Source organism: Synechococcus sp. WH 8016 (genome assembly GCF_000230675.1).
Taxonomy (GTDB): domain Bacteria; phylum Cyanobacteriota; class Cyanobacteriia; order PCC-6307; family Cyanobiaceae; genus Synechococcus_C.
In genome coordinates this window covers 499,772-553,542 of sequence record NZ_AGIK01000001.1, presented here as the reverse complement: position 1 = coordinate 553,542, position 53,771 = coordinate 499,772, and the positions used below count along the sequence as shown (strand labels likewise).

Sequence of the window (53,771 nt, the reverse complement as noted above, 5' to 3'; positions counted from 1 at the left end):
CGCATACGAGTAAAGTCAGCACGAAGTATTGAATTTAGTAATATTGCATTCTACCAACATTGTTTTTTATAAGGCTTATCCAGAACAATTTGGAAGCTCTGCAGCATTTAGCACTAGGAACCTCGCACCTTACCAGCACACAACGTGAACCCAAATGATTGATTGCGGGAGGGTCGTTTCTTGATCTTGCGGAAGTCGATGTGAGCGAGACCTGGGCAGTCACCCAGGAGTTAAAGCTCGACGAACTCATCAAGTCGAAAACAATCTCGAGAAATAGCCCAGAGATCAGCGCGGTTTGGAACCAACTGCAAACGTTGAATCGCCGAGAAACAAAGCGAGTTGGACGAGCACTGGGCTGCAGAGCAGACCGTCTTCCAGGCCCCATGGAAAGCATCGACGTACGCAGGATCTGGCCCTTGATAAGAAGAGTGGGTTTCAGAGAACGAAGGACAGGCCAAACTAGACACGACGGCAACATCTGGACGATTGAACCAATCGACCTCAGCTAGCGATCACCGTCATCGATCTGGCATGGAGTTCTATACCCCCGTCATGTCAGATCGTTGACCATCTGAATCTCTTGATCAATATTCAATCCCAGCTCTGATGAACGGGAGGGAGCGATCCTTTGGAGACCAGCACCGACCTCTGGGGGGAAGACAGGCCGCGGAAACTCACTGGTTTCCCTCTGCACTAACCCATGAATCCGTTAGGGACACTTTAGAAACAGGCAAGTTTAGACATGCTGAATCAAGTCACCACCGACAACTCACACAGGCCTGACCTGTTGCAGCCAAGAGTTGAGCTGCATCCCACTAGGTACCGCTTGAGGCCATTGCTGGAGAATCCGAGACACCAACAATCCCTGTAGTAACCAGAAGAAAATGAATACAACTGAGCCGCAACAAGACACAGGAGCGACCAGTAATTCAGGAACAACGTTGAAAAGCTAAGTCCACGGACTCAAGTTTCGGAACACTCGGGCAGTCAAATTCTGATCAATGCCCCAACTCAATTCAGGCTGGACACGCGAGGCTCAGCAGGTCAAACCGAATTTGGCAGGATTACCAGTCAGATCAGCCATTGATATCGCGATGCAAGACAATGCCCAAGAACTAAAAGAAGAACTTCGATCACAGCCCTTTTACATCGCTCCGACACGAACACAACCTGGACACAAAATCAAATCAATCTCTAAAACTGCAAGCATCAAAAAGGCATTCTGAGGTCATCAGTAATCTTGAACGGAAGATTGCCGCAATGGCTGTCGTAGCTCAGGCTAAGCACTCTCCTGGCTATAGCTTGAGCAAAGCGACAGAGCAGAGCTAAGACAATTTTATGAAGGAAGATCGCTCTAAACGATTTGCTTTCGACCCTGTCACTCCTGAGGAGGCAGGGACAGTGAAAGATGCCCAGGGTTGCGAACTGTTTCCTAGCGACCCTGGCTTTCTAGAAGCTCTCGCCAGGAAGAAGGGCTTCGAGTTGGTGATCGAAGGTGAGATGATCAGGCCTAAAGAGTGACCTCCCAGACTTCAAGATCTTGAGCATTGACCTTGATCAGCCTTTGCGGCTGACAACGAGAGCCCGAAGGCACGAACACCCCACCTCCTGAAGGCATTGCAGGCATGAATTCAGTCAGAGCATGGTTTTCGTTCATCGCGAATTTGGCCACGACGCCGAAGTCAGACAAAAAACCTCGAGAGTCAGATACTTACGTTTTGACAGAGTCGCCTTAGTGGCGGCCTCGGCCGCTAACGCAGTCAAAACACTGCGCCATCAGGCAACTGCTCAAGATCAAACTTGGCCTCTTTCTCCACCCTCACTTGTGTCGCCCCCGGAATCACAAGCTCATAGCCGAGTTTCTCAGCCACACGACTCATGGCGAAGACCATGTCACGAACCTGGTCGCCGCCGGCGCAATTTATCCCTTGGCAGTACATCTCATCCAGGGCCTCGCGAATCGGACCGCCATGTCCATAAAGATGAAAGAACTCATAACGAGGGTCACCATTGCCGTTGGATGACCCCATGACAACGACGCAAGAGCTTTCAACCTCAATCAGCATTGATCTGTAGCTCATACGGAGGCGTTGTCTACGGAACGGAACCCCATACGGCTTAGCCCATTCATCTTCTTGAGATAGACGAACCAACGCTGGAACCGAGCAAATGACTACAAAGGAGAGAGACGAGGATGCTGCTCAATTGCTCAACGTTGACCTCGATCACACAAAATTCCAGGGGCAACTCAGGGTTTTGCCCTTCAAATTAATTGCAAAAACTTGGGCGAAAGAGGCAGCAACGGCCACCAGGGCCAGCGTTGATCAGCAGGATTCACACCATCTCCAGCCACCACACTCCCCATCACTGCAGTGATTCTGCAGAGGAATGGATCAGGGAAGGGGGAAACCACCAACAGCACAAAGGCGACTAATGTCAGACTGAACTCAGAGCCGCCCCGGATTCCCGTTTGTGCCAGTCGGGTTGAAAAAAGACACCAAAGGATACCCACTACCAAACCATTGATGCCCAACTGAGCACGACTCATGTTGCATAGGAGTACATAAAAATAGCAACCGAATCCAACTTCTTTCGGACGGAATCATATCAACTGATAGCTTTTCACCATTTCGCAAACAACCAAGCGAGCAGCAGCATCAATAGTAGACCTGCTTAAGCATCTCATTAATTCAAGCTTTTTGCAAGCTTTCCTTAGTATTTAAGCCTGAAATTATACGACCAAACCCTAGCAAGTCATTCTTATTTCGACAGGACAAAACAGAATCACCCTTGGCTTCAGCACCAATAGGATGTTCCATAAAGACAATCCCAAGACTGCACGCGCAATTGAACCAAATCCAGCAATACCAGAAACGGGATGATTGATGATCGCAGTAGAAACAGAAAAATTATTGTTACCCATTGCATTCATGCCAATCCCATTCACATCTGCCGAGTCCAAAGGAACCCTCGAATTACCAGAATTAACAGTTGCGTTAGTATGGATAATATCTTCAATAAGCCCACTCGAAGGGTGGATCTCATGACGATTCAGGCCACTTAGCAGCGAGGAACCTATTGCGAAATAGATAGAACCAACACGAAGCCGATCACATGCCCTGGTGCGAAGGCTGCCCCACTGGGCTCGGTGATGCCACCGCTGCCATCTGGGTGCCGGCAAACCTGCTGGATTGATCGCTATGGCGCCAGTTGGGATGACGGTGGTGGCGGTGCATTGAGCAGAGCGAGCGTCAAACCCACCTAGAGTGAAGATCTCCACGCCACCAGGCGGCCACCTCCGTGCCGCCACCTCTGCGACCACCCGGCTTGCGCTTTTGAAGCGCGCAGCAGGCATGGCCTGGCTACTTTGATTCCACAACCCGTACAACACTCCAATCGGACCCTCGCCACCAACGAGGCCATTTCAGACAGCACAACACCAGCAGTTGTTTACTGCGAAGGTCACTTCTCCGGACTCGATGGCAAGACGGCCCACGGTTTAGTGCGGTCCTGCGACGTGTACAGCATCCGCGCTGTGATCGACAGCCAATGTGCAGGCCTCGACGCAGGATTCGTGCTCGATGGCATCGCCAACGGAATCCCCATCGTGGCCGACCTGGCAGCAGCCATGGCTTTGCTGGGAGGATCGAAGGCAACTCTGATCTACGGCATGGCTCCAGCCAGCGGGCTGTTCAGCGATGAGGACCGCCACATGCTGCTGACGGCGATGGCCGCCGGGCTCAATCTGGTGAGCGGGATGCGCGAATTCCTCGGTAAGGAGGCCGCCTTCCAGGCTGCTGCGAAACACCATGGCGTGACGATCCGCGACGTGCGTCGTCCCTCAGCCCTCAAGGATCTCAAGCTGTTCAGCGGCAGCATCAGCCGTGTTCGCTGCGCCCGCATCGCCGTGCTCGGCACGGACGGTGCCATCGGCAAGCGCACCACAGCCACACTGCTGGTTCAGGCCCTACGGGGCCATGGCATCAGGGCTGTGTTGGTGAGCACGGGCCAGACCGGCCTGATCCAGGGGGGCCGATTCGGGGTGCCTCTCGATGCAATCCCCTCCCAGTTCGGCTCCGGAGAGGTGGAGGCCGCAGTGGTCGCGGCCTACGAGGCCGAACATCCGCAGGTGATCGTGATTGAAGGCCAAGGAGCCCTCAGCCATCCGGCCTACCTCTCCTCGAGTTTCATTCTGCGAGGGAGCCAGCCCCAGGCCGTGATCCTGCAGCATGCGCCGGCACGGCGTTGTCTGAGTGATTTTCCCTTTGCGCCGATCCCCACCCCAGCCAGTGAGATTCGGCTGATCGAGTCCTTCGCCCCAACGCGGGTGATCGGTCTCACGATCAACCACGAAGGCATGAATGAAGCCCAGCTCACCGCGGCGATCGCCCTCTGTGAGGCTGAACTCTCCATCCCGGTGACCGATGCCATCAGCCGGCCCGCGGCGAATCTGGTGGCCATGGTGGTGCGCGCCTTCCCTGAACTCAGTGGCGTACGGCAGCCGGTGGGCCTTTGAGTGCCCCTCGCCTCGAGATCAACCTCCAAAAACTGCATCACAACGCCCGAACCCTGGTTAAGCGACTGGCCGGCCAGGGGATCGCGGTGACCGGCGTGAGCAAGGCCACGCTCGGAATGTTTGAAATCGTGCACACCTGGCTGGGCGCAGGCGTGGGCTCCATCGGCGAATCGCGCATTGAAACCATCGAAGCCCTGGTGCGCAGCGGCATCACCGTGCCGCTGCTGTTGGTGCGCTCGCCGATGCTTAGCCAGGTGGAACGGGTGGTGGCCAGTGCATCGATCAGTTGCAACACAGACCTCGGCGTGCTCAACGCCCTGGCCGCCGCAGCGAAGCAGCAGGGTCGACGCCACGGGGTGCTGCTGATGGTGGAACTCGGCGATCTGCGGGAGGGAATTCTGCCGGCAGACCTGGAATCGGTGGCTCAGCAGATCCTGGCCATGGCCAATCTGCAGCTGATGGGCATCGGCACCAACCTTGGCTGCCAGAACGGCATCGCACCCGATGCGCAGAATATGGGGGATCTCTCCAGGCTCACGACGGCCCTGGAGCAACGCTTCCATCTGACCTTGCCCTGGTGCTCCGGCGGCAATTCCGCCAATCTCCCCTGGCTGGCCGCTGGCGGTGATCCAGCGCGGATCAATCACCTTCGCTTGGGGGAGGCCCTGCTGCTGGGCCGCGAACCCCTCCATCGCACGGCGATCCCTGGCCTGCACACCGATGCCATCAGCCTGGTGGCCGAGGTAATTGAAGCCACACACAAGCCCAGCCAACCCTGGGGCGAGCGCGGCCGCACAAGCTTCGAGGGATCGCCGAGTGCTCCGCGTCGCGAGGGATCGTCCCAGCGTGTTCAGCGTGCCCTGCTGGCGTTGGGAGAACAGGATGTGGATCCGGCTGGCCTCATCCCCCCCCGGGGCACTGTGATCCGGGGCGCCTCCAGCGACCACTTGGTGGTGGAAAGCCCTGGGCAGCTTTTGGCTGTGGGTGATGAACAGCGCTACGAGCTCAGTTACAGCGCCCTGCTCCGAGCAATGACTTCTCCCTTCGTGGACCGTTGCTTGGTAGATGGTTCCATTATCGCTCCATCCGCCCGTTGCCGATGATGGGGATTGCTTGATGGAGGTGCCTGATGCCATCGCTTGATTTAGAAGGCGACGACAGAAACACCTCCAAAAATCCATTCCGGACCACGAGATCGCAATTTCAGCCAACCCGTGGCGACGATTTGTTAACCGGCTCCAGTGACAGGCAGTGCACTGCGGGAATGTTCGCCCTCAACTGCTGCAGAGCCTGCTTGAGGCTGGCATCGGCACCGGCGGGACTTGTCCAGTGGGATGTCGCGAGGATGAACCCACGATGTCAATGTTGATCATTCCGCCGTCTCAAGCGAGCCACATCCCACGACGCTTTCGAGAGGACTTCTCTCAGCTGATCAAGAAGGAATTGCTTTGCATCATTCCAGGCCTCCTGATTCGCGAGCCCTTTAGGGAAGAACAGATGACTCGCAAAAGCCGATCTAATGGCTCTGAGATGCCGAAGCAGTTGCTCATAATTCAGCCCAGTTGCACAAAATGCCAGGGACAACTCAGGGACAAGCTCCTTAGACCTATTGCTGCAACTAAGAGCAAATTGGCAGCAGCGACCACCAGGGCCAGCGCTGATCAGCGGGATCGCTATCTGCATCCACGCTTGATCCTCAGTTCCGCACATATCAATTTTGTACCCTTATCGAGGCGCTGTCGTTGATGTCATCGTCCTGAAGATTCAGGATCTTTAGGCTGGTTGAGTTTGCAGTTCAGACCAGAGCTTCAGTTGATTGTGCAAGACATCAAACACCGAATCGATACGATCGGATTCCGGTTTGGCAATCGAGAGAATCAGAGCCAGATGATCCAGATGCCGGCGTTCTTCTGGCTCGTAAGGACCGTCAGATCGCATCAACTCTGATGCCATGGCGTAAGCGGTGAGTGATTGGCTGCTGCTCAGCGCCTGAGCCGCTTCAAGCATGAGCGCGTTGTTACCGATTTCCCGGCGGCGTGTCAGGAGGCAATCGATCAGATCAATCATGGATTGCTCACGCATGTTGCAGTAGGGCTCGCGGTAATCGAGCGCATGGCGAAAGGCCCGTCCCCCCGCTGGAGTGAGCGAGCCATCCCAAGCAACAGCTGTCAATCCAATGGCAGCAAAGGCGGTCAGCGAGTCCATAACAGCAGCATTTCGGTGTCTGTTTTCAATGCTGGCGTCACCATGGTGATGATCACCATTTGATGCCCCAGTACTCTCAATGTGCTCTTTGCTGCTCCAGTCTGATCGTGCTGTTGATCACCATTTCAAGCACTTGAGTAGAACCACTCACTTGCCTTATTTGTGTTTCCTGAGCCTGCAGCCTGCGGTGGCTTGTGTGCACTGCTGCTAAACCAAAGGAATGAACCGAACTGACATGGGCCTTGTCTGGTTGAAAGCCCCTGCTGCAGTTTTGCTGTGTGGCGCGCTTCTCGGGGCTGGTTTTCCTCAGCCCGATGCCAAACGCATGCTGGGTACCTGGGTGCTGACCGATAATGACAATGTGCCATTCAATCTGATCCTGCGAGCCGATGGTTCTTCGCTCACAGTGATCGGCAAACGTCATCCCGATCTTGGAGTGCCGCAGCGCATGACGCGTAATCAGCTGTTGGAGACCGGCAGCTGGCAGCCCTGGGGGAACGGCATCCGCTCGACCTACCGTGACGGTTGGACCGACACGATTCAACTCGGCCCGGCTGGTCTGGTCCAGTGGTCATGGAAACCAGGAGCCTCACTGAATGGAGGCCCCAGCAATCACGGCAAGGCGGTGCAACTCACGCGTCCGGTCTCGGCTTGGGTGGGAGCGTACAAACTGCAGCCAACCCAGCCCGAGAAACCCCCCTATCTCGCGGTGCTCACCTCCTCGGGAATGGCTTTTAACAACATCGATCAAGTGGCCGATGGCTCCTGGTCGCTGCGGGACAATGGCAGCGTGATGATCAAGTGGACCAGCGGTTGGCGCAGTCTGATCAAGCCACCAGCAAGCGGCATCCCGGCCCCAAAGCAAACGATCTCTGTGCAGCACTGGAGGCCAGGAGTGCCGATCAGCGAACCCGCTAGTGCTATTCGCAGCGGTACGCGGCTCTGATCTCGAAGCCAGCAGCCTTGGCAACGGCCGCTTGCACCAGCTATGGGCGTCATCCACGCGTGAGGACTAGCCAATGTCCAACAAACGAAGCATCGGAGTTCTTCTCTTTGAAGGGTTTGAACTTCTTGATGTCTTTGGTCCACTGGAAATGTATGGAATGGCAGCAGACCATTTCGACATCCGCCTGATCTGTGAGCATGGCGGCGTGATCGCCAGCCACCAGGGGCCCGAGAGCATCGTGGATTGTTCTTTTTGCAATGCACAAGCGTTTGATCTGCTGTTGGTTCCGGGCGGGCCAGGTACACGGCATGAGGTTGGCAATCAGGTGCTGTTGGATTGGTTGAAGGATCAGTCGCAGCGAGCCACTCTCGTGACCTCCGTCTGTACTGGCAGTGCCCTACTGGCCAAATCCGGCGTGCTGGATGGGGTACGTGCCACCACCAACAAGATGGCCTTCGATTGGGTGACGTCCCAGAGCGAGAAGGTGCAGTGGCAGAAACAAGCGCGCTGGGTGGAAGATGGCAAGTTCTTCACCTCATCGGGCGTGTCCGCTGGAATTGATATGTCGCTCGCTGTCATTGCCAAGCTGGTCAGCCAGCAAGCGGCAGAGCAAGCCGCCAATTTTGCGGAGTACGTCTGGCATCGCGATCCGAGCTGGGATCCTTTCGCCAAATTGCATGGTCTGGTTGACGATTGATCCCTCTATGCCTCAGTGATCGTCTTTGCTGCTGTTATACAGATGTCTTGGGTAGCTTTGCCTCGGCAGCTTGGGCGCGAGACATATCGTTTGAGAGTCCAATTTCCCAGGCAGGATGTTCCGCCTTTTGTGGAGCAGCTATCGAAGCGAGAAATCAAAGTGGTGTCAGCCCTGGTTTTGGCTTGAGCAACTAAGCGGTTGCCAACCAATTGTTGATTTCACTGGAAACAGTGAAAATGCATCTTGCCAATGTCATTGGTGCCAAGGGCTGCACCCAACTTGTGTTGAAAGCGATTGCTTACGGGTTGGTCGGTCTCCACGGTTTACTCCTCTCGAACAGCGGATATGCTCTGCACGCCTCCGATTGTCAAAAGTTTCACCTTGGTTGAATTGTCCGAGAAGTTTTCAGGCAATAGAATGAATCGTAAGTTCTTGGATGTTGTCTTCTTAACTTACAGTGCTTGATAGAAGTTTAAAAGTTGTGATGCGTCTGTCGCAGAAAGTGACAACCTGGTTGATTAAGCGCTTGCTGGCGCTTCCATTCTCAACTTGATCCTCTTCTCGCGAGAGTGTTGCAGATTCGGCTCAAACAGAAAATGATGTCTATGGTGCATGCATTCACATATTCTGAGCGCTAAAAACAACGCGATGGTGTGTGCTCATCCCACAAACCATCGTTGAATTGCAATCCATGTCGACCTCACTCCGTCAGACGACCATCGAAATCTCTGCACCTGATGTCGAGGTGCTTCTGGCACTTGACGCTTACTGGCGAGCAGCGAATTACCTCGCCGTCGGCATGATTTATTTGCAGGACAATCCCCTGCTCAAGGAGCAGCTTCGCCCCGAGCACATCAAAAACCGTCTGCTCGGTCACTGGGGAAGTAGTCCAGGTCAGGCCTTTATCTGGACCCACGCCAACCGGCTGATTAATCAATACAACCTGGACATGATTTACATGTCTGGACCGGGGCATGGGGCCCCAGGAGTCCGTGGCCCGGTCTATCTCGATGGAAGCTATACCGAGCGCTACCCAGATAAATCAATCGATGCAGAAGGGCTCAGAAAGTTCTTCAAGATGTTTTCTTTTCCAGGACATGTCGGCAGTCACTGCACTGCCGAGATGCCTGGTTCGATCCACGAGGGCGGTGAGCTCGGCTATGTCCTCTCCCATGCCTGCGGTTCGGTTTTAGACAACCCAGGGTTGATCACCATCGCCTGTGTGGGCGATGGCGAAGCGGAAACCGGCCCCTTGGCGACAAGTTGGCATATCAATAAGTTCCTCAACCCCATTCGCGATGGTGCGGTCCTACCCGTCCTGCATCTGAACGGCTACAAGATTGCTAATCCGAGCATCCTCAGTCGGATCGATCATGAGGAGCTTGAATCCTTGTTCAAGGGCTATGGCTGGACACCGATCTTCGTTGAAGGCTCCGACCCGATGACGATGCATCGTTCCATGGCGATCGCCATGGAACAGGCCGTTCTTGAAATACAGCAGCATCAACAACAGGCTCGCAGTAGCGGCAAAGCTTTCCGGCCTCACTGGCCCATGATCGTTCTTCGCTCTCCGAAGGGCTGGACAGGCCCAAGCGAAGTTGATGGTAAAAAAGTCGAGAACTTCTGGAGATCGCATCAGGTTCCGGTTGCTGATGTGAAAACCAATGAGAGCCACCTACGGCTTCTTGAAGATTGGATGAAGAGCTACCGGCCGTGGGAATTGTTCGATGAGAACGGAGCTGTCATGGAGCATATTCGTCAGTTATCACCGAGCGGTGATCGTCGTATGGGCAGCAATCCCCATACCAACGGAGGTGTGCTTCGCAAGGAGCTGTTGTTCTCCGCAATTGAGCAGCATGCCGTGGAGGTTCAGAACCCGGGAACCACAGAAGCGGAGAACACTTATCCATTAGGCGAGCTCATTCGTGACTTGATCCGAGATAACCCAGGTGGTTATCGCTTGTTCGGCCCAGATGAAACCCACTCCAATCGGCTTCAAGCCGTTTATCAAGCCACAAAGAAAGTTTGGATGGCGAATGATCTGCCTGAGGATCTTGAAGGCGGCGAACTCTCCAAAGATGGCTCGGTCATTGAGATGCTGTCTGAGCACACGCTGGTGGGAATGATGGAGGGTTATCTCCTCACGGGTCGTAATGGCTTTTTCCATACCTATGAGGCATTCGCCCACGTGATCTCTTCGATGTATAACCAGCACTGCAAATGGCTGGAACACTGTGAGCAGATTCCCTGGAGGGCTCCGATCGGTCCTTGGAACTGCTTGATCTCTTCCACTGTTTGGCGCCAGGATCACAACGGTTTCACCCATCAGGATCCAGGTTTCATGGACCTTGCCGGCAACAAAAAAGGCTCGATTACCCGCGTTTACTTACCTGCCGATGCCAACAGCTTGCTCGCTGTTGCCGAACATGCCCTTACAGAAACCAACGTCTCCAACATCATTGTTTCGGATAAGCAAAAACATCTTCAGTACCTAACGCTGGAGCAGGCTCGGCGCCATGTGGCTAAAGGTTTGGGGATCTGGGATTGGGCTTGTAACGACGATTGCGGAACTGATCTCGATGAACCAGATGTTGTTCTTGCTTCTGCTGGTGACATCCCAACGAAAGAATGTTTGGCTGCTATTGAAATCCTGAGAGATCAAATCCCCCAGGTGAAGGTACGTTATATCAACGTAGTGAAACTGTTTGCGTTGGCTCCGGCTACTGAACACCCCCATGGTTTAAGTGAGCGCGACTTCAACAGCCTGTTCCCATCAAATAAGCCCGTCATTTTCAATTTCCATGGCTATCCGTGGTTAATTCATCGGTTGGTTTATCGCTGGGATCGGCAATCACGCTTCCATGTTCGCGGCTATAAAGAAAATGGAAATATCAACACACCTCTCGAACTGGCCATCATCAACCAGATCGACCGCTTCAACCTCGTGATCGATGTGATCGATCGCGTCGAATGTCTTGGCTCGCGAGCCGCTCATGTGAAGGAAAAAATGAAGGATGAGATCCAAAAGCATCGCGTCTATGCCCATACTCATGGCATAGATTCTCCGGAAATCAACAACTGGCGGTGGACAACCCTTCCTTGAGCGACAGCAACATGACAGGCCCAATGGGCTCCGATCTTCCTCGGGCAGGATGACAACATTTTGAACATCTTTCCTCTCTATATTGAGATCAACTGGATGGACCGCTGATGACAGGCCTCGTCCTTGTGATCAATCTCGGTAGTTCCAGTTTCAAGGTTTCCCTGGTGGATTCCACGGGAGCTAAAGTTTGGTGTTGCAATCGCAAGCGAAGTACAGGGGAGTCCGTCAGCACAGTCTTGAATCAGTGGCTGACTCCAGTTGTTGAGCGTCATCGCCATCAGATTCAGCTCATCGGTCACAGGGTGGTGCATGGCGGTGAGGACTTCACTTCTCCAACGCTGATCACACCGCAGTTAGAGCATGCACTCCAGATGCTCATCCCTCTGGCCCCCTTGCATCAGCCACCGGCTCTTGCTGGACTTGCCTGGACCCAGCGCTTGGTGCCTGATTGCCCGCAATGGGCATGCTTTGACACAGCTTTCCACCGCACATTACCTACGGCTGCAAGCACCTATGCGATCCCGCAGAAGCTTCGCGACAAGGGACTTCATCGCTACGGCTTCCATGGCATCAACCATCAGTACGTCTCCGAATATGTTGCCGATTACTGGCGTACTAAGGGATGTGACCCGTCTCAGCTTCGGTTGATCAGTGCTCATCTTGGTGCAGGAGCGTCGCTTGCAGCGGTAAAGGGTGGCATCTGCATCGACACCACTATGGGCTTCACTCCAATGGAGGGACTCGTTATGGAAACGCGTTCAGGGAGTGTTGATCCCGGACTGATCCTCGAATTGATCCGACAAGGATATGGCGCAACAGAACTCAGCCACTCACTGCAGAACGAGTCAGGGCTCAAGGGACTATCCGGTCTCAGCGGAGACATGCGCGAAATCCGTGAGTTGGCCCTGGAAGCCCATCCCGGTGCTCTACTGGCCCTTGCCGTGTTTCGACACCGGCTATTGCAACAGCTCGGAGCCATGGCTGCAAGCCTGCAAGGAGTGGATGTTCTCGCCCTCACCGGTGGCATCGGTGAACACGACGAAGCTCTTCGCATTGAGCTGCATGAATCACTTAATTGGTGGGGAGCGTTTGAAACTGTTGTGGTACCAGCAGACGAAGAAGGGATGATTGCTCGCCTCTGCTTGCGCCACCAGTTTTCGTTGACAGCGACTGATTGAGGAACTCAAGGCACCGTTCGCTGCAGATCTCTGGGTGTCGTATGGCTTCAGGTGATGATTGCGATCAAAATCAGCTATTAATCTGCAATCCCGGTTTGATGACTCCTTCCGTTGTGACTTATGCCCTGGATCGTCTTGCCGATCTCGGGATCGGCCATGTGTTTGGTGTGCCGGGTGACTACGCCTTTCCCATCAACGATGCAGTGGAAGTGCACCCGCGGCTGCAGTGGGTGCCCTCAGCGAATGAACTGAATGCGGCCTATGCAGCCGATGGCTACGCTCGCCGCGGTGGGGCTGGCATCGTTTGCACCACCTATGGCGTGGGTGAACTCAGTGCGCTCAATGGCCTGATGGGAGCGATGGCTGAGCGGCTGCCCGTGTTTCATCTGGTGGGTACGCCAAGTCTGCGGATCGTGCGCCAGGGACTGATCTGTCATCACACCCTTGGCGATCGCAACTACGACCGCTTTGAGGCCATCTCCGCCTCGGCAAGTTGTGTGAGCGCCAGGCTCACGCCCGAAAATGCCGTGATTGAACTGGAGCGCGTGATTGATAAGGCGCTGGAGGAATCCAGGCCTGCTTATCTCACCTTTCCGATGGATCTGGCTCTGATGCCGATCACCGGTACGCCGATCCAGGGATCACCGCTTGGTGTGATCGATCAACACGACAGTGTTGCTGGCGAACTGGAGGCTGTGCTTGATCTCCTAATGGCACGGATTGCCGCCGCATCCAGACCCGTGGTTCTTCCCACCGTCACCTTGAAGCGTTTCGGTCTGATCCATGCATTCGAGGCTTTCCTCAAGTCTTCCGGTCTGGCCTATGCCACCACGCCGATGGACAAGGCGCTTCTGAGTGAGGAGCACCCCGCTTTCCTTGGGATGTACAACGGCGCACGGTCAACGCCTGCGGCTTTGCGCAGCGTGGTGGAAGACGCCGATCTGCTGATCGATCTGGGGGGATTGGTGCTCGAAGATCTCAACACAGGACTTTGGAGTGGCTCCCTTGATCCCCGCCGGATCGTTGCGTTGCATGCCGACTGGGTGCAGGCCGGTGACCAGGTGTTCACGAGTGTGAGCATCAGCGATGTCTTGGCGGGGTTAACCAGGCGTTTTCAGGATGCCTCGAAGCGCTTGTCCTATGCGGGTGAGCATCGTCCAACCCAGCCCGCTTCGCTACTTCCCCTGAGCGGAACCGTTGATCAGCCCACAAGTTCAGCGAGCTTTTACCCCCGCTTGCAGCAATTCCTGCGCTCTAGCGACCTCTTGGTGTCGGATACCGGCACATGCCTGCTCAAGCTCAATGCCCTACGACTACCCGCTGGCGTGGCGATGGAAAGCCAAACCCTCTGGGGATCGATTGGATGGGGCACCCCGGCGGCCTTGGGGTGCGCCTTGGCGGACCCGGAGCGCCGCGTTGTTCTGGTGACAGGTGATGGCGCTCACCAGCTCACGATGCAGGAGATCGGGGTGATGGGATACACGGGGGTGAATCCGGTGGTGATCGTTTTGAACAATGGCCTGTTCGGGGTGGAGGCGTTGATCAGTGAAACGGGGCACGCCTACAACAATTTGCCCGCCTGGCGCTACGCAGATCTTCCGGCTGCTCTTGGATGCGATGGCTGGTGGTGCGGGCGGGTGAGCACCCTGGCGGAACTGGAACAGGCCTTTGCCGAGATCAATGCCCATCAGGGGGCTGCCTACCTCGAGGTGCTGATTCCTGCGGAGGAAAGTCAGCCCCTGGCGGAGGAGGTGATTGAAACCATCCACAAGACAGCAACACCCCATTCAACTTCCCCTTCCTAAGAGATTCTCTTCTGGGTCAGCCTGAGGAGGCAACGGGGAAAGAGCGGTGTGATTCCGTCCGTTCGCTGCAGCTGTGATGCAGCTGTAAAGCCCTTGTTTATTTCATCAAGGGTCAGTCAAAACACCAGCCAGATTTCAAACTGACGAGAATCGACATGATGCTTGTTGGTGTTCAAATGTTGATCTGCAGTTCAGTGATCTCTGAGCATTTCGTCTCAGACGCGCTCCTGAATGAGCTGCATGGACCCAAAGAGATCAATGATCTGACCAAAGGAGGTGTTGATGTGATGGTGCCGTTGGCTGAATCAGATCAGTAGGGATTGCAGCTTCTAATCAGAGTGATTGCGTTTCAGAGCCTTTGACCGCTGCGGTTGGCACTAGCTGGCGCGTCCAGTGACACCCCTGGGCGCCAGTGCTGCACTGCAAAGCGCTGTCCTGGTGATGGGATGCCGGTGGACGGACGTTGAAGCAGGCTTCGCCAACCACTGGTCCACTTAATCAGCACACTGCCATTGGTCCGCAACGACCAGGAGCCATCAGCGACTTGATCGATGTTGTTGAAGGCCAGTCCATTCGAGGTGAGCACAGCCAGATAAGCGGTTTTTTCCTTCTGCGTTGGTGCGAGCTTGTAGGCCCCAACCCAACCCATTTCCAGGCTGTTGAGTTGAACGGCCTTGCCGTGGTTGCTGGGTGCCCCATTGAGTGAGGAGCCAGGCTTCCACGACCATTGAACCGGTCCGGCCGGTCCGATCTGGATCGTGTCGGTCCAGCCATCCGGGTAGGTGGAGCGGATGCCATTTCCCCAGCGCTGCCAGCTTCCGGTCTCTAGCAGTTGGTTACGTGTCATCCTTTGTGGCTTGCCCAGATCGGGGTGGCGTTTGCCGATCACCGTGAGTGAGCTGCCGTCGGATCGAAGGATCAGGTTGAAGGGAACGTTGTCGTTATCCGTGAGCACCCAGGTGCCCACCATCCGTTTGGCATCTGGCTGCGGAAATCCCGCTCCCATCAACGCTGTGCTCAACAGCAGGGCAGCTGAAGGTTTCAACCAAGACAGGCCCATGGTCGTGTGATGCCTTTGATTTCCATTATGTCGGATCCCTTCGAGCGGCTCATCACTCCTCACCCCATGACGACCAAGCCTTCGTTTCAAGGGAGAGTGTCAGAACGGCAGGTATTCATGGCCAAAGCCACTTGGATCCCACCAGCTCAGATCAGCTGAGCGGTAAGCCACCACATTGAACATGCCGCGCACATGGTGATAAGCGATATGGCAGTGGAAGGCCCAAATGCCTGGGTTGTTGGCATCAAAGGCAATGCGGCAGGTGCTCCCTTTGGGGACGTAGACGGTGTCGCGCATGGGGCCGTCCAAGGGCTTGCCATCGATTTCGAGGATTTGGAATTCATGGCCATGCAGATGCATGGGATGCCCCATCGGGGTGGGATTGGAAAACACCATCTCCACCCGTTGGCCCTGCTCCACCCAGTAGGGATCGCAGTAAGGGTAAAAACGATCGTTCAGTCCCCAGGTGTATTTGGGAGCAGGGCCGGTGAGGGCCACGGGGATTGTGTTGTCAGCAGCACGAGCAGCGAGGGGATTTGTTGCCCGCAGTTGCTTGTCCTGGGTGAAATCGAGGCTTCCGGTCCACTGATCGGTTTGCGGCGCCAAATCGGGCACGCTGAGCTTCGGGTTGCTGCGCAGCACCACGCCACAGCGCTGGTTGCTGCGTTCCCCTAAGGCCAACAATGGAAACACCCCAGGTTCTTCTGGAACCTTGATGCGCAGCGTTAAACGTTGAGCCAGAGCGAGTTGAAACAGGGAGCCGCGGATCGGCTCCACGGGATTGGCATCGGTGCGCAGCAGCTCTCCTTCGAGATCGCCAAGGTCAAGGAAAAAGCTCATGAAGGCGCTGCCGGCAACCCAGCGGATCGCCACGGTTTCGCCAGGCTCTACATCAATGATCTCTGGAGCATCGAGGCTGCGTTCATTCGCCAGCAGCGCGTCGTACACAACATCGGGGGCCATCATCAAAACCCCCTTTTCTTGTTTCCTCCCGAAGCGTTGCGTCGCTGGATCCCATTGCTGGGTGAGCAGCGTTCGAGGTTGATGCCAAGCGAAATCAGCCAAGCTTTTGGCCATGGCCGTGCCACCACCGCGCTCTCCAGCCACCACGTTGTTGAGGATTTGGCTGGCGGGCGTGAAGCTGAAGTCCCGAAGCATCACGCTGATCGTGCGATCAGCCCAAGGCTCTTGTTTCTCATCGAGAATCACAAACGGCTCAGCGACATAGCTTTGGGTTTGCAGGCCGTAGTGCGAATGCATCCAGAAGGTGCCGTTTTGCACTAGCGGGTAGTGGATGCGTTGGCGTTTCCCTGGGGGAATCGGGGGTTGCGTGACGAATGGCACGCCATCCATGGCATTGGGAAGAATCAAGCCATGCCAATGCACCGTTGTGGGCACCGGTAATTGGTTGATCAGCTCGAGATTGATGCCTTTGGCTTGCGTCGTGGTGTACCCCCGCTGGCCATTCAGCTGGCGAATGCAGCCACGATCCACGGTTTGCCCCAAAACAGTGATCGGTGCTGTTGCAATTTCCAGGACCACCGTGTCTTGATTGCGGGGCCTCTGAAACGTGGGTTGGCTGATGAACCGTTCCCAGGAGGACTGCGCTTTGGCACGGGTTTTCCTGAACAGCTCCAGGCTGCTGCTGCCGAGGAGAGCGCCCAGCACACTTAACTGCAAAAAGGATCGACGAAGCACGAATCTCTAAGCCAGTGCTCACGGTTTAGTCACGCTCTCTGGCTGGAAGGTCATAAAGCTGTCTCTTTTCAACATTGCTGGCACCCGGCTGGCCCTCCGGCCCTCCATGTCTGGATCGCGACAGCGGAGGTGGTCTTAGCTGATGTTTGTTTTTTTTTGGTAGTTAATTGGCTTTGCGATTGCCTAGATCTGAGCTTCAAAAGCTTGTTGCGTCCGTTGATCGTCGACGAAGCCTTGTGTGTTGCTGATCGGCTCCAGGGATTTTTTTCGGTCTAAGCAACGTTCATGCTGATTAAGCCAGCAATGACCAGACCTAGCCCGATCGCCATTTTCCAATTAAACGATTCTTTGTAAATGACAACCCCCAGGATCGTTACGATCGCCATGCCGAGGCCGGACCAAATGCCATAGGCAATGGCGAGGGGGATGCGGTTGAGTGCCTGCCCCATCAAGAAAAAATTCAAGCCGTATCCTGCTAATGCAGCTGCTGCAAACAGTGGGCGTGTTAGGCCATGAGAGCCCTTGAGAGCAGTTGTTCCAATGTTTTCGCAAATAATGGCCAAGAGAAGAATTAGATATCCAAGCCCCATTAGAGTGTCTCTCCTTGTGCAGCGTTCAGGACAACAATGCCGGATGCGATCATCAATAGGCCTAGGATTACGGATAAGCTAAGTAATTCTTTGAAGATCAGAATACCTACAATTGATGAGGTGATCATGCCAAGGCCAACCCAAAGTGCATAGGCAAATCCCATTGGCAAGATACGCATACTCCTTCCAAAAAAGATCAGTGAAAAGATATAACCTGTTGCCGCTATGACCGTAAGCCCAAGCGAGGAAAATCCCCCTGAGGCTTTCATCGCTGATGTTCCAACTTGCTCAGATGTGATTCATCGGACCTGAATTATTTTGGTTTGAATTAATGGGGTGGCATCGGAATGAATAGTGGTGCTTTTTCTGGAAAATTATTGAGAGCAATCTTTTCAACGTCTGGATTGGGTGGTTGTAGATAAACAAAAAAGGAGTCGCGACGCTCGACGGGTGGAATTCTTGGATCTGGTTGGTCGGCGATTGCATAAGTCACGTCGATGCGCATGTGCATATATCCCGGCACGAGTTCAGTGAAGCTTGCTGGAAGTTCGAGAAGCTGTAGTTGGAGTTGTTCAGGATGTTGCAACTCCATCACGCCTCGGTTGCGATCATTCCAAGTGGCGTTGAATGGTTGCCATCTCGATTCCTGCTGCACGTATACCTGTACATCTAAAGGAAGCAAGAATAGTGATTGATCTTGCTGCAGATTCTCTACAACAATCGTGACGCAATATGTTGTTGCATTATCTCGCTCTATGTGAGTGAGTTCTGCTGACAAACCACTAAAGGCGAGACCTTTCATCCGCTCATCATGAAGCTGTCTTTCGCTTCTATTTTGTTGATGTTGGCGTGATTTTTGAACCACTCCGATCACAAGTGATCCCAGAGCTAAACCAGTGGCGATAAGAAGACGTCGACGTTGAGGATTGGCGACTGGGGGCTCTTGTGAAATTCCAGTGGGGAGTTGCAGATTGGATGATCGTTCTGCTGATTCCTGTGCTTCACGAAGGATGCCTTGTTGAAGTGTGAGACGACGATCACAGCAATCTGCGAGCGAATCACTGTGAGTCACGATGACCAAGGCGGTGCCAGAGCTTTTACAAAGCTGTAGGAGCAGACTAGAAACCTCAGCCTGACTTTCAGCGTCAAGATTGCTGGTTGGCTCATCCGCAAATAACAGCGAAGGAGTCATCATGAGAGCCCGTGCCACAATCGCGCGACGTTGCTCACCACCGGATAGATGACAGGCGAAGGCGTCCTGCCGATGTGACAAACTCACAGCATTCAGCCAATAACGTGCTGTTGTTAAGAGAGCGGCATCGTTGCTTTGGCCTGCCAATCGTGCTGGCAGCAAGACATTTTCAAGGGTTGTTAATGAAGGGAGAAGGCTTGTGAATTGACTAATCAATCCGATTGGACCACGACGTAGGCGACAGCGATCCCCGGTGTTGAGATCTGCCCAGAGATCGGTGGGGCGATCGAGCATCATCAGCACTTGGCCAGCTTGGGGCTCACAGAGACCAGCCAGCATCCCTATCAGTGTTGATTTTCCTGACCCTGACCGCCCTACTACAGCAACTGATTCAGCGGCACAAATTTGTGTTGTGGCGTCGATCACACCTACGGGAGCTGAGGAGGGACCGTAAAAGCGTTGTAGGCCACTTGCCTGTAGAACCCACTCAGTCATCGCTCTGCACCAGCAATATGGGGTCACGTCTCAGCAACGTTGCCGTTGCGAGCAGCGATGCAAAAGCAGCAAACACAGTGATGATCAATGCTGCAGCAACGGCTGGCCATACAAGTTGCTTCGTGGATAGTTCAAGTAGTGGTAAATCAGCTCTTTGTAGCTTCCAGCCAACCCATTCTTGGAGATTGGGTCTCAAAAGCATGGCCAGACTGACACCAATGCCACTACCCATGGCACAAAGCACAGTTGTTTCGCCAAAAAGTAAGCCTGTTACCTGAGTCGGTGTTGCTCCGAGGCTGAGAAGCAATCCAAGTTCCTGGCGACGTTCTGATGCCATTCCAAAGCTATAAAGACCGATCAGCAGCAAGACACTGATCAACAAGCTGAGAGTGAATGTGGCAATGATCTTGAGCGATAGATTCCCACCCTGACGAACTTTGGACAAGAGTGTTCGACCACCTACAACCTTCACACCGTCAAGCTCAGCTAGCAGGTTGAATCGCAGTTCATCAATGGAGCGGTTGGCAGGGGCTTGGACAAGCAACCCATTCACCCCCTGACCATTTGATTGTGGCGTCGGCATGATTTCCTGGAGATCGCTCAAGGTGAAGAACACACCGTTCTCATGAGACGTGATACCAGTAGGTGCCAGCCGACCAAACACTTGAAAGGTGTGTCCTTGGAGTCTCACTCGATCACCAAGGCGACCGCGTATGCGATGCCCAAGGATGACTTGACCATCTTGAAAATCAATGCCGCGGTGGTCTTCGAGCCATGACTGAACGGAGGTGTCGTTTACGGGATCAATTCCGTACAGAGGAACTGTTGATCCATGGCTAAGGCCAAGATCCATCCCCAACTGGGTACTACTGAAGACAGCGCGTTGTGGACTAATAACAAAGGAGGGTGGGAGATGTTGGACCGCATCAAGGGTTGCTTTTGAAAGGGGCGGTGCCTCAGGCTCAACCGTCAATAGCGCTTGAGTGAGATTGACACGAGCCGAATTGTCCACAACTAATAAATCTGCGCCAAGTCTTTCAAAAGCAACTTCCAGTGACTGCTGCAACTGGCCGAGCAAAATAAAGCCGAGGTAGCCCATTGCCGCAACAAGACCTACAGCAGTCATTAATAAACTCGAGCGAAATCGACGTCGCCAAATATTGCTGACAACGAGACCGGCTAAAGCCGTTTGCATGCTGCTCACATTGCGCAGGACCTGGAGAAACGAAGTTGATCAACGTTCGTTGGCACCAAAGTAAGGTCATGATGACCTCCAGGATTAGGGACAAACCCGACGGGTTCGTCTTTCTCTACATCAAGAACAAATACTCCGGAGGCATATCGCTGGAAGCCACCTACGGCAACGAGTAAAAACTTTCCATCTGGTGTCACTGTGCAGGACTGCATATCCTGTGTGATGTTTTGTAGCTCTTTAATTGGCGTCCAAGTTTCTGTATCAACTACCATGATTCCGCTTCGTCCTGGTGCTGGATTTAGGACAACAAGATACATTTTTTTGCTGTCAGGGGTAAAAGCCATATGGAACGGACTTGGGTAGCGCTTTCCCCAAGTTGGATCAATAATTTGCTTGATCTTTGTCCACTCTCTAGGGTCAGGATTGGAGCTATCAAAAATTCCCACGCTATTTTCTAGACCATTATTCATCATTACTAAATGATTTCCATCGGGAGTAAAGCCAAGCTCATGCCCTGGTGAATAAATACGATCGATGACAACCTGCCATGTGTCTTCATCTATTCGCGTCACAGGGTAAGTGTCAGGAGACTCACTCGGGAAAGCACAGTAAGAAACCGGAGCCATTTCATTTTCCGCATCGTGAATCACACAACCACCGAGCATGCGAATAATTTCAGCTCCCCATTTTCCACTGGGATGCCAAACAAAAGCATCAGCTCCTGTGAGGGCTTTTACATTAGGTCCAGGAATCTTTCCTTCTGGAACAAAAAGCTCACCCATAGGCACCATTTCCCAATTGATTTTGATGCCTTTTGTGCCACGTAGATCAAACAATCCAGTGGATGAGTTGGGTTTTATTCTTGTGATTTTGAGTACACCACCACCAGTCCAGCAATCTTTTAAATCGGAGGAATTTCCTTCCCAGTCATACCGGAAAGCCTGTAAGACCCGTGTTGAAGCTCGATCAAACCAGGCGAATATGTCTTTTTGTCCATCTGAAATGCAATAGCTTTTTGCATCTGATGGCCGAATTGTTGTATGTACTCCGAGCCCAAGACCTGTTGTTTCAGAGATGTTTTCTTCTAGCTCCATCACGTCGCCATTGAAACGAACGCGGTACATATTGAATCCTGGAGGTGGATCTGTTACGGAGGTTGGCATACCGTAAATCAATGAATTCATTCCTCCCTGACAGCTATTGATAAACTCAAATTCCTGATATGGATTATTGCTTGGAAAGGCTTGAATGTGGTGGCTAATCGGATTGTAATCACCATAATTCCAATACCACAATGATGCCAGTGCCCTGCCAGTTCCCAGGTCTAATAGATTGACGCCTCCACCCATTTTTTGAGGCATTACGAGGATATGATTGCCAAGATCGTAGCCGTTGAGATTGAACTTGATATCACCAATGTTTATGATTTCTCTGTCGATCTTTAACGACTTCGACGTTTTATAGTTGTCTGGTTTGTCGGTTAAGCGAACACCTTGATCCGGTACCAACTTATGACCATCTCCTTTTTTTGCTGCAAGTCCTGTCGAGGAATCTGGCATTGCTGCATCAGCAGGCTTGGCGTTACTGGCTGTAAGTAGGCCAAGCACTGAAAATGCGCCGAGTTGGAGGCTTTCGCGCCGGCTGAAGCCTGCAGACTGCGAAGAGGATTTCGTCATAGGTAACCCCCGAAAGGCTGGTTAATGCACTCATTCTACTTCTAGTTAGGTATGAAAGGCTTGTCATCTTTTTGACATCAGTCTTTGTAGGAAAATGTGCTTCTCCAATTCTGATCAATTCTCTGCCAGGGTCGCGATGCTTTGTGCTCCTTGGCTTTCAGGAGCCTGAGTCATGGTTGTGAGTGATCCGGAGGCAGTTGCTTACTAATGTTGTCCTTGATAGAGCCGAGTTTTTGTCTCTTACAGCGCTGGATTGGAACGAATTGTTCTTTTGCTGGAATCAATAGATCGCATGACACTCTCACGCTTAGAAGCATCGACCACTCTTTGCCCCCTTATGTCTTGCTGGTGCTACTTATTTCATGAAGATCTCGGATTGTATGTTTAGTTTTGTTTTTGCCACATATTGCTTGGATAATTAGGTTCAATTTCTCCCATTTTGTTCGTTGTTCTAGAGATGAAACTATTGGCGTTATCTTTCTGAGACTTTTGCTAATTATTTCAACCGATGAATCTTGCCTGATCGTCTAAGTCCTGCGCGTGTATCAAGCGACTCCGGCCTAGATGGCAGCAGAGCAACTTCTTGCCGATGCCGGCGGCGAGGTGGTGCAGTTCTTGTTTCAACAGCTGCGCGCTGCCTATGGCGAACTCAGTGATGACGACTTCAAAGCGATGGTGTTGATGGCCCTCGATGAGGTCACCGATATCGCTGCGGATTAGGAGCTTGGATTCAATAGCTCCTTGAGAAACGGCCTTAGCTGAAAGCCCTGTTCATCGCCATAGGTGATGTCGTTGATGCGCCAGCTGCCCTTGCTGTCTTGGTTCATCTCGTAGAGCAAACGGCGTGGAATCCCACTGGATCTGCCGCTCAGACCCACCTCCACTTCCACCTCAGCCTGGAGGCTGTTTTTCTTCCCTGCGCTGCAGCTTTTCACCTGGGCTCCGAACGTTTCGCTCTGGGTATTGCTGAACACGTCGAAGTCGAGATAGCGGCCATCACGGACGGGTGTGAGAGCCCTGGCCTCAATCAGCAACTCAAACAGTGATGGTGTGAAGCGCTGACGCTGGCTGGAGAGATCCTTCACCGGGTCAGTGCGCTTCTCCATTCGCTGAACCTGCCAGCGGTAGAGCCCATCGAGTTGATGTACCACCCCAGCAGGGCAGGGGCCTGAGTTTGCTGGTGTCGCCATGGCGATCAAGCTGGTCAGCAGCGGCAGGATCATGGAGTGGGGATGGCTGAATGCAGTCTGGCTGCGAACACACCCCACCACTGGGATTTGAGCCGCTGAAGAACTGGTTGTCTGGCCAATATCTCAACGCCATCCAGTTCCGCAGCCTGAAAGCGATGACGCAGTTGTCATCAACACTTCATGTCAATTGTGTCCAATCACACCGCATGTTTGCTTTAAAGACGTCATCATCTACAGACGTGTACAGGTCAAGCTGACCAAGACGCGGAATCCAAATAAACGGACAAGTCAAATGAGCCGAAGAGGAATGCATCCTTTGTTGATGGGGTTAGACAAGCCCAAAACCCAAACCAACGAGAAGAAACCAGTCGAATTGTCCGGATACGAATCCGCTCAGCGCAAGCGTTTCCTTCGCGCTGAAGCAGAAGAGGCTGAGCAGAGCAAAGCTTCCTGAGTATCTGACGTAAAAGCTGAGGGCATGAAGAGGGGGGCGACAAAAGCCGCCACCGTCCTCATGACGTGGGCGCCCCACCAAGAGCGTGTCCCACACACCACTGATGGCAAAAGATCTGAGAATAGTCAACCTCCTTATCAGCTGATCCGAATGGTTGAGGGGGTGACTGGTCCTTGTTGAAGGGGTTTATCGCCTGTGGTGTCTCTCACTTTTGAGTGCCATCTAAAACTTGGCATAGGTCTTCTAGCGGTGCTGACCCAGGCGTAGATCAGCGCATTGAGCATGTCTTTTAATTCAGGTGATCAGCTGATGCTCCTTCGTGGAATCAGTGACGTTGAGCAATTTTCAATGGCCAAATCGCTATCAAGAGTGAGGTGATTTCTATTGCCTCGCCACGAGCGGGGTTTTCATTGGCAATTCATGAGATCGATTACTGCGAAGAGCGCAACCAAGCAAAGATCGGCATCATGCGCGGACTGACGCCATCCCAATGCTCCGTTCCGCGATTACGTCTGCAGCCTCTCTCCTGGCAATAGCTCTTACGAATCCTCTATTAACTGCAAATGCTGGGGAGGCCGGGCTTGAGCAGTTCCAATGCAAAGCGGCAGGCACCATCACAATGACTGAGGAGGAAGGTTTTCAACCCGTATCAGAGGAGATCACCGTTGCGTTGAAGGTCGAAATCGATGAGCCAAACGGAAATGTACGGATTAATCAGCCTTACTCTCAAGAGATGGATCCTTGGGGTGCAGCCATCTTTGACCGGGATGCATCCGGACGTTGGGTAGCAGTTGAATTTTATCAGCAGATACTGCACACACAAGTAGAGCTGTTGATACTCAGAAAGAGCGGGAAGTTTTATTACGCGACAAATCAGAGCAGGGTATTCCCAAAGTTTTCAGAGACAGCCGAAGGTGTTTGCAGGCGTTATTGATTAATAAAAGTAATGCCCTATCAATTTGCATCTCACCTCCTCAGGAACCTTCTGATCGCAATCAATGCTCCAGCCTCCGATGCCTGGCACGATTGAACAGAAATCAGATAAAATGAGATCGCTAAAATAAGGGTGCCAGCTGGGGACATTGCATCCTGATATGGATGGGGCTTTCTGAGGTGGGGAATGCTTTAGGAAGTTGCCCCTAACCTATGCCCCTCGGCACTCCAATGACGCTGGCTGTGTTTCAGGAGCTATTGATGGCACTTGGTGGTTATGCCTTATTCTTCTATATCCTTTATAAGTTCGCAGAGTTTTCACAATGACCACCTACAAAATTATCCTTAATCAAACAACGGGAGAATCTCAAGTTGAACATACATCTGAATCCTACGATGAGATCATGAAATGCTGGGAGGAAGAGAAATATGAGCAGGACAAGTTCAGCAAGATTGACATGGAGCTAGTTCTTTATAAGGATGATGAAGTTATAGAGGACTATGAAATCATTGATGCTCAACGAGAGTGGATAGTCATTGACTAATCCTTAAGCCTACTGTGTCGGCTATAAAGCTGGTGGGGAAATGTTTATTGAGCACAATGACTTTATATTTGCAGTATTGGCGAGTTCCTGTGAGGCATTAAACCGAGGACTAGAAGAGTTCAACCTGGTTGAAGCTGAGCGGGACAGGCTTATGGCGTGACAGCTGGGTGTGAGTCTCTAGTCCTTTTGGGGGATCGGGCACCAGCAAAGACCACTCGAATAGGGGATTCGGATTCAGTTCGTTTCAGCGATCGTGAAGAGGCCCAGGAGAGTGGCCTCCGCGCAACTCAACCTTAATAAAGAGCGTAAGACCATGAGAAACACAAGCGAATTTCCTTACATGATCTTTCACCAACTTTTCGATGAAGAAAGCTCCACATTCACTTACTTTATAGCGAACGCGTGCTCTAGAAAGACTATTGTTATCGATCCAGTAAAGTCAAAAGTTGATGAGTATTTAAAGCTCATCTACAATGAGAGTTTGATCCTAGACCAAATTCTTGACACTCACGTCCATGCCGACCACATTACGGGGGGTGGGTTGCTTGCTGCTCGAACTGGAGTTAGTTATGGCTTGTCTGCTAAGGCTGAAGGTAAACATGTTGATTGGCATCTCAAAAATGGTGACGAGGTTCACCTCTGTTCTGAATACTTAGTTGCTCTTGAGACACCTGGTCATACTCTCGACAGTATGGTTTTTGTTAATCACGATAAGTCTGTAGTCTTCACTGGAGACACCATGCTTATAGGTGCCTGTGGTAGGACAGATTTTCAAAATGGTAGCTCGCAAGATCTTTATACTTCTATTACCGAGGTTATCTATGCATTGCCTGACGACTGTATTATTTTTCCAGGTCATGATTATAACGGACAGACTCAAACAACTGTTGGCGAACAAAAACGTTTTAATAAACGAATCAGGTCCGAAACGCGAAAGATTGATTTTGTCGAGATCATGAATAACCTTAACCTTCCCCGTCCAAAACTGATGGATATTGCGGTTCCTTGCAATCTAAATGCTGGCTTCAAACCTGCATCGATGTTTCAATACTAATCTCTGCTTTTCTTTCAAAACTTAAGCATATAAATAACCATGGCTAAACCAATTGCTTTAAACGACACGCTGCTCGTTGACGTCAATCGGCTAGGGAATAGCAGGGAGCGTGATGTGTCGCTATCGGTCTCCCGACTGAAGATTCACTAGCCCCGCCACGAGCGGGGTTTTTATTGCCCTGCAGTCTTCTGCAGGATGTGGCTTATCAGGGCTTGGTCGTTACGAAGTGAAGGGTCTCTTGCCAAGCTGTGAGCAATTCGGCAGTCGATCGAGGCCATGACAGAACAACTGGTGGTGATTACGGGAGCGGGCGCAGGGATCGGAAAGGCTTTGGCACATGCTTTTACTGCAGCTGGTCACCCCTGTTTGTTGATATCGAGAAACCAGGAGGTGGATCCCGCATTGGCCAATAAGCCAGTGCTTTACCGGCAGCTCGATGTCTCCGATGCCCAAGCGCTGGGGGATGCCATTGCATCAGCAGAGAGTCAGTACGGGCCCACTGGCTGTCTGATTAATAACGCAGGGATGATCCACATCGGCGGACTGGACAGTCTCAGCCTCGAGCAGATCAATGAGGAACTCGACACCATGATCAAAGGGGTGACAAATGGTATTCACCACGTTTTGAAAGGAATGCGTGAACGTAAATGCGGAACAATCATCAATATCAGCTCCATTGGCGATCGCAAGCCTGCTCCAGGAGCACCTGTGTATCACGCTTGCAAACACGCCGTGCGCTCATTGGGCGAGAGCCTGAACATGTCCGAGGCTGAGCACAACGTCCGTGTGATTAACCTTGCGCCTGGGCTGATCCGAACAGAGATTCATCTAAAGATGGGGATTAGCTTTGAGGAATACAGCGAAGTGCTTGGCAATCCCACTTTCATTGAACCTGTAGAACTCGCCAAAATTGTCCTTTTCTGCTGGCAGCAGCCACAACACATCTGTATCCGAGATATCGCAGTGATGCCAACTGATTGTGGATTCTGATCATTGCTCTGGAGTCTTCCGATGGATAGGGGTCACGAGGTCGGCAATAAAGGGCTTGGAAGGGATGTAGCAGTTGAGCTTGAATCCGAATGGATGGTGCCCTTATTGGATGATCTGGAGAGGGTCAGGCCGATGGCTTGGTCGCTGGGTTTGTGCCTTTATCTCGATTGGCGGATAAGTCGGCCTTAAAGACCACTCATATGGGGGATTCAGTTATTTGTCATTCGACCCAAACTCATCAGACAAGAGCACATCGAAGAATGTCATCCATTAACCCGATCAGTAATCAGGATTTGCAATTGGATGACATCCCGAATCCGGATGGCGATTGGTATGCATGGGGTCGCTTTGCCCACACAATGAATGGCTACGAGGTTCAAGGTGGATTTAAACCCTGTGCGGATTTAGTCAACGGTGGAGAAGCTAAAACAACCACGGAGCTTCGCTGCGCCTTGTTCTTTGAAGCGCGCCGCATCGCCACAGCGTTGGTATCTCCACCAATGATGAAACCATCCAGCAATTGCTACGGGCGATTCGGCAGAAGGTGGAAAGCAGGCAACTGGATTGAGCTTTGCTTGCGAACGCCTTGCCTATGCGCAGCTCTGTCTCGCTTCACCAACCACGATGGGTCTGCGTTGTTGTTCGGTTGGAATCTTCTGCAGCGCTGCCGTTAGCTCTGATCGAAGAGATCAGCCCAGCTCGAGGCAGGCCAGGCCATAGACGTTGCCATCGTGGCCTTGCGGTTGCGGCATTACGCCCTTGTACATGCGCACCGTTGTGGCCATCGGTTTGAAGCCTTTCGCCTTGGTGATCGTCTTGGCTGCAAGGTTGAAGCCGGGGGTGTCGATCAGCACCACTCCCTTGTGGCGGTCCATGGCGTTGTTCAGCAACAGCGATGCCATGGCCTCTTCTTCTGCCAGCAACGGACCCACCCGCCAGCCTTCGCCAATGGGGAGCAGACAGGGGCGAATGCGCACGTATCCATGGCATTCCCCCTTGCCATCCATGGCCACAAACACCTCCCCGGCCTTATGGCGCAGCCACTGTTCAAGGAAATGGGGCCGCGGGCTGATCTCATGGCGTTCGTCGTAACGCTGAATCGCCTCGAGCGAGACGTCGCGCAACGGCACAACGCTGATGTCGCTGCGGCGCAGCAGGCTGGTGTTTGGGTGTTCTGATTGATCGCTGAGGCACATCTTCTGCCGGCGCGTGGTCACGCAGTCCTTCTCGAAACCGGCCTTCTCGTAGAAGCTCACCATCTGGACCGCAGCTTCCAAACCGACGCAATCCACGTTGCTCAGCGTTTCCAGCGCGTGTTCCCACAAGCGACGCCCCACCCCCTGGCCCTGATACTCCGACTTCACCGCAAACAGGCCGATGAAGGCATAGCCGGGGTTGTATGTCACCGCGGCGATGCAACCCACAGGCTCGTTGTCGAGCCATGCCAACCAGATCCCTTGGCGATCGGTGTTGGCATAGATCTCGATGTCGCCCACTCCTGGAGCGAAATCCTGTTCACGAGCCAACCTTGTGACCACGTCTAGGTCGGAAGGCGTGAACGGTTTGATCTCCAGCATCAACCCTCAGGCGGCGTCAGGCGGCATGGAGAATTGAATCCACACTGGTGGGATAACGACGCACGTAGGCGTTGGTTTCCATGGCGACGATCCGTGCTTCCTTGCGATTGGTCGCAAGGAGTTGCAGCGTGTGCCGGCTGCCGTCGTTTTTCTTGTAATGAACAACGAATGGTTGTGCTGCGGAACTCATCGGTTTGTGACCTTGAGGGCGATCCGCAAGCTGGCTGGCCGTAGGGCACAGGCCAGGGCGTGGAATGGTCGGTGGGTTCCCTCAACAATGAGGCTTCCCATGGGTTGAGCTTGAGCAAGGTCGAGCTTCATGGCTTTGCCTCGAATGCAACCGTCTTACTGCGCCTGAAAGCGGGCCTCCAATCCCCATCTGGGGACAATTTGGAGCGATGGGGCGGAACCCCGCAAACTGAGGGCTCTTCCAGGTCAAACGCATGGCGGGGGATCGAAGCCAAACGGCAGAAGGAACACCGCTTCCCCCTGCGGTGTTTCTCGATGCCCTCAGCCTTGGGCCCGTTGATCTGGCGCCCATGCAGCAATGGTGTGATCTGCAGGCCTGGCCCTCCACTTCCCTCGATGAGCGCATGGAGCGCTTACAAAATGCCGAGATCGCCATCACCAACAAGATTCCCTTGGATGGCCTGTTGCTTCGCCAGCTGCCCAAGTTGCGCCTGATCTGCGTGGCTGCCACCGGTACCGATCAGATCGACCATGCCGTTTGCGCAGAGCAGGGCATCCGGGTGCACAACGCCGGGCGCTACAGCCGCGCCTCGGTGGTGCAGATCACCTGGGCATTGATCCTCGAGCTCTGCTGCGCGATGGATCAGCGCCGCCGGGATCTGATCGCTGGCAGCTGGCAGCGCAGCCCGGTGTTTTCGCTGATCGAACCTGAGTTTGATGAACTGGAGGGCCAGACCCTGGTGGTGCTCGGCGCCGGTGATATCGGCCGTGGGGTTCTGGCGATTGGTGCAGCCTTTGGGATGGAGTGCATCGCCCTCACCAGCCGCAGCAGCAGCGCTGAGCTGGAAGCAGCCCTGCGCAAGGCCGATGTGCTCAGCCTTCACGCGCCGCTGACGCCGCACACGCAGAACCTGATCAATGCCCTGCGGCTCAGCTGGATGAAACCCAGCGCCCTGCTCGTCAACATGGCCCGCGGCGGCCTGGTGAATCTGGAGGATCTCTGCGCGGCCTTGCGCCATGGTCAGCTGGCTGGCGCCGCCCTCGACGTGTTGCCTGTGGAACCGCCTGGGCCTGAATTGGAACGGTTGCTTGAAACGCCAAACCTGTTGATTAGTCCCCACATGGGCTGGAGTTCTCGCCAGGCCCGTTGTCGCTTGGTGCACACCCTGGCGGGGCACCTACAGGCCTACGTCGCAGCAATGGCTCGGTCTGGTAGCCGTAGGCCATCGTTGTGATCGTGCGGTTAGTCGTGATGGCGTTCGGGGTAGGTGTTCGCCCATGTCTCGGTGGTTGATCCCGCTGGGATGAGCTGTTGATAGGCGCTGCTGTTGAGGATTTCGTCCACGGCTTCCCCCAGGCGCTCCACGGATCGGCTGCTGGGTAGGGCCCCGACCAGCTCTTGATGCATCCGCCGCAGATACCAGGCGCTGCCATCGAGCCCGGCATTGAACTTGCTCCACATGCTTGGATCGCGCCGGGCATCCAGCACCATGTCGCCGGCATTGTGGGCCTTGTCCGCGGCGCTTACCAGCAACGAGCTCAGTGGTTTGGTTGCCAGGGAGTTGAGATAGCGGGTCTTCCGCAGCATCCAGGGTTCCTTTTCCCCAACGGCAGCATCAGGGCTTGTGTCGGTGCAGTCGCGCACGATGTCGGCCACCGCTCCCCCGAAGCGTGCGGCGATCGATTCATGGCTTTGGCCAGCGTCTTCGATCGCGTCGTGCAGCAGCGCCGCGATCGCCTGATCTTCATCGCCTCCGTCTTCCCACACCAGGGCGCTGACGCTGATCAGATGGGAGATGTAGGGCACCATTTTTGCTTTGCGCCGTTGCTGACGATGCAATTCCTCAGCCCAGAGCAGGGCTTGTCCATAGCGGGGAGTGATCGTCATGGCAGCTCTAAGAGTGTTTTGAGCATCGCCACCAGCTCCTTTTTGCTGAAACTGTCCAGAGGCGGTGGTGGTGCTTGAACCCCCTGATCATTCAGGGCTTGGCATAGGTCTGCCTTCTTGAGTTTGGAATAACCCCTGATGCCGTTCTCCTTGCACAAACGCTTGAGCGTGCCCACTGTCTGCTGCTTGAACGTTCCCTTTCCAAGCAGTGCCTTGCGATCCACCCGCCCGCTGAGGGGAGCGCTCGCCGCTTCTAGGCCAGCGGTTGCAGCCTTCAGCTCCTGGTCGATCGCCCGCAGAGCCCTCGCATCCGATGCGGCAACCGATCTCAGATTGGCGCGCAGCGCTTCAGCGATCTTGCCCATCGGTTCCCTCCAGGCTGAGTTGCACCGCTTGTTGCTTCTCCACGATGGTATGGAGCTTCTGCTTCGTGGAGGTCCAACGCCGGATGAAGCGAGCGATGGCTTTGATCAAACCACCGAGATAGCCGCCCCCTTGATAGCTGCGCTTGCCCAGCTGATACGCACCAAATTCATTCACCAGGTCATCACCAGCGTCTTCCAGTTCCCCCACCACATTGGTCACGATCTCGAGCATTTCGTAGGCCTCTTGGCGCACGTTGGCTTCCCGTTCGGCAATCGCTCGGATCTTGGCTTCCAGTTCTTTCATCGCCGCACGATTTTGGTCTGCCTTGCTGCGATACACCCCGCGGCTAATCATCACGGATTTGTAGCTGTGTCTCAGCGTGCAGTAGGTGTCGTTTAACTCCTCTCGATCTAAAGCAACGGGATCCACAGGAAAGTGACCTGTTGGCAGCAGTGCAGGCATAAAAAAAGAGCAACAGCCCAACCCTCGTTGCTTTGTCTGTTCCTTACATCCCACATCCCAGGGAGCATGGAGAGCTCATCCATCCCTCAACTAGGGGATGTAAGCGGTCTTGATTTCAGGCTCAATGGGGTTGCGTGCGGTGGAGCCGTGATGCCCCCCTCCTATGACTTGATCCTGATGAAAAAGGGGCGTCTGCAAATCAAAACTGTGCAGGTCTCCAACGCTGATGAGGCATGGCGCCTGGGGCGTGAGCTTCACCCAAACTGCATCCGTGGTGTGGTTCGCCATGAACGCAGCGAAGCTCAATCAGCGGAATCCAGCTAAGACAAGATCACCATCGAACGCTCGTTATGGAGCTGCGCCTGGAGTCGCGCGCAATCAAAGGAGCGATTGATCAAGCGAGGGTTTTGCTTCAACAGCGGCGGGTTGTGGCCTGCATGGGTGATCGCATGGCCTTGATTTGCCTGTGCCTCACCGAACCGATCAGGCCGGTGATGCTGGGAGCAGCCACCACCGAAGACGAAGGCTTTGCCCTGGTGCAGCGCCTCAACCCGGATTTATTGATCTGCAGCTCCGATCTTGAAACGGGCTATGGCATCAACCTGATCAAGCGTGTGCATGCCGTTTCCCCCTCCTGCCAACGCTTGATTGTGTTGGTGCGCGAAACCCAGGCCGTGGTTCGAGAAGCCATGGACGCCTATGCCGATGGCGTGATGTTCAAATCCAGCTTCGGGACGGGGCAGGGGGATTTCATCCAGGCGCTTCAAACCCTCGCCGAAGGACAGGTGTATTACCCCGAGGAGATTCGTCGCCTGGGCGCGCAAGCGCCGAGGCCCGATCTTCCCCCCTTGGTGGAGGAGCTTTCCAGGCGCGAAATTGAAGTGGTGTCGGCCGTGGCTCTCGGGCTCAGTAACCAAGGCGTGGCCAATCAATTGAACATTTCCCTGGAAACCGTGAAAACCCATGTGATGAATGCCACCGGAAAGCTCGGAGCCCAAGGGCGCACCCAACTGGTGGTGAAAGCGATTGTCTACGGCTTGATCGATCCGCAAGGTTGAGCAGGCGGTTCCGGCAGCAGCCATCGCCCGTAGCGCGCGTACAAGGCAGGAATCACCAGCAACGTGAGCAAGGTGGAGGTGATCAAACCACCCAGCACCACAATCGCCAGCGGCTGGAGAATTTCGTTGCCAGCGCCAAAGGCCAGCGCCAGCGGCAGCATCCCCAATGAGGAGGTGAGCGCTGTCATCAGAATGGCGTTGAGCCGCTCCAGGCTGCCGTTGCGGATTAACGCCATCTGCGCTTCTCCGTTTTGATGCCGCCGGTTGAAGTTATCCACTAGCAACAGACCGTTGCGCACGGCGACACCAAACAAGGTGATGAAGCCAATCAAGGAAGCAATCGACAGCACCCCGCCGCTGAGCAGAACGGCGATCAAACCGCCCACAAGGGCCAGGGGCAGGTTGAGCAGAATCGCAATCGTTGCTGGCCATGAGCGCACGGCTACCACCATCAACAGCGCGATCACCACAGCCGCCAGCACGCTGTAAGTCAGCAAGGAGCGGCTGGCTCTCTGCTCCGCTTCGAATTGGCCTCCGTAGCGGATGCTGTAACCCGAGGGAAGGGTCACCGACTTGGCCACCTGGCTGCGGATCTCATCGACGACAGGGCCCAAAGCCCGACCGGCCACATTCGCTGAGACCACGATCCTGCGGCTCACGTCTTCGCGCTTGATCTCGTTCGGTCCGCGCACCGACGCGATCGTCACGAACGCACCGAGCGGTTTGAGCGCCCCGGAGGCCACCCGGATGGGCACCTGGCGCAGGGCTTCCAGGTCACCGCGTTGATCCGGCGGCAACGCCACCACCACCGGCATCCGGCCTGAGGCCGGTTGCGCTGCGGCGACCTCCTCACCGTGCAAAGCCACCTCCACGGCCTTGGCGACAGCCGCCACGCTCACCCCCTCCTCCAAGGCCACATCCCGGTTGATGTTCACCTGAAATTGGGGCACGGGCAGTTGCGGTTCCAGCTGCAGATCCACCACCCCTGGCGTTGTTGCCACCACCTCTTGCACCCGTTTGCCCAGGCGGCGCAGTTCGTTGAGATCTGGGCCCGAAATTTTGATCGCGATGGCGCTGCGAACGCCGGAGAGCACCTCATCCATTCGATGGGAGATGTAGCCGCCCACATTCGGGGCAACGCCGGGCAGGGCCAGAAACGCTGAGCGGATGCGACCAATCGCAGCGGGGCGATCATCCATGGCCTCCGCGCTGAGCTCCACATCCACATGGGCCGTGTTCACCCCAGCTCCATCGGCATCCCCCGGCGCGCGACCGGCTCGCACCTGCACCCAGCTGACGTCCTTGCTGGATTGAAGTCGTTCGGAGAGCACCTGGCCGGCACGGCTGGTCATCTCCAGGGAGACGCCGGGGTAAAGCACCAACGAATTCACCAGCGACTGCTCGCGAAACTCGGGCAGGAACACACGCCCGAGCGAGGGAAGCACCAGCCCTGCCGCCACCACCCCCGTCAGGGCCAAGGCCAGAACCCGTCTGGGCGATTGCAGGGACGCATCGAGCAGCGGCTTGTAACAACGGTGGGCGCCGCGCTCCACCCAAGAATCCTCCTGCGGCAGCGGTGCGCGACTGAGCAGCAGGGCGCACAGGGCTGGCGAGAGCGTGAGTGCCACGAGCGTGGAGGCCAAAATCGAGAGCACATAGGCGATCCCCATCGGCATGAAGATGCGCCCTTCCACGCCCGTCAGCGTGAAGATCGGTGCAAACACCACCACGATGATCAAGGTGGAGAACAGCACCGGCTGCCGGACCTCCACCGAGGTGCGGAAGACCACCTCCAGAGGATCCAGAGGTTGCTCCACCTGCCTGTTGCGGCGAAGTCCGCGGTAGCAGTTCTCCATATCAACGATGGCGTCATCAACCACCGAACCAATCGCTACCACCAGGCCCCCCAAGGTCATCGTGTTGAGCTGCAGGCCCACCCCACGCATCAACAGCAGTCCCACCAGCAGCGATAGAGGAATGGCACTTAGAGCAATGCAGGCTGTGCGCCAATTCATCAAAAACAGCCCCAGCACCGCAGCCACAATCACCACTCCCAACAGCAGGGATTCGCTCACATGGCGGATGGCGATCTCGATGAAATGGGCCTGCCGAAACGTGCGTGTCACCGACACATCGGCTGGCAGCAATCCATGTAGTTGCTGAACCCGTTGTTCCACAGCCCGCGTCAGTTGAGGGGTGTCCACATCCGGCTTCTTGTTGATCATCAAGACCACCGCCGACCTGCCGTTGAAGCTGGCCTCGCCCCGGCGCAAGCCAGCAGCATTTTTGATAGCCGCCAACTCTCCCAACGAGACAACCTGCCCATCCCTTCCCACCACGGCCGCGCTGCTGAGATCGTTCGCGTCTGCGCTGCTGTTGTCGGTGAGGATCAACCGTTCTTGCCCGCCGGCAATCTGAATTCCGCCCCGTCCACTGAACTGGGCATCAGAGGCCGCGTCCAACACCTCCTTCAGAGCCACGTTGTGTTGCTGGAGCGCCTCGAGGTTGAGTTGGATCTGGGTTTGAGCGAGATCCCCCCCGTAGATCGTCACCTGGGCAACCCCAGGAATGGCAAGCAACGCGTTCTCGTAGCTGCTCTCAATCTGCGAGCGAAGCGCCAACACCTGCTCTGCGCTGGCGGTCTCGGGAAGGGTGAAGGCGTACTGAAGAATGGTGCCGAGAGGCGAGAGCGGTGGAGAAATCACCGGTGCCTCTGCCGACTCAGGCAGCTGGGCGCGCACCTGCTGCAGGCGTCCCGCCACCAACTGGCGGGCCTCCTCCAGCTGCGACGCGTCCATGAACACCACCTGAACCATCGAAAGGCCGGGTTTGGAGGCGGAGCGAACCACATCCACTCCGGTGAGCCCAGTCACCGCCGCTTCAATCGGTTCACTGATCTGCCGCTCGACCTGTTCAGGAGACAGCCCAGGGGCTGCGGTCTGAATCTCCACCTGCGGCGGAGCAAAGGCTGGAAACACATCCATCGGCATCTCCAGGGCGTTCAGCACACCCCAGAGACTGATCAGCAATGAACAAACAACAACGAGCCAGCGGCGGGCGATCGCGCCGCGCAAGATCGCGTTGAGCAGCTTGTTGAGCATCAGGCAATGATCAGCTGTCGTTGCGTCCAGAACCGCGGCCGCGGAGGCCGAACCCTGCTGCTATCACCACAATGACCGCCACTGCGATGCCGCCGGGAACCATCCAGGAGGGGGTGTTCCCCGAGGGATCGGGTGTGGAGAGCTCCTCCACAACCACCGGTTGACGATCTTTTTTCTGAGACTCCGCAAACAACGACAGGCCACCAGAGACCACCACCTGCTCATCGGCCGTGACCCCCTCAAGCACCACCGTGCGATCAGCCACAACGGGGCCCACTTTGATCAACACGGGGTCGTAGGTGTCGCCGCTGCGAACGAACACCAGTGGCTGTCCATCCATATCAAGGATGGCCGAAGTTGGAATCAGTATTTGCCCTTCAGCGGAAACCTGGGGTTGATCCGTGCTGATGCCCAGCAGCTGGTCCTGGGTGGGGCTGGCATTCACCTGATCCACGGAATCGTTCTGGACGAACGCATCTCCGTGGCCCGAATGGGCTAGGGCTGCGGGCAAAACAAACCCTTGAAGCCCGCCGCTGAGCAAAGCGCAAGTGAGAACCAGTGCACGCATCTCTAGCGACCGAAGCCATAGAAGTTTCAACCCCGCGTGGGTTTTGTGCAATCAAATCGCCATGCTGGGGGCCCGAACGCAGCATCTGTGAACGATCACGCCGAACAAAAGCTCACGGCTCGTGAAATGGTCAGGGCGCACACCTATCCAACCCTGGCTGCGCTCAGCTGTCTCAGCTTGCTGGGCATCACCCTTTTGCTGATTCCCCAAGCCGTGAAAACCCATCGCTACAACAGATGCATCGATGTGCAAATCGCGATGCGTGTCGCGGTCAACCCCAACGGTCTCACCACACCAGGCAAACTGAATTACCTCAAAGCCGTCGAACACTGCGAAGGCCGCTGAGGTCAATGCTTGCGATCAGAACGTTGAAGACGATCTCCCTTGCGCTGATGACTGTTTTATTAGGCATCAGCCCAGCGTTTGCCCATGGCAAGGGCATGTATGCCTCAAAAGCCGAGGCTCAGAAACGAGCCCAGGAGATTGGTTGCAGCACCAGTCATCAAAACAACGGCCGCTGGATGCCTTGTTCGGATGAACGAGAGCTCCACAAACAATTGCGCAAGCAATGAACTCGCCCGTGAAAACGCAACGCCAGGCCCGTCGCATTCACCGCTGGTTCGTGCCGATCGCTGCTGCGCCGCTTTTGCTCACAGCGGGCACAGGCTCGCTTTATAGCCTGCTCTTGGAGCAAGGCATTGATGCTTTCTGGTTGCTCAAAATCCACACCGGACACTTCGGCTGGCTCAATCTCCAACCCTTTTATCCGCTGCTGCTCGGCGTGCTCACCATCGTCGTCACAGGCTCGGGTGTGGTCATGCTGTTAAGGCCGTCCAGGTGATCCCTTCCCTTTGAGATTGGATCAGTAGCGAGCGAAGACGGATGAGCTGCCGTCATGCCCGATCGCTAACACCTCAAAGCTCTCAGCCTGAACCCCTTTCACTTCCATGCCCGGAGAACCAACGGGCATCCCTGGAACAGCGAGGCCTCGAATGTTGGGCCGTTCAGCCAACAGCCGTTGAATCGCGGAAGCAGGAACATGCCCTTCGATCACATAGCCCTCCACGACAGCGGTGTGACAGGAAGCCAACTCGGAGCGAATGCCCCGCTGTTGTTTCAACAAGTTCATGTCTTCCCTGATCTGATCATCGATCCGGAACCCCGCCGCTGCGATATGCGCTCCCCATTGCGTACAACAACCGCAGCTCGCCGATCGATAGATCGTCAACTCCGGGCCAAGCGCTCCCTTGGTATTGGGCATCAGCCCATGTCCCTTGGCATCGCCATGGGCTTGAGCGGGGTCTAGGGCCCCCATCAAAGAAAGAACCGTTGACGCCCCCACCAAGCTCAGACGAGCCACGGAGGGAACCCAAGCTTGGAATCGAGACGTCTTCATGGATCTCTGTAGAGATCTCCTTATAGAGCTGATCTCAGCGAACCGCTGAGCGCTATGCCATCAAGACCCCTGCTGGCTGTGGTTGGAATCCAGCGAACAGATCTCGGAGCCCGCCAGGGTGGGATCCGCTTCACAGAGCCGGCGCATGAGCGCGTCGTGATCCACAGCGGAGAGGGATCCGTCGGGCATCCATTTCAAGCAGGTCCTTCCAAGACAGTTGTTGGATCGAGACGGTGTTAACGAGGTCATATCGATTGGTTCGGCTGATGTTCACTCTCTGCTTCCGATCCAAGGCTGCAATACCCCCAGATAGGGGCTTTCCAAAGGCATTGGCGGGCGTCATTCATCACGCGATGAATGACGTGATCAAGCGATCATCACGACTGGGTGCTCATCTGGCTGGTCAGCTTGGGATCCAGCAGCCATTCTTTGAATTCCTGTGTCATCGCATAGCTGTCTTCATAGCGCTCCAATTGATCGAGAATCGCAATCCGTTGCATCACGCTGCTGGTGATTTGTGCTTTCACGGAATTGGTATGGGTAGACATGACAAGACCTCAGTGTTTTTGATTCATAGAGATTTCGGCCTGAATGATTCGCATCAATTGCTCCGGTGATTTGTATTGACGGGGCAGGGAACGGTTCAACAACCGCAGACGATCCCAGCAAAGAGTGCGTTGAAGTTTGGCGCTGCTTGTGCCTTGTCTGACAAGGATCTTCAAGGCCTTGCAGTACATCGGATGCTTGGCTTCGAGTTCACCGATGCTGATCTTGGGTGGAGCCATGGATTGGCAGCTCGATAGATCCGAACTTTGCACCCAGCAGGGCTATGGCATCTCCTCCCATTTGGGGACAACCTCGCTGTCCCCAGATTGGGGTAGTGGATGCATGCGGTCGGAACGTTGAATCCCTGCCGTTGCACATGTCTCCATGGATTCAATCGAAACGCACATTGCCAAGGACCGTGAGGAACTGGCCAAGGCCGCAACCAGCGGCGATCGGGCCAAGGTTCGTCACTACGCAACCGAGCTCGAAGAGCTGGAGTCGTATCGCAGCCACCACCCAGGTGAGCACAAGGATCCCACCTCTCTAGAGCTCCATTGTGATCTGAATCCAGAGGCGCCGGAATGCCGTATCTATGACGACTGACAACGACCGAAAAGGATCGGAGGGGTCGCTTAGCAAAGATGGCTGCTAGGAGCAGGGCCTTGCGTGGATCTCACCCCATATCTCCAAAACCAGCCGAAGTCGGCTGATGAGGAACCTCTGCTTTCCGTTGCCATCAACGGCCGGATCGCGCTTGCCATGAAAGGCCGATTCTTCCTTCGTTGTTTCTGCGATAGCTTCAGCGAAAGAGGACGAATCGGTTGCGCCGTAACCGATGAACAAACCTGTTTGCATTATCTGAAGCAGGAGTCATTTGAGCTCCTGCTCTGCACCGATTTGCTTGAGAAAGGCAATGGTTTCGAACTGGCTCGCAAGGCGCGTGAGCTCGATGAAAGCCTGAAGGTGGTTGTTTTATCGCTGAGCGATGCCATTCCCATTGAATACGACAATGCGCCCTGGCTAGAAGCCGTTGTGGCGGAAGCCGACATCATTGAAGACCGCAAGCCGTTGGAAGCGGCGGTGCTGGCGGTGATGGGGCATCACTCCTATCGCAGCCCATCCCTGCGCTCCGACGAACTGCCCTATCTCAGTTGTCCGAGGCTCACCCCTCGGGAATATGAGGTCTTGGATCGCCTCGCCCGCGGCAGGACGGATCGCGAAATTGCTGAAGACCTGATTGTGTCCGAAGAAACAGCCCGTACCTACACCAAGCGATTGCTGCGCACGCTCGAAGTGAATAACAGGGTTCAAGCGGTCCTCAAGGGCATGCGTTGTGGAATGGTTCAGATCTAATCAGAGCGCTGTCTAGAGCCACAAACTTGGCTCCAAGCGGGATTCACCCCAAATGGGGGTAGTGCTCCATGCACCAGCTGCGGCTTAATGATTTGCACGAATTGAGACTGTGGAGATGGCCGCAATCACCTTCACCCATGACCCTTCCATTGCCGAACTCTGTGAAACGGAAGCGGTTTACACCCGAGCCATGCACTATCTGGTGGCTGATGGGGTAAAGGAGAAAGAAGCACGCAAAAGCGTGTGTTGGCGGCGCCTTTACACGCTCCATCAAGCCCTGCCCAAGCGATACGAGGATCCTCAAACGCTGTTTCTCTCTCTGCAAGCCCATCGTCGCGGCCTGAGGTGAGCAGGATTTTTTACGCGCCACGCGCTGTCTGCCGGTTTGACCACAACGGTGCTTGCTAGCTAGGCCGTTGATGACGGTTGAGGAGGATGATTTCGCAGGAGATCCCAAGCTTCCGTCGCTGTGTCTGCAAACTGGATTAAGTCAAGATCCTGATCATCAATCAGCCCTGAATCAGCCATGTATTCAAAGTCGATCAGGCGCGTCCAATAATCTTTTCCAAACAGAATGATCGGCATGGCATGTTGAGTTCCTACCTGACGCAGCGTTAAGACCTCAAAAAGTTCATCGAGTGTTCCGTACCCACCTGGGAATAACACAGCGCCAACGGCACGCATTACAAAGTGAAATTTGCGCAGTGCAAAATAATTAAATTTAAAGCAGAGCTCAGGAGTGATATAGGGATTGGGATTTTGTTCGTGTGGGAGTTCAATGTTGAGTCCAATCGAGCGGCAACCCGCATCAAAGGCTCCACGATTAGCGGCTTCCATGATGCCAGGACCGCCGCCGGTCACAATCACATGGGAGGAACAGCAAGGCCTTGTGCTGGTGTCTGATTGACCAAAACGTGAGGCTAAAAAAGCGAATTCCCTCGCCGCATCGTAAAAGGGCGACAGCTCCAAAAGATTTTTGGCACGGCTCACTTTTCGCTGCAATTGTTTGGAGTTTGGATCCGTATCAAGCTCCCTGATTGCCTTCTCAAGATGGGCTTCTGCTGCTGATCGTTCCTTGAGGCGTGCGCCCCCAAAGACGATGATGGTGGAGGAGATGCCAATCTCTTCAAAGTGAAGCTCAGGCTTGCTGATTTCAAGCAACATCCTCACGCCACGCATTGAGGACGTGTTGAGAAGAGCAAGATCCTGATGCGCGAGCCGATAGGTGTCCGAGTGGATGATTTGCTGAAGGTTGTCAGCCACCCGGGTTGGATCATCACTGGGCCACGTGGAATCAATCGCGTCTGATTTCATGCTTGGTACGGGCGTTACAACATATTTGCTGCCAATTCAGCAAGGGCACTGCGTTCTCCCCGCGTCAGGGTCATGTGGCCCACGAGGGTCTGACCTTTTAAGCGTTCAGCGAGCCAAGTAAGGCCGTTGCTCTCGGCATCCACGTAGGGATTGTCAATTTGATACGGGTCACCGGTGAACACGATCTTGGTTCCTTCCCCAACACGCGTCACGATCGTTTTCACCTCATGCGGGGTGAGATTTTGCGCTTCATCCACCACCATGAATTGATGGGGAATCGAGCGACCGCGGATGTAATTGATTGCTTCCACTTCTAGAAGCCCCATCTCGCGAAGGTCAGCCCAGGAGCTTTTCGGCCCACCACCATGGCGGCGGCGATCATCCTTCGGCTCATTGCTCATCGCATCCCCCGTAAGGAAATCAAGGTTGTCCACGATGGGTTGCATCCAAGGAGCAAGTTTTTCTTCCAGGGAACCTGGCAAAAAGCCAATCTCTTTGCCTAAGGAGATCGGGGGACGGGTCACCAATAGGCGGGCATAAAGATGTTGATCAGCAACCTGATGCAAGCCAGCAGCGATCGCCAGCAGGGTTTTACCGGTGCCGGCCTTACCGACAAGCGTGACCAGCTCAACGGAGGGATCCAGAAGCAAGTCGAGGGCGAAATTCTGTTCGCGATTCCGCGGCTTTAGGCGACCAAGACGGGCGCGTTTGAGCCAAACCAGTGGTTCCACGTCTCCTGAATTGCCGCGATGACGTGCCAAAAAGGTGTGGTCTGCGCTGTCGCGATCGATCAGGGTGAGGCCCTCATTGGGTTGCAAAGACGCCACCACATCCGCTGGCAGCGCTTTCACCGAAAGGCGACCCTTTTGGTGCAGCTCATCGATCACATCAGCGGAGACCTTGACGCCCCTGGCCCCTGGATAGAGATCGGAGATCGCCACCTTGTCGTTGGAGTAATCCTGGGCGGCCAGACCCACGGCATCCGCCTTGATGCGCAGATTGGTGTCTTTGGTGATCAACACCACCTCGGGTGGCTCGCTCAAGCCCTTCGCCCGCATCTGTTCCAACGCCACAGCCAGGATGTTGTTGTCACCCCCGCCACCCCGCAATTCCGGTGGCAACTGAGCCAAGGTTTCAGCCCGACAAAAGGCCACTTCCAGGGTTCCTTCACCGTCCGGCGTTAATGGAACACCATCAGCGAGGTTGCCCCGCTCACGCAGACCATCGAGCAGTCGAGCTACACGACGGGAATTCCGCCCCTTTTCAGAGGGATCACGCTTGAACCGATCAATTTCCTCGATCACCTGAATCGGCAGCACGATGCGATCGGCCCCAAAGCTCTTGGGCGCCTCTGGATCATGCAGGAGAACATTGGTATCGAGGACAACGACTTTTTTGTTCACGACAAACCTCTTCCCTTCCATGTTTTCAACCTAGATCGCAAAAAACAGAGGGAACGCTTTGCTTACCAGGACTTCACCGGTTGCAATTAATGGATCCCTTCACAAGGTTTTGATGCGTCATATCCAGATCGAATTCTGTTGATTAACTCTGTTCATTTGATAGGTCTAGAAAACACGCTGCTCCTGTTCCCCCTAGGGATATTCGGGCGCTCGTCCGCGAGCAGGGATCGAAAACCGTTGCCGCACGTCTTCGAGCGGGTCGGCGAAGTGAGTCCATGGATTGATGTCCTTAATCAAATTGCAGGAGACATGGCTGCCATGGTCGAGGCCGGCAAAGATCCGGTCCGGATCCAGCTGATGCCATTCACCAGGAATGAACGGTGAAACACCAATCCCCAGTTCGAATTCCGCCATCACGAACAGGATGACGTCGAAAGGATCGAGCCCTTCAAATCCCGCCTGGAAGCCCACCACAGCGCCTTCCTCCGCAGCCGTGGTGCCGTATCCGCCGAGCACATGGCAACAGTCGTGCCTGAACACCGGGGGAGGTGGTCCCCCCGGTGTTCCCGGAAAATCGAATTGGTTGATCTCGATGAAGTCGGCATAGGCCTTGCCGAAGCTGCCTGCTGGATAGCTCTTCAGACCTTCAAACCGTTCGCGCATGGCCCGGTCCTCATGGCCACTCAACACCTTGAGTGTTGCCGTCAAAACCGAGAAGCCACCGGCCTTAATCGTGGCCTCAAGGGCTTGCCGTATGAAGCCCCGGCGCATGATGTCGAAGCGCAGCGCCAGAAGATGCCCCTCCATCACGTTGCGATAGCTGTTCACGGGCCTGGGATCCACTTGGAAGGCCGTGGCTGTCTGCTCCAACAGCTCAAGAGCCTCTGGGCTGGGGGGACCGTCGAACATCGCAATTAGCGTCATGCCCCGCAGGATTCGTTCTCTCCATTCAGGATCCGAATCGCAGCAACGAATGGCGGCGGCGATCGCCTCCGGTTCCAGGCTTGGCAGTGAGGTTAGATCGAGGTCAACGTTGAGCAGGTGATCGCGGATTCCCCGGATACCGGCAAGGGCTCGCTCTGATGGCTTGCCATGCAGCCTGGCCACGGTCATGAGGGCAGGCAATCCAGCCTTCGCCAGGCAGATTCGCAGATCCTGTGGCAGCTGTCGGCTGGGGTGAATCACCATGTTGTTTAAACCTATGGGTTGATGATGAATTCCTTTAAATAACCCTTTGTGCCTAATTAATATCTGTTAATTCTAAAGAGCACTCAATACATTGTCTCTGAGTTTTTCTGCTTGTTTGGACAGTCTCAGAGACGCTCACACATAAAAAGAGTCCGGAGATCTCGTCTCCAGCCTCTTGAAAGCAACGGTCAAACAACCAGCCTTTCAAGGCTGGCTTTTGAGCGTGAGGGTCAGGGGATGAGAATGGACCAGGCAAATGCTGAGCCAATTCCGATCCAGACCGCTGCCAGGAGCTGGCGATTGCGTTCTCCCAGCCAGCCTTGAAGCTCCCGTGACAAGGATGTAGCAGCCAAGAGCAGTGCCCCTTGAGCTACCAGCAAACCAAGGCCATAGGCCAGAAGAGGCGTGGGTTCGGCCCCCACGATGGTTCCACCCAGCAGGTAGCCGTGCAGAGCAATCGCCGGCAACAGCGTGATCAAGGGCAACCTCCCCAAAATCACAAGACCTTCAAGCACGAGGGTTAGCGATACAGCGGCCTCAGCCCACGGCGTAAGACTCTCGGAGAGGGGCACAACTTGCGCCACTCCGCTACCGATCAGCCCAAGAGCCAACATCGGCAGCAGCCAACGACGGGGTCGTTCCCAGCTCACAAGGGCGATCGCCACAAGAAAGAGCAGATGGTCTGGGCCCAGAAGCGGGTGACCGATTCCACTCAGCAAGCCCTGCAGCCAAGTCATCTGGCCGCCTTCAGGCATGGCAAAGGGATGATGGGCCAGGGCTGGAGATCCAGCCATGGCCAAGGTCAAACCACCTAGCAGCACTGAAAGAGCTGGTCTGAGCTGTTTGATTGATGAATTCAAAAATCGATCCTCGTCGAACAAACACGGCGGGCGTTCTGACTGACGACCAACCTGAAAATCAGGACGGGTCGCTTCACAGTTGCGGGACAGTGCTGGACTTTCACCAGACTTTCCCCGTTTCCTCCAGCAGCTGATCACCACCGGAACCGAGTACTCCTTTATAGCGAAGCCCGCTTTGAATCAAACCAATCGGGAACATGCGATCGCGCTGTTGTCAGCGACAGCCGTGCAGCCTGGCCTTGTGATCCCCATCACCCATCACCAAACACCAGCCGTGGTCGAGAAGGAATGTTGGCGATCCTCTTTTTATGAAAATAGGGTGGCATGTGGCTTCGGTCTTGATTATTTAAAAGAACACTGATTTGTTATGAATTCATTGAAAATAAGCCCAACCTATGCTTTAATTAATTTAGTGGAGAAGGTGAGTAATTATGCTTGCAGTTAATTGGTTTGGAACGTTTGCTCTAATCGTCTTGATCGCTGGGATGACATGGATTTCCTACGCGGAGACCCATCAAGCCTGCCAACTGGGAAATCACGATAAGCATTAATACTTGCGTTCGAATTTCACTTCGTCTTTTAATTCCGTTCCCGGTTCAAGATGTTTGGTGATGCAGGTCGTGACGCAGACGCCATCGTAAAGCCCACAACTTGTGACGCATTCAAGGTAAGCGTCTACCGCTTCCCATCGTTCTGTGATTGATTCACAGTCGTGTTCATTTTTAAATGCCCTCATCATTTTAATCCGGCTGAGAAATGATTACAACGGTTTTTATTTGATGGCAAGTTAATGATTGCGAAATAAATAGTTCCTAGGACTTTGTGCTTAGTGGATTACTTTCTCTGTTCTTTGAGGTCCTACTGCTTAATCCGGGCCCTAAATGTTGCTTGAAGCGTCATCTGAGCCTGAATCTCTCAAATTGCCTGCTTGAAGCCCTTGGCTTTGAATGCGATTGGCGAGTGATCATCTTGGTCATGGCAAAAGACCAGCGCTCATTGGTCGAAGCGCATAAAAATGGGAGGTCTCTCACTCCTCCCATGGTGTCTTGTTTTGACCTCTTGATGATCGGCCCAACAAGCCATGCAGATACGACTGAAGCTTCAGCAAACTCCTTCCAAATGTGTCTGAGGCCAGGCCTCCATAAAAAAGACGGTCGTATTCTCCGTCGACCGTCTTACGGATAGGGGTTCCCCAACACCCGACCCGTGTCAATACAAGCGAGTGACGGGACTGATGTCGCTAGAGATACATACCCATTTTTATTTAGAAGGCATAAAAAAAGAGCGGTCCTCCCGACTGCCCTTTTCAGCGAGCATCCAGCACCGCTTCCTCCCTAATCATGGCGGCGGAGTTTGCTGTTGTCCTCACGCTGTGCCCCTTTGCGGACACAAAAAAGGAGGGCGTCTAACCCCTCCCATAAAGGCTCTCCGTTCCACCGAAGCCCCTCGTTACAAACTGTAATGGTTGTCTCTCTTTTGAGGAAGGGCGGTTCTCCTCCCTGGCAGCCGTAACACCATCAAGCCGCTAAAGAATCGCTCAGAAGCGAGCGCGTCCAACCCAGTTTCCGCTCAATCTCCTGGATCATCGCTCCGGCGAGATCCTTTTCAGTAGCGGTTTCGATGCCCTCCAACCCAGGGCTGGAGTTCACCTCCAGCAACAAGGGACCTCGTTCCGAGCGGATGATGTCGACCCCAGCGACATCCAGACCGAGTGCCCTGGTTGCTGCAACGGCAAGCTTGCGCTCTTCAGGTCGGACTCGCACAGCTTGAGCCGAACCCCCCTGATGGATGTTCGAACGAAAATCTCCAACGGCAGCCGTGCGCTCAATGGCCGAAATGAGTTTGCCGCCGATCACAAAACAGCGCAGATCCTTCCCTCCTGCCTCCTTGATGAATTCCTGCACCAGCAGGTTGGCGTTGAGGCTTTTCATGGCATTGATCACACTCTCAGCTGCCTTTTGTGTCTCGGCAAGAACGACTCCACGGCCCTGGGCTCCCTCCAACAGCTTGAGGATCAGTGGTGCTCCACCAACCATCTTGATCAGATCTTTGGTGTCTAAGGGGGAACTGGCAAAGCCAGTCACAGGCATGCTCAAGCCATGGCGTACGAAGAGCTGAGACGCCCGTAGTTTGTCGCGAGAGCGCTTGATCGGTTCCGCGGCATTCAGCACGCGGATGCCCATGGCCTCGAATTGTCGGGTAATCGCACAGCCGTAAAAAGTGACACTGGGGCGAATGCGTGGGATCACTGCATCGATCCTCTCCACGACATTTCCGCCTCGATAGTGAATCTCGGGATTCTGCGGATCGAGGCGCACATAACACTGTTTGATATTGAGGAATTCCATTCGATGCCCCCTTTCCTCGCCGGCTTCCAGAAGTCGACGGTTGCTGTACAGCTGCGGGTCTGAAGCCAAGAGAGCAATGCGCAAACCGTTTCGTTCGGTTCGCAACGGGGATACATCTCTTCCAGTTGAGCCGACGGAACCTCCCCGAGTTGAAGGCTCCCCTCTGGATCCACCAAGACCCTCCCCACCATGGCCTGACGCCCCAGCAGCATCCGGTACCCCATGGCATCCCGGTTGGACAGGGTTAATTCGATGGGCCAACTCTGTTCACCGAGCACCAATTGCTCGCGAATCACATAGCGGGTTTCTGTGATGCCACTGGTGTTGCGGACACCGCGCTGCTCCAGCACAGGAGCCTCATGGCGAACCACCACCGAACGGTCGTTTTGAAGGGGGTGCACTTCAAAACTGATCCAGCACTCCCCATCGCGTTGAAACGGCACGATGTTGAAGGCATGAAGGGAGGACGTAGCGGCACCAGAATCAACCCGCGCTTTGATTGCAGGGAGTCCGATTTCGGGCAGGGCACACCACTCCTCACTGCCAACGATGAGTTTTCTGGTCAAGGCCGCTAACGGTCCTTATCGATAGAGAGCCTTGAACATGAAGACCAATCTTCAGTTTGCATTCAGCCCTGGCTGACGGGAATTTGCTGGGCTTCAGAAACCAGCCCTAACGAAGATGAAAAAGCCCGATAATTTCATCCCCAACCTCTACGACAACTCCAAACGTTGATGCGTTTCCTAGCTCTTGCGTCGACCGCAATCGCAGTTTGCACAACACCGTCGGTCCTCGCACAAGACCATCGTCATCACCATGGCCATCACGGGCATGAGATGCACCAACCGGATCCCACAAAACAAGAGGATGCTCCAGGGCAGACGTCCAGTGGTCATGACCATCACAGCCATGCACACAACAACCATGGAATAGGCCCTGCGGGGAGCACGTTTGACCTTCGCTTCATCGACGGAATGGTGGAACACCACACCGGCGCTCTGCGCATGAGCGAATACGTCTTCAACATCGGCGCCCCTGGGGTAGGCGCTTTAGCAAACAGCATCTGGGACGAACAGGCCCGTGAAATCAAAGCGATGCGTCAGTGGCGCAAGGCTTGGTATCCGGATGCTCCGATTTATCCAGTTGTGCTTCGCCTAAATGGCGATCCCAATGCGATGAGCGATCTGGTGCGCATGAGCCCAGAGGTGATCGCTGCTATGCGCATGTCAGGCACAAAGCCCACACGCAAGAACAGAGTGCAGTGGTTTCTTGAAGGGATGATCGAGCATCACGGTGGTGCCCTTCAAATGGCCCACGAAGCGCGCAAAAACTCCACGAATCCAACGATCCTTCGACTCGCTCGCGAAATTATCGTGGCTCAACGCAGGGAAATTATTGAGCTGCGAAAGATGTTGCAAAGTGGCGGGATTGATAAACCCGCTTACCACCAGTTCGACGCTCTCTTTGCTCTTTGACCAGCATGCGGAACTCACATCTGCAACCTATGAAAATTAAATCATGGGTTGCATCATCAGATTCTTCTTCGCTAACGGAAATTTCTTAGTGAGCAAAGTGGACAAAACCTTCGGCTACGTGCGTGATGATGACGGCGCCTTGCGCATTGTTCTGCATCACTCTTTCACCCCATTCTCTGGCAATTGATGATCAGAGAGCGGTCATCGTCTTCAACGGTGTGAGTGTTCAACGTTCCTGTGCGATTGAACGGAAAGCTCCCTAGAAGTTCAAGAACGATTGATGGGCCGGAGTTCGACAACTCCGCCCATTTTTCGTGCGGTTAGTTGTCAGAAGACCTTTTCCATGCCTGCTCATGGCAAGGATCAAATGGCCTATGAAGCGCTACGCCAGCCATTGATCGGCATCCATGATCTTTTTAATCAGCAAGCCCAGGCGTTTGAACTCGGCGAAGTTCAGCTCGCTCACCGCCTGATCGAGTCCGCAATCCACCCACTCGCCATCGCGCTTCTCGTAGATGGTGAAGTCTTGCTCGAGCGTGTCGCGGCGGATGCTGTAGGTGATGCCGTCCTCATGCGAGAAATCGGCGGATTGGAGCTGCAGGCCCATCGTTGTGCATTTGATCGATCGAGTCATGCTGATGCATGGCTATCACCCTTGGCCCCCTCACTACAAGCCAAAATGAAGTCAAGCGAAGGTCACTGATCGGGGCCTGACGTTTGCTGTCTGACCAATAGATCTTTGCGACGCATCCCCGAAACTCCCCTTTAGATCTGTTGACCCTTGCCTCTTCTATGGCTTCACAAGCGGTGTCGTACTGGCTTCTCCCAGGTCGTGAAGCGCAGGCAGCGTTGGATCAACTTTCTTCTTTGGCTTGCAAACGGATCCAGGCAGGGGTCCAGGTCTGTACGTTGCCTCCGCACATCACGCTCTACAGCGAGCATCTCGATGGAGACCATGGTGTGAGCCAGGAGCAGGTCATTGCTCGACTTCAACAGCTCGCCGAGGACTGCAAACCTGTATGCCTTTGGCCCAAAGCCATTGAAGCAACGTCAATGTTGACGCAGAGTCTTGTGCTGCGCTTCAGCGCCGAGGCCAGGGAGATTTTGTATCCCTACTTTCTGCAGTTGCGTTTCAGCTCTCCTGCTGAGCTCGGCTACCGGCTTGATCCGCACCTCAGTTTGCTGTATTGCCAAGATTTTCTCGACTTAAGGCGCGAGCTCGCTAGGGAATTACCACGTCCAGAAGATCCACTGCTGTTTGAGGCCGTCAGCGCGGTCAAACACCCTCTCATCATCAGCAGTTCTGCTGACATTGCAGCTTGCACCACCATCCATGCCTGTTCGTTGTCTTGATTCCAATGAACAGGATTCCGATGAACAGGATTCCGATGAACAGGATTCTGTTGGTTAATCCATTGGTCTTACCCTGGCAGGACCTGTCGGTACCCCTTGTGTTCAAGAACTCTCAGAGGAGTCTTGAATAGATTGCTCAGTTTGCTGTCTAAAAGTAATTGGGTTGGAGTTCCATCGTCGCAGATTCTTCCCTCTTTGATGAATAAAATCCTGCTCATTTCTGGAATAATCGTGTCAATACGATGCGTAATCACGAGGAGTGTTGTGCCTTGATTGCAGAGGTCTCTCATGGTGGCGAGGAGTTGATGACATGCTTTGAGATCCAGTGCTCTGCAGGGTTCATCCAGAACTAACACTTTGGGCGAATGCACCAGTGCTCGAGCAATCATGAGCCGTCGTCGTTGGCCATCTGATAATTGTCCGAAGGGTGTCTCCGCAAAGGCTCCTAAATCAAGTTGCTCCATGATGGATTGACTTTTAGCGAGTTGTGATTGGTTTGGGTTCTGATCACGCCCTAAACGTGTGGCTCCAAAAAAACCACTTAAAATAAGCTCTTTCGCACAAATATGCGGCAAAAATCGATGCTCTAATTCACTCGTTGCAATGCCGATGGACGAGCGGAGTTGCCAAATGTTAATGGTGCTTTTCCCAAACAGTTTAAGGTGTGAACTTGGCTTGACAAGCGGGTAAACACTGCGATTGATTAGATTGACGAGTGTGCTTTTGCCAGCACCATTTGGTCCTAATAGTGTTGTTGATTCGCCTAATTTGAGTTTTAAGCTGAGATCATGAATCACAGCTCGACCACCGAGCAAGGCTTCTACATGATTGGCGTCAAACCATATGTCATTCATTGTTCAGATTCGAGGCACCTTGCAGGTATAGCAAGGGAGATAAATAATAGCTAGGACTGTATCCTCAATCTAAATCATACTCTGATCGGCGCATTGAGTTGCTTATAGACCGCAAACTACATCCTTGAACGATGCCGCTAGGATTAACGGTTTAGCTTCTGTCTTCAATGATGTTTTCAGATGTCATCATCGTTATCAGCTTGGATCATGAATTATTTTTTTAGAATTGAGCCTGTATTACTGTAAATAAAATCACAAAAGAGTGTGTTATCTATCCGGTTGGAAGTTAGAATAAATCTCTAATGCCTGGCGATCACGATGAAGCTTTTGAAAAGCTTGATTCTCTTGACTCCCACTGTTTTATCTCTCGCCGTTTCAAGTCCTCTCTCTGCATCAAGCCTCCAACAGGGCTTGAAGTTGGTCAATAATATTGGGATGCAGGCAGGAAAACTCTACTGTTCTGGTCGTTCCGCTGAAGAATCGTTTGAGAAGGGAACGATGATTGGAATGGCTGAGACGAGTTTGTCGATCGATGAAATCAACAAGCTAGATTTTGAGGATGATGCGTACTCTATACCTATGATTGAGACCATGTTTTCATACACCATTGATAATTTCCCTGGTCGTGCAAAAGGTTTATTCGCAGTATCACTGAGATGGAATAAACTAAAATACGCCCAATGATGTATTAACGCACGTTTAGAGGTTTTTTTGTAATGGCATGAGTGCTGCTAGTAAGCATGATTGGGGCTGAAGGGGATGTTCGTTTTATCTAAATAGTACAAATTGAACCCTTAAACGATATTCCGTATCAAAAGGTGCATTCTTAATTATTTCTACCGTTAACAGGCGTGTGATTCCTGACAGAAGCAGTGCTTTCTCTCTTATCTTCTCATTAATTAAAAGCCTCTCATGTCATCCAATCACCTCTCAAGCCTTAAGTGGAGCGATGAAGGTGAGCTTTCGCCACAAGACACTTGGAATCTGGTAACAAAGCTAACCAAAACGGAGGACCAGGCAAAGGCCTCAAATCTTCTTCATCTGTCATCAAAGCATTCCCATGCCAAGAAAAAGAAAAAAGATAAGGTGTAGATGCTGATCTTCTAGCTTTCCTGCAATCGATGAATACCTGAATAAATTTTTAAATACCATTCTTTGATTAAAATTTACTGTCTCAATCTCTTCTTTGGTTCTAACAAATTATATTGGAGTAGCAAAATTGCCTGTATTCTGCTCTTGTGTTCCGGCTCATTAGGCAACACCACCTTTCAGCCACGTTCATAAATCGATCCTTGATGTTTTCATTGATGGTATATTTTCTCTGGATGCCGAATAGATTCTTGTCGTTTATTTTTAATTCTTGAAAAAAGTGCTTGATCTAAATGAGAAGAATTAAAGGACCTAATGTCCTAGCTTCAGCCGAACAGCGCTGCATCATAAAAAAGAACGGCCGATTTCTCCAGACCGTCCCTTTCTAGTGAAGCGTTGGCTCCCCAGCATTGGCTTCATAACCACGATGGCGAAACAATCGGCAATTGTCCCTAGTGATACATACTCAATTTTTCTCATAAAAAAAGAACAGTCTACCTCTGCTGACTGTTCTTTTCAGCGATCACAGTCGTGAATCGCCTTGTTCTTAAGCTGGCAACCAATCAAACCGATGTCTGTAGAGATATCTGCTCATTTATTGAGCCTCAAGAATTGCACGCATCACGGCCTTTTGCGGCGGCAACCCTCTGTTTCTCCATCCTTGGCATGTGGTGGGGCATAGAACCGACCCCCGCAAGCCTGACGGTAGGCTTTTTCTATCCTTAGTTTTTGCTTGGCTAACGACGAGCCCACTTTCTCCAATTGCAAGAACAGCCACCCAATCAGAAGTGGCCATCCAGTCCTAGCGACGGCTGCTTACAACTTCATGCTGAACACGCCCCACGATGTAAGCAGGTGCTTACAGAATTCAATTGCTTGATGCGTGCTAACAAAGAAGGATCTTGAGCTGTTGCTTTGCAAGTATCCGGTCGATTTCTAGCTGAGCCGTTTGAACTCGACCACCCGCTGCGAGCGGGGTTGAGCCGTGATCCATCCGCAGTGGCTGTTCATGATCTCAACCGCAGCATGAGCTGGGTTGACCTTGAGGAGTCTTGCAATGCCCTGGCAAGGCGTTATCTCAACCTTGGTCTTCGCCCGGGTGACCGAATTGCTTCCCTGATGCCTAATAGTTTGGAGCTGTTGATTCACTATTTATCGGGCTTGCGCTGTGGTCTTGTTTTAACGCCCCTGAATTATCGCTATACCGTTCCTGAAATCAACCATGCCCTTGAGGTCAGTGGTGCTCGATGTCTTTTGCATCACTGCGAACGTCAGAGTGATGTTGATGCCAGCAATGCCCCAAGGGCTTGTGAGCTTGGATGCATCAGGGCGAATGACGCTGGATTTCTTGGAGAGCTCAGCGCTGAGCTGAGCGAAAACTTGGGAGACCTTCCCCCTTTCCAAACAGAGCATGATCCTGACCAGCCTTGCTTTCTGTTTTTCACCTCAGGAAGCACTGGAAAACCGAAGGGTGTCACCCACACCCGCAAAAGCTTGGGCTGGATGTTCTCTTCTGTTGCAGAGGTCACGGGCTTGAAGCCTGGCGAGCAATTCCTTGCTGGTAGTTCGTTATCCCATATCGCTTCATCGACGTTTGCCTTGTCTGCGTTGTGCCGTGGTGCCTCTGTGTTGGTCCCGAACAATCTCAGTTGCCACTGCCTTGAAACCTTGCTTCGCCAGCACCATCCCCAGGTCGTCATGGCCTTACCTGTCACGCTCTTTAGCCTTGTGCGCGATGAACGTCTCCAACGCAGCGACTTTTCATCGGTTCGGCTTTGCATCAGTGGTGGAGACAAGGTGAACCATCAGTTGCATGTGGAGTTTGAACAGGCCACAGGTCAGCGCATTGATGAGTGCTACG

Annotated in this window: 60 protein-coding genes, 1 pseudogene and 1 riboswitch (1 of these 62 cut by a window edge); of the genes and pseudogenes, 28 read left to right on the top strand and 33 right to left on the bottom strand. The window is 53.9% G+C overall.

Annotation, left to right across the window (positions count from 1 at the left end; all coding sequences use genetic code 11):
* The first annotated feature begins 1,001 nt into the window (after window positions 1-1,001).
* Window positions 1,002-1,226, top strand: coding sequence for a hypothetical protein (locus SYN8016DRAFT_RS02895; protein ID WP_006852754.1), 225 nt, complete (start codon window positions 1,002-1,004; stop codon window positions 1,224-1,226).
* Between the two features lie 534 nt (window positions 1,227-1,760).
* Here SYN8016DRAFT_RS02895 and SYN8016DRAFT_RS02880 read toward each other — a convergent pair.
* From SYN8016DRAFT_RS02880 to SYN8016DRAFT_RS14840, 3 genes are all read right to left on the bottom strand, one after another.
* On the bottom strand, window positions 1,761-2,030 hold the full coding sequence (locus SYN8016DRAFT_RS02880) for a hypothetical protein (RefSeq protein ID WP_141561324.1): 270 nt from the start codon (window positions 2,028-2,030) through the stop codon (window positions 1,761-1,763).
* A gap of 233 nt (window positions 2,031-2,263) precedes the next feature.
* Window positions 2,264-2,548 carry a hypothetical protein gene (locus SYN8016DRAFT_RS02875; protein ID WP_006852751.1) on the bottom strand — a complete coding sequence of 95 codons (285 nt, stop codon included), beginning with the start codon at window positions 2,546-2,548 and terminating at the stop codon, window positions 2,264-2,266.
* A gap of 198 nt (window positions 2,549-2,746) precedes the next feature.
* Window positions 2,747-3,355, bottom strand: coding sequence for a hypothetical protein (locus SYN8016DRAFT_RS14840; protein ID WP_006852750.1), 609 nt, complete (start codon window positions 3,353-3,355; stop codon window positions 2,747-2,749).
* Between the two features lie 12 nt (window positions 3,356-3,367).
* Here SYN8016DRAFT_RS14840 and SYN8016DRAFT_RS02870 point away from each other — a divergent pair, with 12 nt between their 5' ends.
* Both SYN8016DRAFT_RS02870 and SYN8016DRAFT_RS02865 read left to right on the top strand, forming a co-directional pair.
* Window positions 3,368-4,516, top strand: a complete 1,149-nt coding sequence (locus SYN8016DRAFT_RS02870) for a DUF1611 domain-containing protein (RefSeq protein WP_006852749.1) — start codon at window positions 3,368-3,370, stop codon at window positions 4,514-4,516.
* Window positions 4,513-5,619, top strand: coding sequence for an alanine/ornithine racemase family PLP-dependent enzyme (locus SYN8016DRAFT_RS02865; protein ID WP_006852748.1), 1,107 nt, complete (start codon window positions 4,513-4,515; stop codon window positions 5,617-5,619). Before SYN8016DRAFT_RS02870 ends, SYN8016DRAFT_RS02865 begins: the two co-directional genes overlap by 4 nt.
* A gap of 670 nt (window positions 5,620-6,289) precedes the next feature.
* Here SYN8016DRAFT_RS02865 and SYN8016DRAFT_RS02855 read toward each other — a convergent pair.
* Window positions 6,290-6,721: a tellurite resistance TerB family protein gene (locus SYN8016DRAFT_RS02855; RefSeq protein WP_006852746.1), complete on the bottom strand. Its 432-nt coding sequence runs from the start codon at window positions 6,719-6,721 to the stop codon at window positions 6,290-6,292.
* A gap of 235 nt (window positions 6,722-6,956) precedes the next feature.
* On the opposite strand from SYN8016DRAFT_RS02855, the gene SYN8016DRAFT_RS02850 reads away from it, so the two are divergent.
* The 6 genes from SYN8016DRAFT_RS02850 (at window position 6,957) to SYN8016DRAFT_RS15240 (ending at window position 14,767) form a co-directional block, all read left to right on the top strand.
* A complete protein-coding gene (locus tag SYN8016DRAFT_RS02850) occupies window positions 6,957-7,667 on the top strand; it encodes a hypothetical protein (RefSeq protein ID WP_006852745.1) in 711 nt (236 codons plus the stop codon).
* Between the two features lie 73 nt (window positions 7,668-7,740).
* Window positions 7,741-8,364 carry a DJ-1/PfpI family protein gene (locus SYN8016DRAFT_RS02845; protein WP_006852744.1) on the top strand — a complete coding sequence of 208 codons (624 nt, stop codon included), beginning with the start codon at window positions 7,741-7,743 and terminating at the stop codon, window positions 8,362-8,364.
* A 691-nt stretch (window positions 8,365-9,055) separates the two neighbouring features.
* On the top strand, window positions 9,056-11,467 hold the full coding sequence (locus SYN8016DRAFT_RS02835) for a phosphoketolase (protein ID WP_006852742.1): 2,412 nt from the start codon (window positions 9,056-9,058) through the stop codon (window positions 11,465-11,467).
* Window positions 11,468-11,574: 107 nt separating this feature from the next.
* Window positions 11,575-12,645: an acetate/propionate family kinase gene (locus SYN8016DRAFT_RS02830; protein ID WP_006852741.1), complete on the top strand. Its 1,071-nt coding sequence runs from the start codon at window positions 11,575-11,577 to the stop codon at window positions 12,643-12,645.
* A 98-nt stretch (window positions 12,646-12,743) separates the two neighbouring features.
* A complete protein-coding gene (locus SYN8016DRAFT_RS02825) occupies window positions 12,744-14,450 on the top strand; it encodes an alpha-keto acid decarboxylase family protein (protein WP_038013697.1) in 1,707 nt (568 codons plus the stop codon).
* A 158-nt stretch (window positions 14,451-14,608) separates the two neighbouring features.
* Complete coding sequence (locus SYN8016DRAFT_RS15240) at window positions 14,609-14,767, top strand: hypothetical protein (protein ID WP_216725568.1); 159 nt, start codon at window positions 14,609-14,611, stop codon at window positions 14,765-14,767.
* A gap of 32 nt (window positions 14,768-14,799) precedes the next feature.
* Here the strand turns inward: SYN8016DRAFT_RS15240 and SYN8016DRAFT_RS02820 are convergent, their stop codons facing one another.
* From SYN8016DRAFT_RS02820 to SYN8016DRAFT_RS02790, 7 genes are all read right to left on the bottom strand, one after another.
* Window positions 14,800-15,510, bottom strand: a complete 711-nt coding sequence (locus SYN8016DRAFT_RS02820) for a hypothetical protein (protein WP_006852738.1) — start codon at window positions 15,508-15,510, stop codon at window positions 14,800-14,802.
* 99 nt (window positions 15,511-15,609) lie between these two features.
* Window positions 15,610-17,208, bottom strand: coding sequence for a multicopper oxidase family protein (locus SYN8016DRAFT_RS02815; protein WP_006852737.1), 1,599 nt, complete (start codon window positions 17,206-17,208; stop codon window positions 15,610-15,612).
* Between the two features lie 272 nt (window positions 17,209-17,480).
* Complete coding sequence (locus SYN8016DRAFT_RS02810; protein ID WP_006852736.1) at window positions 17,481-17,798, bottom strand: multidrug efflux SMR transporter; 318 nt, start codon at window positions 17,796-17,798, stop codon at window positions 17,481-17,483.
* Window positions 17,798-18,097, bottom strand: coding sequence for a multidrug efflux SMR transporter (locus tag SYN8016DRAFT_RS02805; RefSeq protein WP_038013199.1), 300 nt, complete (start codon window positions 18,095-18,097; stop codon window positions 17,798-17,800). The genes SYN8016DRAFT_RS02810 and SYN8016DRAFT_RS02805 overlap by 1 nt, the downstream gene beginning before the upstream one ends.
* 29 nt (window positions 18,098-18,126) lie before the next feature.
* Window positions 18,127-19,485 (bottom strand): ABC transporter ATP-binding protein, encoded by a 1,359-nt coding sequence (locus SYN8016DRAFT_RS14235; protein WP_006852734.1) that lies wholly within the window; start codon window positions 19,483-19,485, stop codon window positions 18,127-18,129.
* Window positions 19,478-20,680 (bottom strand): ABC transporter permease, encoded by a 1,203-nt coding sequence (locus SYN8016DRAFT_RS02795; RefSeq protein WP_006852733.1) that lies wholly within the window; start codon window positions 20,678-20,680, stop codon window positions 19,478-19,480. Before SYN8016DRAFT_RS02795 ends, SYN8016DRAFT_RS14235 begins: the two co-directional genes overlap by 8 nt.
* A gap of 5 nt (window positions 20,681-20,685) precedes the next feature.
* Window positions 20,686-22,356: a YncE family protein gene (locus SYN8016DRAFT_RS02790; protein ID WP_006852732.1), complete on the bottom strand. Its 1,671-nt coding sequence runs from the start codon at window positions 22,354-22,356 to the stop codon at window positions 20,686-20,688.
* 564 nt (window positions 22,357-22,920) lie between these two features.
* Between SYN8016DRAFT_RS02790 and SYN8016DRAFT_RS15235 the strand changes: the two genes are divergently transcribed.
* On the top strand, window positions 22,921-23,076 hold the full coding sequence (locus tag SYN8016DRAFT_RS15235) for a hypothetical protein (protein WP_006852731.1): 156 nt from the start codon (window positions 22,921-22,923) through the stop codon (window positions 23,074-23,076).
* Here SYN8016DRAFT_RS15235 and SYN8016DRAFT_RS02785 read toward each other — a convergent pair.
* Window positions 23,073-23,579 carry a DUF3828 domain-containing protein gene (locus tag SYN8016DRAFT_RS02785; RefSeq protein ID WP_006852730.1) on the bottom strand — a complete coding sequence of 169 codons (507 nt, stop codon included), beginning with the start codon at window positions 23,577-23,579 and terminating at the stop codon, window positions 23,073-23,075. The two genes, SYN8016DRAFT_RS15235 and SYN8016DRAFT_RS02785, sit on opposite strands and share 4 nt — an antisense overlap.
* Window positions 23,580-23,874: 295 nt before the next feature.
* On the bottom strand, window positions 23,875-24,129 hold the full coding sequence (locus SYN8016DRAFT_RS15230; protein WP_038013194.1) for a hypothetical protein: 255 nt from the start codon (window positions 24,127-24,129) through the stop codon (window positions 23,875-23,877).
* A gap of 361 nt (window positions 24,130-24,490) precedes the next feature.
* Here SYN8016DRAFT_RS15230 and SYN8016DRAFT_RS02775 point away from each other — a divergent pair, with 361 nt between their 5' ends.
* The 5 genes from SYN8016DRAFT_RS02775 (at window position 24,491) to SYN8016DRAFT_RS02755 (ending at window position 28,196) form a co-directional block, all read left to right on the top strand.
* Complete coding sequence (locus tag SYN8016DRAFT_RS02775) at window positions 24,491-24,934, top strand: hypothetical protein (RefSeq protein WP_006852727.1); 444 nt, start codon at window positions 24,491-24,493, stop codon at window positions 24,932-24,934.
* A 322-nt stretch (window positions 24,935-25,256) separates the two neighbouring features.
* Window positions 25,257-25,478, top strand: coding sequence for a hypothetical protein (locus SYN8016DRAFT_RS02770; protein ID WP_006852725.1), 222 nt, complete (start codon window positions 25,257-25,259; stop codon window positions 25,476-25,478).
* A gap of 271 nt (window positions 25,479-25,749) precedes the next feature.
* A complete protein-coding gene (locus tag SYN8016DRAFT_RS02765; RefSeq protein ID WP_050802694.1) occupies window positions 25,750-26,532 on the top strand; it encodes an MBL fold metallo-hydrolase in 783 nt (260 codons plus the stop codon).
* Between the two features lie 276 nt (window positions 26,533-26,808).
* Window positions 26,809-27,522: an SDR family oxidoreductase gene (locus SYN8016DRAFT_RS02760; protein WP_006852721.1), complete on the top strand. Its 714-nt coding sequence runs from the start codon at window positions 26,809-26,811 to the stop codon at window positions 27,520-27,522.
* Between the two features lie 260 nt (window positions 27,523-27,782).
* Window positions 27,783-28,196: a hypothetical protein gene (locus tag SYN8016DRAFT_RS02755; RefSeq protein WP_006852719.1), complete on the top strand. Its 414-nt coding sequence runs from the start codon at window positions 27,783-27,785 to the stop codon at window positions 28,194-28,196.
* A 15-nt stretch (window positions 28,197-28,211) separates the two neighbouring features.
* Here SYN8016DRAFT_RS02755 and SYN8016DRAFT_RS02750 read toward each other — a convergent pair whose 3' ends face one another.
* Genes SYN8016DRAFT_RS02750 through SYN8016DRAFT_RS15915 form a run of 3 tightly spaced genes read right to left on the bottom strand, consistent with a single transcriptional unit; the run spans window position 28,212 to window position 29,420 of the window.
* Window positions 28,212-29,099: a GNAT family N-acetyltransferase gene (locus SYN8016DRAFT_RS02750; RefSeq protein ID WP_006852718.1), complete on the bottom strand. Its 888-nt coding sequence runs from the start codon at window positions 29,097-29,099 to the stop codon at window positions 28,212-28,214.
* 16 nt (window positions 29,100-29,115) lie between these two features.
* Window positions 29,116-29,289, bottom strand: coding sequence for a hypothetical protein (locus SYN8016DRAFT_RS15460; RefSeq protein ID WP_006852717.1), 174 nt, complete (start codon window positions 29,287-29,289; stop codon window positions 29,116-29,118).
* Window positions 29,286-29,420 (bottom strand): hypothetical protein, encoded by a 135-nt coding sequence (locus SYN8016DRAFT_RS15915; RefSeq protein WP_006852716.1) that lies wholly within the window; start codon window positions 29,418-29,420, stop codon window positions 29,286-29,288. The genes SYN8016DRAFT_RS15460 and SYN8016DRAFT_RS15915 overlap by 4 nt, the downstream gene beginning before the upstream one ends.
* Window positions 29,421-29,542: 122 nt before the next feature.
* Between SYN8016DRAFT_RS15915 and SYN8016DRAFT_RS02745 the strand changes: the two genes are divergently transcribed.
* Window positions 29,543-30,523 carry an NAD(P)-dependent oxidoreductase gene (locus tag SYN8016DRAFT_RS02745; protein ID WP_006852715.1) on the top strand — a complete coding sequence of 327 codons (981 nt, stop codon included), beginning with the start codon at window positions 29,543-29,545 and terminating at the stop codon, window positions 30,521-30,523.
* 8 nt (window positions 30,524-30,531) lie between these two features.
* Here the strand turns inward: SYN8016DRAFT_RS02745 and SYN8016DRAFT_RS02740 are convergent, their stop codons facing one another.
* From SYN8016DRAFT_RS02740 to SYN8016DRAFT_RS02730, 3 genes are read right to left on the bottom strand one after another with little or no spacing between them, the layout of a single operon-like run.
* A complete protein-coding gene (locus SYN8016DRAFT_RS02740; protein WP_006852714.1) occupies window positions 30,532-31,176 on the bottom strand; it encodes an HD domain-containing protein in 645 nt (214 codons plus the stop codon).
* A complete protein-coding gene (locus SYN8016DRAFT_RS02735) occupies window positions 31,173-31,541 on the bottom strand; it encodes a hypothetical protein (RefSeq protein ID WP_006852713.1) in 369 nt (122 codons plus the stop codon). Before SYN8016DRAFT_RS02735 ends, SYN8016DRAFT_RS02740 begins: the two co-directional genes overlap by 4 nt.
* On the bottom strand, window positions 31,525-32,004 hold the full coding sequence (locus SYN8016DRAFT_RS02730) for a hypothetical protein (protein WP_006852712.1): 480 nt from the start codon (window positions 32,002-32,004) through the stop codon (window positions 31,525-31,527). Before SYN8016DRAFT_RS02730 ends, SYN8016DRAFT_RS02735 begins: the two co-directional genes overlap by 17 nt.
* A 66-nt stretch (window positions 32,005-32,070) precedes the next feature.
* On the opposite strand from SYN8016DRAFT_RS02730, the gene SYN8016DRAFT_RS02725 reads away from it, so the two are divergent.
* Together SYN8016DRAFT_RS02725 and SYN8016DRAFT_RS02720 are read left to right on the top strand one after the other, a co-directional pair.
* On the top strand, window positions 32,071-32,328 hold the full coding sequence (locus SYN8016DRAFT_RS02725; protein ID WP_006852711.1) for a hypothetical protein: 258 nt from the start codon (window positions 32,071-32,073) through the stop codon (window positions 32,326-32,328).
* A 26-nt stretch (window positions 32,329-32,354) separates the two neighbouring features.
* Window positions 32,355-33,062 carry a response regulator transcription factor gene (locus SYN8016DRAFT_RS02720; RefSeq protein ID WP_006852710.1) on the top strand — a complete coding sequence of 236 codons (708 nt, stop codon included), beginning with the start codon at window positions 32,355-32,357 and terminating at the stop codon, window positions 33,060-33,062.
* Here the strand turns inward: SYN8016DRAFT_RS02720 and SYN8016DRAFT_RS02715 are convergent.
* Window positions 33,035-36,163: an efflux RND transporter permease subunit gene (locus SYN8016DRAFT_RS02715; RefSeq protein WP_006852709.1), complete on the bottom strand. Its 3,129-nt coding sequence runs from the start codon at window positions 36,161-36,163 to the stop codon at window positions 33,035-33,037. The two genes, SYN8016DRAFT_RS02720 and SYN8016DRAFT_RS02715, sit on opposite strands and share 28 nt — an antisense overlap.
* A gap of 10 nt (window positions 36,164-36,173) precedes the next feature.
* Window positions 36,174-36,731 carry an efflux RND transporter periplasmic adaptor subunit gene (locus tag SYN8016DRAFT_RS02710; protein WP_006852708.1) on the bottom strand — a complete coding sequence of 186 codons (558 nt, stop codon included), beginning with the start codon at window positions 36,729-36,731 and terminating at the stop codon, window positions 36,174-36,176.
* A gap of 36 nt (window positions 36,732-36,767) precedes the next feature.
* Here SYN8016DRAFT_RS02710 and SYN8016DRAFT_RS02705 point away from each other — a divergent pair, with 36 nt between their 5' ends.
* The 3 genes from SYN8016DRAFT_RS02705 to SYN8016DRAFT_RS02695 are packed head-to-tail and all read left to right on the top strand — an operon-like array spanning window position 36,768 to window position 37,572.
* The gene (locus SYN8016DRAFT_RS02705) at window positions 36,768-37,076 is read left to right on the top strand and encodes a hypothetical protein (protein WP_006852707.1); all 309 of its coding nucleotides are present in this window, start codon (window positions 36,768-36,770) and stop codon (window positions 37,074-37,076) included.
* Between the two features lie 47 nt (window positions 37,077-37,123).
* The gene (locus tag SYN8016DRAFT_RS02700; protein ID WP_253909769.1) at window positions 37,124-37,303 is read left to right on the top strand and encodes a DUF3721 domain-containing protein; all 180 of its coding nucleotides are present in this window, start codon (window positions 37,124-37,126) and stop codon (window positions 37,301-37,303) included.
* Complete coding sequence (locus SYN8016DRAFT_RS02695) at window positions 37,300-37,572, top strand: hypothetical protein (protein WP_006852705.1); 273 nt, start codon at window positions 37,300-37,302, stop codon at window positions 37,570-37,572. Before SYN8016DRAFT_RS02700 ends, SYN8016DRAFT_RS02695 begins: the two co-directional genes overlap by 4 nt.
* Before the next feature lie 21 nt (window positions 37,573-37,593).
* Here SYN8016DRAFT_RS02695 and SYN8016DRAFT_RS02690 read toward each other — a convergent pair whose 3' ends face one another.
* The 4 genes from SYN8016DRAFT_RS02690 to SYN8016DRAFT_RS02685 form a co-directional block, all read right to left on the bottom strand.
* A complete protein-coding gene (locus SYN8016DRAFT_RS02690) occupies window positions 37,594-38,127 on the bottom strand; it encodes a DUF411 domain-containing protein (protein ID WP_006852704.1) in 534 nt (177 codons plus the stop codon).
* Window positions 38,128-38,187: 60 nt separating this feature from the next.
* Window positions 38,188-38,316, bottom strand: coding sequence for a hypothetical protein (locus SYN8016DRAFT_RS15910; protein WP_006852703.1), 129 nt, complete (start codon window positions 38,314-38,316; stop codon window positions 38,188-38,190).
* 188 nt (window positions 38,317-38,504) lie between these two features.
* Window positions 38,505-38,675 (bottom strand): hypothetical protein, encoded by a 171-nt coding sequence (locus SYN8016DRAFT_RS15225; protein ID WP_006852701.1) that lies wholly within the window; start codon window positions 38,673-38,675, stop codon window positions 38,505-38,507.
* Window positions 38,676-38,684: 9 nt separating this feature from the next.
* Window positions 38,685-38,912, bottom strand: coding sequence for a DUF3136 domain-containing protein (locus SYN8016DRAFT_RS02685; protein ID WP_006852700.1), 228 nt, complete (start codon window positions 38,910-38,912; stop codon window positions 38,685-38,687).
* 145 nt (window positions 38,913-39,057) lie between these two features.
* Between SYN8016DRAFT_RS02685 and SYN8016DRAFT_RS02680 the strand changes: the two genes are divergently transcribed.
* From SYN8016DRAFT_RS02680 to SYN8016DRAFT_RS02670, 3 genes are all read left to right on the top strand, one after another.
* Window positions 39,058-39,276, top strand: coding sequence for a CP12 domain-containing protein (locus SYN8016DRAFT_RS02680; protein ID WP_006852699.1), 219 nt, complete (start codon window positions 39,058-39,060; stop codon window positions 39,274-39,276).
* Window positions 39,277-39,339: 63 nt separating this feature from the next.
* Complete coding sequence (locus SYN8016DRAFT_RS02675; RefSeq protein WP_006852698.1) at window positions 39,340-40,026, top strand: response regulator transcription factor; 687 nt, start codon at window positions 39,340-39,342, stop codon at window positions 40,024-40,026.
* A 115-nt stretch (window positions 40,027-40,141) separates the two neighbouring features.
* On the top strand, window positions 40,142-40,375 hold the full coding sequence (locus tag SYN8016DRAFT_RS02670; RefSeq protein ID WP_006852697.1) for a DUF3136 domain-containing protein: 234 nt from the start codon (window positions 40,142-40,144) through the stop codon (window positions 40,373-40,375).
* 59 nt (window positions 40,376-40,434) lie between these two features.
* Here the strand turns inward: SYN8016DRAFT_RS02670 and SYN8016DRAFT_RS02665 are convergent, their stop codons facing one another.
* The 6 genes and pseudogenes from SYN8016DRAFT_RS02665 to SYN8016DRAFT_RS15605 form a co-directional block, all read right to left on the bottom strand.
* Window positions 40,435-41,340, bottom strand: coding sequence for an LOG family protein (locus SYN8016DRAFT_RS02665; protein ID WP_006852696.1), 906 nt, complete (start codon window positions 41,338-41,340; stop codon window positions 40,435-40,437).
* 14 nt (window positions 41,341-41,354) lie between these two features.
* Window positions 41,355-42,764: a PhoH family protein gene (locus SYN8016DRAFT_RS02660; protein ID WP_006852695.1), complete on the bottom strand. Its 1,410-nt coding sequence runs from the start codon at window positions 42,762-42,764 to the stop codon at window positions 41,355-41,357.
* A 171-nt stretch (window positions 42,765-42,935) separates the two neighbouring features.
* Window positions 42,936-43,856 carry a TerB family tellurite resistance protein gene (locus SYN8016DRAFT_RS02655; protein WP_253909768.1) on the bottom strand — a complete coding sequence of 307 codons (921 nt, stop codon included), beginning with the start codon at window positions 43,854-43,856 and terminating at the stop codon, window positions 42,936-42,938.
* Between the two features lie 305 nt (window positions 43,857-44,161).
* Window positions 44,162-44,791 (bottom strand): HupE/UreJ family protein, encoded by a 630-nt coding sequence (locus SYN8016DRAFT_RS02650; RefSeq protein ID WP_253909767.1) that lies wholly within the window; start codon window positions 44,789-44,791, stop codon window positions 44,162-44,164.
* 7 nt (window positions 44,792-44,798) lie between these two features.
* Window positions 44,799-44,957: riboswitch (cobalamin riboswitch) on the bottom strand.
* 1,351 nt (window positions 44,958-46,308) lie between these two features.
* Window positions 46,309-47,223, bottom strand: a complete 915-nt coding sequence (gene rimK / locus SYN8016DRAFT_RS02635; RefSeq protein WP_216725567.1) for a 30S ribosomal protein S6--L-glutamate ligase — start codon at window positions 47,221-47,223, stop codon at window positions 46,309-46,311.
* Between the two features lie 137 nt (window positions 47,224-47,360).
* Window positions 47,361-47,705: pseudogene (locus SYN8016DRAFT_RS15605) on the bottom strand (ATP-dependent zinc protease); the annotation flags it as partial.
* A 168-nt stretch (window positions 47,706-47,873) separates the two neighbouring features.
* Here SYN8016DRAFT_RS15605 and SYN8016DRAFT_RS02630 point away from each other — a divergent pair.
* Complete coding sequence (locus SYN8016DRAFT_RS02630; protein WP_006852689.1) at window positions 47,874-48,614, top strand: DUF305 domain-containing protein; 741 nt, start codon at window positions 47,874-47,876, stop codon at window positions 48,612-48,614.
* Window positions 48,615-48,996: 382 nt separating this feature from the next.
* On the opposite strand, the gene SYN8016DRAFT_RS02625 is transcribed toward SYN8016DRAFT_RS02630, so the two are convergent.
* Entirely contained in the window at window positions 48,997-49,221 is a 225-nt protein-coding gene (locus tag SYN8016DRAFT_RS02625; RefSeq protein ID WP_038013185.1) for a hypothetical protein, read from the bottom strand.
* Window positions 49,222-49,406: 185 nt separating this feature from the next.
* Here SYN8016DRAFT_RS02625 and SYN8016DRAFT_RS02620 point away from each other — a divergent pair, with 185 nt between their 5' ends.
* Window positions 49,407-49,967, top strand: a complete 561-nt coding sequence (locus tag SYN8016DRAFT_RS02620) for a hypothetical protein (protein ID WP_006852686.1) — start codon at window positions 49,407-49,409, stop codon at window positions 49,965-49,967.
* A 68-nt stretch (window positions 49,968-50,035) separates the two neighbouring features.
* Here the strand turns inward: SYN8016DRAFT_RS02620 and SYN8016DRAFT_RS02615 are convergent, their stop codons facing one another.
* The gene (locus SYN8016DRAFT_RS02615) at window positions 50,036-50,821 is read right to left on the bottom strand and encodes an ABC transporter ATP-binding protein (protein WP_006852685.1); all 786 of its coding nucleotides are present in this window, start codon (window positions 50,819-50,821) and stop codon (window positions 50,036-50,038) included.
* Between the two features lie 345 nt (window positions 50,822-51,166).
* Here SYN8016DRAFT_RS02615 and SYN8016DRAFT_RS02610 point away from each other — a divergent pair, with 345 nt between their 5' ends.
* Together SYN8016DRAFT_RS02610 and SYN8016DRAFT_RS02600 are read left to right on the top strand one after the other, a co-directional pair.
* Window positions 51,167-51,505: a hypothetical protein gene (locus SYN8016DRAFT_RS02610; protein WP_141561322.1), complete on the top strand. Its 339-nt coding sequence runs from the start codon at window positions 51,167-51,169 to the stop codon at window positions 51,503-51,505.
* Window positions 51,506-52,825: 1,320 nt separating this feature from the next.
* Window positions 52,826-53,771, top strand: the 5' portion of a protein-coding gene (locus tag SYN8016DRAFT_RS02600; RefSeq protein WP_038013177.1) for a class I adenylate-forming enzyme family protein. 599 nt of this gene lie beyond the right edge of the window; only the first 946 of its 1,545 coding nucleotides appear in the window; its start codon is at window positions 52,826-52,828; its stop codon lies off the right edge, out of view.

Excerpts from the sequence above, each read along its gene's own strand:
- SYN8016DRAFT_RS02655 (WP_253909768.1), bottom strand. The coding sequence starts at position 43,856 with ATGACCGTGGCCAGGCTGCATGGCAAGCCATCAGAGCGAGCCCTTGCC.
- SYN8016DRAFT_RS02825 (WP_038013697.1), top strand. The coding sequence starts at position 12,744 with ATGACTCCTTCCGTTGTGACTTATGCCCTGGATCGTCTTGCCGATCTC.
- SYN8016DRAFT_RS02750 (WP_006852718.1), bottom strand. The coding sequence starts at position 29,099 with ATGCTGGAGATCAAACCGTTCACGCCTTCCGACCTAGACGTGGTCACA.
- SYN8016DRAFT_RS15225 (WP_006852701.1), bottom strand. The coding sequence starts at position 38,675 with ATGTCTACCCATACCAATTCCGTGAAAGCACAAATCACCAGCAGCGTG.
- SYN8016DRAFT_RS02615 (WP_006852685.1), bottom strand. The coding sequence starts at position 50,821 with ATGAATGACATATGGTTTGACGCCAATCATGTAGAAGCCTTGCTCGGT.
- SYN8016DRAFT_RS02685 (WP_006852700.1), bottom strand. The coding sequence starts at position 38,912 with ATGGCTCCACCCAAGATCAGCATCGGTGAACTCGAAGCCAAGCATCCG.
- SYN8016DRAFT_RS02880 (WP_141561324.1), bottom strand. The coding sequence starts at position 2,030 with ATGGGGTCATCCAACGGCAATGGTGACCCTCGTTATGAGTTCTTTCAT.
- SYN8016DRAFT_RS02680 (WP_006852699.1), top strand. The coding sequence starts at position 39,058 with ATGGATTCAATCGAAACGCACATTGCCAAGGACCGTGAGGAACTGGCC.
- SYN8016DRAFT_RS02790 (WP_006852732.1), bottom strand. The coding sequence starts at position 22,356 with ATGACGAAATCCTCTTCGCAGTCTGCAGGCTTCAGCCGGCGCGAAAGC.
- SYN8016DRAFT_RS02755 (WP_006852719.1), top strand. The coding sequence starts at position 27,783 with ATGTCATCCATTAACCCGATCAGTAATCAGGATTTGCAATTGGATGAC.
- SYN8016DRAFT_RS02855 (WP_006852746.1), bottom strand. The coding sequence starts at position 6,721 with ATGGACTCGCTGACCGCCTTTGCTGCCATTGGATTGACAGCTGTTGCT.
- SYN8016DRAFT_RS02895 (WP_006852754.1), top strand. The coding sequence starts at position 1,002 with ATGCCCCAACTCAATTCAGGCTGGACACGCGAGGCTCAGCAGGTCAAA.
- SYN8016DRAFT_RS14840 (WP_006852750.1), bottom strand. The coding sequence starts at position 3,355 with ATGCCTGCTGCGCGCTTCAAAAGCGCAAGCCGGGTGGTCGCAGAGGTG.
- SYN8016DRAFT_RS02740 (WP_006852714.1), bottom strand. The coding sequence starts at position 31,176 with ATGACGATCACTCCCCGCTATGGACAAGCCCTGCTCTGGGCTGAGGAA.
- SYN8016DRAFT_RS15240 (WP_216725568.1), top strand. The coding sequence starts at position 14,609 with ATGCTTGTTGGTGTTCAAATGTTGATCTGCAGTTCAGTGATCTCTGAG.
- SYN8016DRAFT_RS02745 (WP_006852715.1), top strand. The coding sequence starts at position 29,543 with ATGGCGGGGGATCGAAGCCAAACGGCAGAAGGAACACCGCTTCCCCCT.
- SYN8016DRAFT_RS02770 (WP_006852725.1), top strand. The coding sequence starts at position 25,257 with ATGACCACCTACAAAATTATCCTTAATCAAACAACGGGAGAATCTCAA.
- SYN8016DRAFT_RS02760 (WP_006852721.1), top strand. The coding sequence starts at position 26,809 with ATGACAGAACAACTGGTGGTGATTACGGGAGCGGGCGCAGGGATCGGA.
- SYN8016DRAFT_RS15460 (WP_006852717.1), bottom strand. The coding sequence starts at position 29,289 with ATGAGTTCCGCAGCACAACCATTCGTTGTTCATTACAAGAAAAACGAC.
- SYN8016DRAFT_RS02850 (WP_006852745.1), top strand. The coding sequence starts at position 6,957 with ATGGGCCTTGTCTGGTTGAAAGCCCCTGCTGCAGTTTTGCTGTGTGGC.
- SYN8016DRAFT_RS02710 (WP_006852708.1), bottom strand. The coding sequence starts at position 36,731 with ATGCGTGCACTGGTTCTCACTTGCGCTTTGCTCAGCGGCGGGCTTCAA.
- SYN8016DRAFT_RS02820 (WP_006852738.1), bottom strand. The coding sequence starts at position 15,510 with ATGGGCCTGTCTTGGTTGAAACCTTCAGCTGCCCTGCTGTTGAGCACA.
- SYN8016DRAFT_RS02775 (WP_006852727.1), top strand. The coding sequence starts at position 24,491 with ATGCTCCGTTCCGCGATTACGTCTGCAGCCTCTCTCCTGGCAATAGCT.
- SYN8016DRAFT_RS02690 (WP_006852704.1), bottom strand. The coding sequence starts at position 38,127 with ATGAAGACGTCTCGATTCCAAGCTTGGGTTCCCTCCGTGGCTCGTCTG.
- SYN8016DRAFT_RS15915 (WP_006852716.1), bottom strand. The coding sequence starts at position 29,420 with ATGAAGCTCGACCTTGCTCAAGCTCAACCCATGGGAAGCCTCATTGTT.
- SYN8016DRAFT_RS02720 (WP_006852710.1), top strand. The coding sequence starts at position 32,355 with ATGGAGCTGCGCCTGGAGTCGCGCGCAATCAAAGGAGCGATTGATCAA.
- SYN8016DRAFT_RS02830 (WP_006852741.1), top strand. The coding sequence starts at position 11,575 with ATGACAGGCCTCGTCCTTGTGATCAATCTCGGTAGTTCCAGTTTCAAG.
- SYN8016DRAFT_RS02785 (WP_006852730.1), bottom strand. The coding sequence starts at position 23,579 with ATGATCCTGCCGCTGCTGACCAGCTTGATCGCCATGGCGACACCAGCA.
- SYN8016DRAFT_RS02835 (WP_006852742.1), top strand. The coding sequence starts at position 9,056 with ATGTCGACCTCACTCCGTCAGACGACCATCGAAATCTCTGCACCTGAT.
- SYN8016DRAFT_RS02625 (WP_038013185.1), bottom strand. The coding sequence starts at position 49,221 with ATGGGCCTGCAGCTCCAATCCGCCGATTTCTCGCATGAGGACGGCATC.
- SYN8016DRAFT_RS02660 (WP_006852695.1), bottom strand. The coding sequence starts at position 42,764 with ATGGAAGGGAAGAGGTTTGTCGTGAACAAAAAAGTCGTTGTCCTCGAT.
- SYN8016DRAFT_RS14235 (WP_006852734.1), bottom strand. The coding sequence starts at position 19,485 with ATGACTGAGTGGGTTCTACAGGCAAGTGGCCTACAACGCTTTTACGGT.
- SYN8016DRAFT_RS02620 (WP_006852686.1), top strand. The coding sequence starts at position 49,407 with ATGGCTTCACAAGCGGTGTCGTACTGGCTTCTCCCAGGTCGTGAAGCG.
- SYN8016DRAFT_RS02795 (WP_006852733.1), bottom strand. The coding sequence starts at position 20,680 with ATGCAAACGGCTTTAGCCGGTCTCGTTGTCAGCAATATTTGGCGACGT.
- SYN8016DRAFT_RS15235 (WP_006852731.1), top strand. The coding sequence starts at position 22,921 with ATGGCAGCAGAGCAACTTCTTGCCGATGCCGGCGGCGAGGTGGTGCAG.
- SYN8016DRAFT_RS02670 (WP_006852697.1), top strand. The coding sequence starts at position 40,142 with ATGGCCGCAATCACCTTCACCCATGACCCTTCCATTGCCGAACTCTGT.
- SYN8016DRAFT_RS02810 (WP_006852736.1), bottom strand. The coding sequence starts at position 17,798 with ATGGGGCTTGGATATCTAATTCTTCTCTTGGCCATTATTTGCGAAAAC.
- SYN8016DRAFT_RS02715 (WP_006852709.1), bottom strand. The coding sequence starts at position 36,163 with ATGCTCAACAAGCTGCTCAACGCGATCTTGCGCGGCGCGATCGCCCGC.
- SYN8016DRAFT_RS02735 (WP_006852713.1), bottom strand. The coding sequence starts at position 31,541 with ATGGGCAAGATCGCTGAAGCGCTGCGCGCCAATCTGAGATCGGTTGCC.
- SYN8016DRAFT_RS02845 (WP_006852744.1), top strand. The coding sequence starts at position 7,741 with ATGTCCAACAAACGAAGCATCGGAGTTCTTCTCTTTGAAGGGTTTGAA.
- SYN8016DRAFT_RS02665 (WP_006852696.1), bottom strand. The coding sequence starts at position 41,340 with ATGAAATCAGACGCGATTGATTCCACGTGGCCCAGTGATGATCCAACC.
- SYN8016DRAFT_RS02725 (WP_006852711.1), top strand. The coding sequence starts at position 32,071 with ATGGAGAGCTCATCCATCCCTCAACTAGGGGATGTAAGCGGTCTTGAT.
- SYN8016DRAFT_RS02700 (WP_253909769.1), top strand. The coding sequence starts at position 37,124 with ATGACTGTTTTATTAGGCATCAGCCCAGCGTTTGCCCATGGCAAGGGC.
- SYN8016DRAFT_RS02730 (WP_006852712.1), bottom strand. The coding sequence starts at position 32,004 with ATGCCTGCACTGCTGCCAACAGGTCACTTTCCTGTGGATCCCGTTGCT.
- SYN8016DRAFT_RS02875 (WP_006852751.1), bottom strand. The coding sequence starts at position 2,548 with ATGAGTCGTGCTCAGTTGGGCATCAATGGTTTGGTAGTGGGTATCCTT.
- SYN8016DRAFT_RS15910 (WP_006852703.1), bottom strand. The coding sequence starts at position 38,316 with ATGCCCGACGGATCCCTCTCCGCTGTGGATCACGACGCGCTCATGCGC.
- SYN8016DRAFT_RS02695 (WP_006852705.1), top strand. The coding sequence starts at position 37,300 with ATGAACTCGCCCGTGAAAACGCAACGCCAGGCCCGTCGCATTCACCGC.
- SYN8016DRAFT_RS02630 (WP_006852689.1), top strand. The coding sequence starts at position 47,874 with ATGCGTTTCCTAGCTCTTGCGTCGACCGCAATCGCAGTTTGCACAACA.